General features: G+C 71.7%; 55 protein-coding genes and 1 pseudogene (1 of these 56 running past the window's edge). 29 read left to right on the forward strand and 27 right to left on the reverse strand.

The window, feature by feature from the left end:
* Positions 1–85: 85 nt before the first annotated feature.
* The 13 genes and pseudogenes from QWU11_RS42800 to QWU11_RS42860 form a co-directional block, all read right to left on the reverse strand.
* Positions 86–172, reverse strand: a pseudogene (locus QWU11_RS42800) (single-stranded DNA-binding protein); the annotation flags it as partial.
* 64 nt (positions 173–236) lie between these two features.
* On the reverse strand, positions 237–2,810 hold the full coding sequence (locus QWU11_RS42805; protein WP_290120323.1) for a bifunctional FO biosynthesis protein CofGH: 2,574 nt from the start codon (positions 2,808–2,810) through the stop codon (positions 237–239).
* Between the two features lie 33 nt (positions 2,811–2,843).
* The gene (locus tag QWU11_RS42810) at positions 2,844–3,998 is read right to left on the reverse strand and encodes an acyl-CoA dehydrogenase family protein (protein ID WP_290120324.1); all 1,155 of its coding nucleotides are present in this window, start codon (positions 3,996–3,998) and stop codon (positions 2,844–2,846) included.
* A complete protein-coding gene (locus QWU11_RS42815; RefSeq protein ID WP_290120325.1) occupies positions 3,991–4,662 on the reverse strand; it encodes an enoyl-CoA hydratase/isomerase family protein in 672 nt (223 codons plus the stop codon). The genes QWU11_RS42810 and QWU11_RS42815 overlap by 8 nt, the downstream gene beginning before the upstream one ends.
* On the reverse strand, positions 4,659–5,708 hold the full coding sequence (locus tag QWU11_RS42820; protein WP_290120326.1) for an LLM class flavin-dependent oxidoreductase: 1,050 nt from the start codon (positions 5,706–5,708) through the stop codon (positions 4,659–4,661). The genes QWU11_RS42815 and QWU11_RS42820 overlap by 4 nt, the downstream gene beginning before the upstream one ends.
* Before the next feature lie 88 nt (positions 5,709–5,796).
* Complete coding sequence (locus tag QWU11_RS42825) at positions 5,797–6,114, reverse strand: NIPSNAP family protein (protein WP_290120327.1); 318 nt, start codon at positions 6,112–6,114, stop codon at positions 5,797–5,799.
* On the reverse strand, positions 6,111–6,773 hold the full coding sequence (gene npdG, locus QWU11_RS42830) for an NADPH-dependent F420 reductase (protein WP_290120328.1): 663 nt from the start codon (positions 6,771–6,773) through the stop codon (positions 6,111–6,113). The genes QWU11_RS42825 and npdG overlap by 4 nt, the downstream gene beginning before the upstream one ends.
* 76 nt (positions 6,774–6,849) lie before the next feature.
* Positions 6,850–7,659, reverse strand: coding sequence for a helix-turn-helix domain-containing protein (locus QWU11_RS42835; protein WP_290120329.1), 810 nt, complete (start codon positions 7,657–7,659; stop codon positions 6,850–6,852).
* A gap of 25 nt (positions 7,660–7,684) precedes the next feature.
* A complete protein-coding gene (locus tag QWU11_RS42840) occupies positions 7,685–8,164 on the reverse strand; it encodes a VOC family protein (RefSeq protein WP_290120330.1) in 480 nt (159 codons plus the stop codon).
* Complete coding sequence (locus tag QWU11_RS42845; protein ID WP_290120331.1) at positions 8,157–9,785, reverse strand: AMP-binding protein; 1,629 nt, start codon at positions 9,783–9,785, stop codon at positions 8,157–8,159. Before QWU11_RS42845 ends, QWU11_RS42840 begins: the two co-directional genes overlap by 8 nt.
* Positions 9,767–11,221, reverse strand: coding sequence for an aldehyde dehydrogenase family protein (locus tag QWU11_RS42850; RefSeq protein ID WP_290120332.1), 1,455 nt, complete (start codon positions 11,219–11,221; stop codon positions 9,767–9,769). The genes QWU11_RS42845 and QWU11_RS42850 overlap by 19 nt, the downstream gene beginning before the upstream one ends.
* Positions 11,222–11,234: 13 nt before the next feature.
* Positions 11,235–12,122 (reverse strand): LLM class F420-dependent oxidoreductase, encoded by an 888-nt coding sequence (locus QWU11_RS42855; protein WP_290120333.1) that lies wholly within the window; start codon positions 12,120–12,122, stop codon positions 11,235–11,237.
* A gap of 47 nt (positions 12,123–12,169) precedes the next feature.
* Positions 12,170–13,354: a CoA transferase gene (locus QWU11_RS42860; protein ID WP_290120334.1), complete on the reverse strand. Its 1,185-nt coding sequence runs from the start codon at positions 13,352–13,354 to the stop codon at positions 12,170–12,172.
* Positions 13,355–13,663: 309 nt separating this feature from the next.
* Between QWU11_RS42860 and QWU11_RS42865 the strand changes: the two genes are divergently transcribed.
* The gene (locus QWU11_RS42865) at positions 13,664–13,873 is read left to right on the forward strand and encodes a MarR family transcriptional regulator (RefSeq protein WP_290120383.1); all 210 of its coding nucleotides are present in this window, start codon (positions 13,664–13,666) and stop codon (positions 13,871–13,873) included.
* On the opposite strand, the gene QWU11_RS42870 is transcribed toward QWU11_RS42865, so the two are convergent.
* Positions 13,847–14,743: a LysR family transcriptional regulator gene (locus tag QWU11_RS42870; protein ID WP_290120335.1), complete on the reverse strand. Its 897-nt coding sequence runs from the start codon at positions 14,741–14,743 to the stop codon at positions 13,847–13,849. The two genes, QWU11_RS42865 and QWU11_RS42870, sit on opposite strands and share 27 nt — an antisense overlap.
* A gap of 110 nt (positions 14,744–14,853) precedes the next feature.
* Here QWU11_RS42870 and QWU11_RS42875 point away from each other — a divergent pair, with 110 nt between their 5' ends.
* Genes QWU11_RS42875 through QWU11_RS42885 form a run of 3 tightly spaced genes read left to right on the forward strand, consistent with a single transcriptional unit; the run spans position 14,854 to position 17,401 of the window.
* Positions 14,854–16,050: a thiolase family protein gene (locus QWU11_RS42875; protein ID WP_290120336.1), complete on the forward strand. Its 1,197-nt coding sequence runs from the start codon at positions 14,854–14,856 to the stop codon at positions 16,048–16,050.
* Complete coding sequence (locus QWU11_RS42880) at positions 16,038–16,721, forward strand: 3-oxoacid CoA-transferase subunit A (protein ID WP_290120337.1); 684 nt, start codon at positions 16,038–16,040, stop codon at positions 16,719–16,721. The genes QWU11_RS42875 and QWU11_RS42880 overlap by 13 nt, the downstream gene beginning before the upstream one ends.
* Entirely contained in the window at positions 16,718–17,401 is a 684-nt protein-coding gene (locus QWU11_RS42885) for a 3-oxoacid CoA-transferase subunit B (RefSeq protein ID WP_290120338.1), read from the forward strand. Before QWU11_RS42880 ends, QWU11_RS42885 begins: the two co-directional genes overlap by 4 nt.
* On the opposite strand, the gene QWU11_RS42890 is transcribed toward QWU11_RS42885, so the two are convergent.
* The 4 genes from QWU11_RS42890 to QWU11_RS42905 are packed head-to-tail and all read right to left on the reverse strand — an operon-like array spanning position 17,377 to position 20,687.
* A complete protein-coding gene (locus QWU11_RS42890; protein WP_290120339.1) occupies positions 17,377–18,222 on the reverse strand; it encodes an IclR family transcriptional regulator C-terminal domain-containing protein in 846 nt (281 codons plus the stop codon). The genes QWU11_RS42885 and QWU11_RS42890 overlap by 25 nt on opposite strands.
* A 49-nt stretch (positions 18,223–18,271) precedes the next feature.
* Positions 18,272–19,045, reverse strand: a complete 774-nt coding sequence (locus QWU11_RS42895) for an SDR family oxidoreductase (protein ID WP_290120340.1) — start codon at positions 19,043–19,045, stop codon at positions 18,272–18,274.
* 8 nt (positions 19,046–19,053) lie between these two features.
* On the reverse strand, positions 19,054–19,806 hold the full coding sequence (locus QWU11_RS42900; protein ID WP_290120341.1) for an SDR family oxidoreductase: 753 nt from the start codon (positions 19,804–19,806) through the stop codon (positions 19,054–19,056).
* The gene (locus QWU11_RS42905; protein WP_290120384.1) at positions 19,803–20,687 is read right to left on the reverse strand and encodes a TIGR03619 family F420-dependent LLM class oxidoreductase; all 885 of its coding nucleotides are present in this window, start codon (positions 20,685–20,687) and stop codon (positions 19,803–19,805) included. Before QWU11_RS42905 ends, QWU11_RS42900 begins: the two co-directional genes overlap by 4 nt.
* 322 nt (positions 20,688–21,009) lie before the next feature.
* Between QWU11_RS42905 and QWU11_RS42910 the strand changes: the two genes are divergently transcribed.
* The 8 genes from QWU11_RS42910 to QWU11_RS42945 are packed head-to-tail and all read left to right on the forward strand — an operon-like array spanning position 21,010 to position 28,402.
* Positions 21,010–21,966, forward strand: a complete 957-nt coding sequence (locus tag QWU11_RS42910; RefSeq protein WP_290120342.1) for a VOC family protein — start codon at positions 21,010–21,012, stop codon at positions 21,964–21,966.
* 55 nt (positions 21,967–22,021) lie between these two features.
* Positions 22,022–22,792 (forward strand): amino acid ABC transporter ATP-binding protein, encoded by a 771-nt coding sequence (locus QWU11_RS42915; protein WP_290120385.1) that lies wholly within the window; start codon positions 22,022–22,024, stop codon positions 22,790–22,792.
* Entirely contained in the window at positions 22,792–23,520 is a 729-nt protein-coding gene (locus QWU11_RS42920) for an amino acid ABC transporter permease (protein WP_290120343.1), read from the forward strand. The genes QWU11_RS42915 and QWU11_RS42920 overlap by 1 nt, the downstream gene beginning before the upstream one ends.
* A 52-nt stretch (positions 23,521–23,572) precedes the next feature.
* Positions 23,573–24,418: an ABC transporter substrate-binding protein gene (locus QWU11_RS42925; protein ID WP_290120344.1), complete on the forward strand. Its 846-nt coding sequence runs from the start codon at positions 23,573–23,575 to the stop codon at positions 24,416–24,418.
* A 3-nt stretch (positions 24,419–24,421) separates the two neighbouring features.
* Positions 24,422–25,912 (forward strand): NAD(P)/FAD-dependent oxidoreductase, encoded by a 1,491-nt coding sequence (locus tag QWU11_RS42930; RefSeq protein ID WP_290120345.1) that lies wholly within the window; start codon positions 24,422–24,424, stop codon positions 25,910–25,912.
* A complete protein-coding gene (locus QWU11_RS42935) occupies positions 25,909–27,150 on the forward strand; it encodes an FAD-dependent oxidoreductase (RefSeq protein WP_290120346.1) in 1,242 nt (413 codons plus the stop codon). The genes QWU11_RS42930 and QWU11_RS42935 overlap by 4 nt, the downstream gene beginning before the upstream one ends.
* Positions 27,147–28,088, forward strand: a complete 942-nt coding sequence (locus tag QWU11_RS42940; RefSeq protein WP_290120347.1) for a dihydrodipicolinate synthase family protein — start codon at positions 27,147–27,149, stop codon at positions 28,086–28,088. Before QWU11_RS42935 ends, QWU11_RS42940 begins: the two co-directional genes overlap by 4 nt.
* Positions 28,085–28,402: a (2Fe-2S)-binding protein gene (locus QWU11_RS42945; RefSeq protein ID WP_290120348.1), complete on the forward strand. Its 318-nt coding sequence runs from the start codon at positions 28,085–28,087 to the stop codon at positions 28,400–28,402. Before QWU11_RS42940 ends, QWU11_RS42945 begins: the two co-directional genes overlap by 4 nt.
* 50 nt (positions 28,403–28,452) lie before the next feature.
* Here QWU11_RS42945 and QWU11_RS42950 read toward each other — a convergent pair whose 3' ends face one another.
* Positions 28,453–29,931 carry an NAD-dependent succinate-semialdehyde dehydrogenase gene (locus tag QWU11_RS42950; RefSeq protein ID WP_290120349.1) on the reverse strand — a complete coding sequence of 493 codons (1,479 nt, stop codon included), beginning with the start codon at positions 29,929–29,931 and terminating at the stop codon, positions 28,453–28,455.
* Between the two features lie 198 nt (positions 29,932–30,129).
* Here QWU11_RS42950 and QWU11_RS42955 point away from each other — a divergent pair, with 198 nt between their 5' ends.
* Genes QWU11_RS42955 through QWU11_RS42975 form a run of 5 tightly spaced genes read left to right on the forward strand, consistent with a single transcriptional unit; the run spans position 30,130 to position 36,518 of the window.
* Positions 30,130–31,500 (forward strand): aminotransferase, encoded by a 1,371-nt coding sequence (locus QWU11_RS42955; protein WP_290120350.1) that lies wholly within the window; start codon positions 30,130–30,132, stop codon positions 31,498–31,500.
* Positions 31,497–32,624: an NAD(+)/NADH kinase gene (locus tag QWU11_RS42960; RefSeq protein WP_290120351.1), complete on the forward strand. Its 1,128-nt coding sequence runs from the start codon at positions 31,497–31,499 to the stop codon at positions 32,622–32,624. The genes QWU11_RS42955 and QWU11_RS42960 overlap by 4 nt, the downstream gene beginning before the upstream one ends.
* Positions 32,625–32,656: 32 nt before the next feature.
* Positions 32,657–34,039, forward strand: coding sequence for an aminomethyl-transferring glycine dehydrogenase subunit GcvPA (gcvPA, locus tag QWU11_RS42965; RefSeq protein ID WP_290120352.1), 1,383 nt, complete (start codon positions 32,657–32,659; stop codon positions 34,037–34,039).
* Positions 34,036–35,562 (forward strand): aminomethyl-transferring glycine dehydrogenase subunit GcvPB, encoded by a 1,527-nt coding sequence (gene gcvPB, locus QWU11_RS42970; RefSeq protein ID WP_290120353.1) that lies wholly within the window; start codon positions 34,036–34,038, stop codon positions 35,560–35,562. The genes gcvPA and gcvPB overlap by 4 nt, the downstream gene beginning before the upstream one ends.
* On the forward strand, positions 35,559–36,518 hold the full coding sequence (locus QWU11_RS42975; RefSeq protein ID WP_290120354.1) for a 3-hydroxyacyl-CoA dehydrogenase: 960 nt from the start codon (positions 35,559–35,561) through the stop codon (positions 36,516–36,518). The genes gcvPB and QWU11_RS42975 overlap by 4 nt, the downstream gene beginning before the upstream one ends.
* 50 nt (positions 36,519–36,568) lie before the next feature.
* Here QWU11_RS42975 and QWU11_RS42980 read toward each other — a convergent pair whose 3' ends face one another.
* Positions 36,569–37,411: a polysaccharide lyase family 7 protein gene (locus tag QWU11_RS42980; protein WP_290120355.1), complete on the reverse strand. Its 843-nt coding sequence runs from the start codon at positions 37,409–37,411 to the stop codon at positions 36,569–36,571.
* Between the two features lie 323 nt (positions 37,412–37,734).
* Positions 37,735–39,531, reverse strand: coding sequence for a hypothetical protein (locus QWU11_RS42985; RefSeq protein WP_290120356.1), 1,797 nt, complete (start codon positions 39,529–39,531; stop codon positions 37,735–37,737).
* Between the two features lie 644 nt (positions 39,532–40,175).
* On the opposite strand from QWU11_RS42985, the gene QWU11_RS42990 reads away from it, so the two are divergent.
* A complete protein-coding gene (locus QWU11_RS42990) occupies positions 40,176–40,853 on the forward strand; it encodes a pyridoxal 5'-phosphate synthase (RefSeq protein ID WP_290120357.1) in 678 nt (225 codons plus the stop codon).
* Between the two features lie 13 nt (positions 40,854–40,866).
* On the opposite strand, the gene QWU11_RS42995 is transcribed toward QWU11_RS42990, so the two are convergent.
* The 3 genes from QWU11_RS42995 to QWU11_RS43005 all read right to left on the reverse strand — a co-directional run bounded on the left by QWU11_RS42995 (position 40,867) and on the right by QWU11_RS43005 (position 42,233).
* Positions 40,867–41,364: a molybdopterin-dependent oxidoreductase gene (locus QWU11_RS42995; RefSeq protein WP_290120358.1), complete on the reverse strand. Its 498-nt coding sequence runs from the start codon at positions 41,362–41,364 to the stop codon at positions 40,867–40,869.
* A 93-nt stretch (positions 41,365–41,457) separates the two neighbouring features.
* Positions 41,458–41,841, reverse strand: a complete 384-nt coding sequence (locus tag QWU11_RS43000) for a MerR family transcriptional regulator (protein WP_290120359.1) — start codon at positions 41,839–41,841, stop codon at positions 41,458–41,460.
* Between the two features lie 191 nt (positions 41,842–42,032).
* Positions 42,033–42,233 (reverse strand): hypothetical protein, encoded by a 201-nt coding sequence (locus QWU11_RS43005; RefSeq protein ID WP_290120360.1) that lies wholly within the window; start codon positions 42,231–42,233, stop codon positions 42,033–42,035.
* Positions 42,234–42,274: 41 nt separating this feature from the next.
* On the opposite strand from QWU11_RS43005, the gene QWU11_RS43010 reads away from it, so the two are divergent.
* From QWU11_RS43010 to QWU11_RS43040, 7 genes are all read left to right on the forward strand, one after another.
* Positions 42,275–42,472 (forward strand): hypothetical protein, encoded by a 198-nt coding sequence (locus tag QWU11_RS43010; RefSeq protein ID WP_290120361.1) that lies wholly within the window; start codon positions 42,275–42,277, stop codon positions 42,470–42,472.
* A 233-nt stretch (positions 42,473–42,705) separates the two neighbouring features.
* Positions 42,706–43,830 (forward strand): zinc-binding dehydrogenase, encoded by a 1,125-nt coding sequence (locus QWU11_RS43015; protein ID WP_290120362.1) that lies wholly within the window; start codon positions 42,706–42,708, stop codon positions 43,828–43,830.
* 30 nt (positions 43,831–43,860) lie between these two features.
* Positions 43,861–45,027, forward strand: coding sequence for a 3-dehydroquinate synthase (gene aroB, locus QWU11_RS43020; protein WP_290120363.1), 1,167 nt, complete (start codon positions 43,861–43,863; stop codon positions 45,025–45,027).
* Positions 45,024–45,707, forward strand: coding sequence for an HAD-IA family hydrolase (locus tag QWU11_RS43025; protein ID WP_290120364.1), 684 nt, complete (start codon positions 45,024–45,026; stop codon positions 45,705–45,707). Before aroB ends, QWU11_RS43025 begins: the two co-directional genes overlap by 4 nt.
* The gene (locus tag QWU11_RS43030; protein ID WP_290120365.1) at positions 45,704–47,536 is read left to right on the forward strand and encodes a sugar nucleotide-binding protein; all 1,833 of its coding nucleotides are present in this window, start codon (positions 45,704–45,706) and stop codon (positions 47,534–47,536) included. The genes QWU11_RS43025 and QWU11_RS43030 overlap by 4 nt, the downstream gene beginning before the upstream one ends.
* Positions 47,537–47,651: 115 nt before the next feature.
* Positions 47,652–49,517, forward strand: coding sequence for a glycosyltransferase (locus QWU11_RS43035; RefSeq protein WP_290120366.1), 1,866 nt, complete (start codon positions 47,652–47,654; stop codon positions 49,515–49,517).
* A complete protein-coding gene (locus tag QWU11_RS43040; RefSeq protein WP_290120367.1) occupies positions 49,514–50,713 on the forward strand; it encodes an MFS transporter in 1,200 nt (399 codons plus the stop codon). The genes QWU11_RS43035 and QWU11_RS43040 overlap by 4 nt, the downstream gene beginning before the upstream one ends.
* On the opposite strand, the gene QWU11_RS43045 is transcribed toward QWU11_RS43040, so the two are convergent.
* Genes QWU11_RS43045 through QWU11_RS43055 form a run of 3 tightly spaced genes read right to left on the reverse strand, consistent with a single transcriptional unit; the run spans position 50,691 to position 52,763 of the window.
* Entirely contained in the window at positions 50,691–51,623 is a 933-nt protein-coding gene (locus tag QWU11_RS43045) for a DUF5996 family protein (protein ID WP_290120368.1), read from the reverse strand. The genes QWU11_RS43040 and QWU11_RS43045 overlap by 23 nt on opposite strands.
* Before the next feature lie 31 nt (positions 51,624–51,654).
* Positions 51,655–52,038, reverse strand: coding sequence for a TIGR03618 family F420-dependent PPOX class oxidoreductase (locus QWU11_RS43050; protein WP_290120386.1), 384 nt, complete (start codon positions 52,036–52,038; stop codon positions 51,655–51,657).
* A 44-nt stretch (positions 52,039–52,082) separates the two neighbouring features.
* The gene (locus tag QWU11_RS43055; protein ID WP_290120369.1) at positions 52,083–52,763 is read right to left on the reverse strand and encodes an NAD(P)-binding domain-containing protein; all 681 of its coding nucleotides are present in this window, start codon (positions 52,761–52,763) and stop codon (positions 52,083–52,085) included.
* Between the two features lie 204 nt (positions 52,764–52,967).
* Between QWU11_RS43055 and QWU11_RS43060 the strand changes: the two genes are divergently transcribed.
* The 4 genes from QWU11_RS43060 to QWU11_RS43075 all read left to right on the forward strand — a co-directional run.
* Positions 52,968–53,972: a LacI family DNA-binding transcriptional regulator gene (locus QWU11_RS43060; protein WP_290120370.1), complete on the forward strand. Its 1,005-nt coding sequence runs from the start codon at positions 52,968–52,970 to the stop codon at positions 53,970–53,972.
* On the forward strand, positions 53,969–54,865 hold the full coding sequence (locus tag QWU11_RS43065) for a sugar ABC transporter permease (protein WP_290120371.1): 897 nt from the start codon (positions 53,969–53,971) through the stop codon (positions 54,863–54,865). Before QWU11_RS43060 ends, QWU11_RS43065 begins: the two co-directional genes overlap by 4 nt.
* A gap of 85 nt (positions 54,866–54,950) precedes the next feature.
* A complete protein-coding gene (locus tag QWU11_RS43070; RefSeq protein WP_290120372.1) occupies positions 54,951–55,772 on the forward strand; it encodes a carbohydrate ABC transporter permease in 822 nt (273 codons plus the stop codon).
* A 13-nt stretch (positions 55,773–55,785) separates the two neighbouring features.
* Positions 55,786–56,465, forward strand: partial view of a sugar ABC transporter substrate-binding protein gene (locus tag QWU11_RS43075; RefSeq protein ID WP_290120373.1) — the 5' portion only. 625 nt of this gene lie beyond the right edge of the window; the window shows 680 of its 1,305 coding nt (coding positions 1–680); it begins with the start codon at positions 55,786–55,788; its stop codon lies beyond the right edge, outside the window.

The following is a 56,465-nucleotide window of genomic DNA, read 5'->3' on the forward strand; positions in this document are numbered from 1 at the left end:
CCCCCCCCCCCCCCCCCCCCCCCCCCCCCCCCCCCCCCCCCCCCCCCCCCCCCCCCCCCCCCCCCCCCCCCCCCCCCCCCCCCCCTCACCCCCCCCCCCCCCCCCCCCCCCCCAACCCCCCTCCACACCCCCCTCCCCCCCCCCCCCCCACCCCGCCCCTCCCCCCCCCCCCCCGCCCCGCGGGGGGGGGGGGCCCCCCCCCCCCCCCCCCCCCCGCCGAGGCGCCCAGGGCCACGTCACGGACGTAGGAAACCGACGCTCACCGGGACGGCTCGGGGCGCGCTCTCGTCGAACGACTCGGCCGCCAGCGCCCGTTCGGCCGATACCTCGCCGTACGCGGTGTCGCGCTGACGTGCCGGCCGGCCGGCGGCCGAGGCCATCGCATGGATCTCGGCGATCGTCTTCATCGAGCCGTTCGACGACCCCGCCATCCGGCTGATCGTCTCTTCCATCAGGGTTCCGCCGAGGTCGTTGACGCCGGCGGCGAGGAGTTCGACGCACTCGTCCGGCGCGAGCTTCACCCAGGAGCACTGGATGTTCTCGATCCGCCCGTGCAGCATCAGCCGCGCCATCGCGTGAACCGCGCGGTTGTCCCGCCGGGTCGGTCCCGGCCGGGCCACGCCCGCCAGGTAGATCGGCGAGCTCTGATGCACGAACGGCAACGGCACGAACTCGGTGAAACCGCCGGTCTCGTCCTGGAGGCGGGCCAGGGTCCGCAGATGCGCGGCCCAGTGCCGCGGTTCGTCGACGTGGCCGTACATCATCGTGGCGGTGGAGGGAATGCCCAGGCGGTGCGCCGTGGTGACGACCCTGATCCACTCCGCCGCCGGCAGCTTTCCCTTGGTCAGGATCCAGCGGATCTCGTCGTCCAGGATCTCCGCGGCCGTTCCGGGAATCGAGTCGAGTCCGGCCTCCTTCGCCGCGATCAGCCATTCCTCGACCGAGACGCCCATGCGCGACGCGCCGCTGATCACCTCCATCGGCGAGAACGCGTGCAGGTGGATGCGGGGGCTGCCGCGCTTCGTCTCCCGGGCCAGATCGAGGTGGAAGTCGCTCGGCAGCCCGGGATCGATCCCGCCCTGCATGCAGATCTCCGTCGCGCCGACCTCCCATGCCTGCGCCACCCGTACCCCGACCTCGTCCAGCGAGAGCCGGTAGGCGTCGGCGTCGGTCGCCCGCTGGGCGAAGGCGCAGAAACGGCAGCCGACATAACAGACGTTGCTGAAGTTCAGGTTGCGGTTGACCACGTAGGTCACCGCGTCGCCGACGACGTCCTGACGGATCCGGTCCGCGAGGTCGCACAGCGCGTCGAGGTCGGCGCCGTCCGCGTGGATCAGGGTCAGCGCGTGCTCGTCCGAAAGCTCACCGGGCCCTCGCTCGGCGGCCCTGAGGGCCTGGCGGACCTCCTCGCCGAGGCGGGCCGGGACCCGGCGTTCGGAACGGCGCGCCTCGATCTCGTCGGCCAGGACGTCCCAGTCCCCGAACGCCGCCGCGAAGTCGCCGCGGGTACGGGTGCGCCGGCCCTCCTGGTCGATTCCCGTGTGCAGGTCGGTCCGGCCGGTCGACTCCACCTCGGCGGCGGACGGTTGCCACGGACGCCCTTCCGGCCGTACGTCCCGGGCGAGACCCGACGCCGGGTCGGCCAGGGCACGTACGAACGGCCGGATCCGGTTGTCGGCCCATGGCTCGGCGTCGAGGACGTACTCCGGTTGCAGTGCCAGGCGCTCGGCCAGCGTGAAGCCCGCGTCGGCGGTGAGCGCCTCGAGCGCGTGGATCTGTGGCCAGGGCCGTTCCGGGTTCACGTGGTCGGGTGTCAGCGGCGAGACACCGCCCCAGTCGTCCATCCCCGCCCGCAGAAGACGCGCGCACTCGGCCGGGTCGCTCAGGTTCGGCGGCGCCTGGACGCGCATCCGCGGACCCAGCACCACACGAGCGACCGCGACCGTCGCCAGGTGGTCGTCGGCATCGGCGTCCGGCGCCCGCCGCATCGCCGTGTCCGGCTTCGCCCGGAAGTTCTGGACGATGATCTCCTGGATGGCGCCGTACTGGCGCGCGATCCGCCGTAGCTCGAAGAGCGAGTCGGCGCGGTCCTCCAGGGATTCGCCGATCCCGACGAGGATCCCGGTCGTGAACGGGACGTTGCTCCGCGAGGCGTCCTCGATCGACCGGAGCCGGACCCGCGGGTCCTTGTCCGGAGATCCGTAGTGGCACCCGCCCGGTTCCGCCCACAGGCCGCGGGCGGTCGTCTCCAGCATCAGCCCCATGGAGCCGGAGACGGGCTTCATCCGCTGGATCTCCGCCCAGGTCATCACCCCCGGATTCAGGTGGGGGATGAGGCCGGTCTCCTCGAGGACGAGGATCGACATCGCGCGTACGTATCCGAGAGTGTCCTCGTACCCGCGCGAGTCGAGCCAGTCACGTGCCGCGTCCCAGCGGTCCTCGGGACGGTCTCCCAACGTGAACAGGGCCTCCTTGCAGCCCAGTTCCGCACCCCGGCGGGCGATGCCGAGAACCTCGTCCGGCGAGAGGTAGGGCGCGTCGAGCCGTCCCGGCGTCGTCGCGAAGGTGCAGTAGTGGCACCGGTCCCGGCACAGCCGGGTGAGCGGCACGAAGACCTTGCGACTGTAGGTGATCACGCGTTCGCGGCCGGCGGCCCGGAGACCGGCGTCCCGTACCGCCGCCGCGATCCGGCAGAGTTCCTCCAGCTCCGCACCTCGTGCGGTGAGGAGAACCGCCGCCTCGGTACGGTCGATCGTCTTCCCGGCACCCGCGCGGGCGAGTGCGCGGCGCAGCCCCGGCGCGGGACTCATCGGCTCTCCCTGAGATGAATGGCGGTCACGCGCTCACGCACCGACGCGAAGTCCCATGGAACGCGCCACGTAGTCGAGCTGCAACGACGGGGGACCGGCGACCACGCGTGCGATGATGCCGTCGGAGTGGTGCATCGGGAGCGCGTGGTCCCGGACGTACCCATAGGCCCCCTGGACCTGCATGGCGAGGGCCGAGGACTCGGCGTAGATCTGCCCGCAGAGGAACTTGGCCATCGTGCTCTCGACCTCGCACGGCACGCCTCTGTCGAACAGCTCGGCGGACCGGCGCACGGCGCAGCGCGCCGCGTCCAGCCGGATGTGCATCTCCGCCAGCGGCAGTGACACGCCCTGGTAGGAGGAGATCGGCTTGCCGAACTGCTCGCGTTCGTTGGCGTAGGTCACGGTCGTGTCGATGACCGCCGACGAGCTGCCGACGAACCCGGAGCTGATCATGATCCGTTCGAGAACGAGCCGCTCCTTCAGGATCTGCCAGCCCTGCCCGACCTCGCCGAGCAGCGCGTCCGACGGCAGTGCCACGTCGTGCAGGAACACCTCGTAGATGCCGCTGATATTGCGGCCGAGAGCCGGCATCCGGCGGATCTCGACGCCGGGGGTGTCCACGGGCACGAGGAAGACCGCCAGATGATCACGCTTGCGCCCGCCGTCGCCGACCTTGGCGACCAGCTCCATCACCGTGCCGGGAAGACCCGCGGCCTCGCAGTAGGTCTTCTGGCCGTTGAGGGTCCATCCGCCCTCCGCGGGCTCGCCCCGGGTCGACACGCTCGCCGCGTCGGACCCGACGTCGGGCTCGCTCACGGCGATCGAGAACCGGCTTTCGCCTCGGAGCACCGGCTCCGCGTACTTCGCCCACTGTTCGGGCGTTCCCCAGCGCTGCAGGTCCCATACGCCGCTGAGGTTCAGGTTGAACAGCGCGACGAGGTCCGAGCTGCCCCGGCCGATCTCCTCGCAGAGCGAGGCCAGGAGCCCCGCCTGGCCTTCGACGGGGTCGCCGGCGACGATGTCGTACCAGCCGAGCGCCGCGATCTCGCGGTACAGGTGGACCGGGTAGGAGCCCTCCTCGTCCCAGACCCGGATGTCTCGCTCGGGGGCGTGCTTGGCGAACAGCGACCGGGCCGTCTTGCGCAGCTCGATCTGGTCCTCGGACTCGAGGTTCGTGGTGCTACTCATGCGCGTTCCCTTCTTGGGTGTGTGCGGAGCCGATGCTCTGCTTGAGCTCCCGGAGCAGTCCCGGAGCGGAGCGTGCGAAGAGATCGGCCATGGCCTGGGCCCGGTCGTCCAGGAGATCCGGTGCCACCGCGTCGACCAGGCCCGCCAGGGCCGGGTCGCCCGCCCGGAAGGACTCACCCGACCCGAGGAGGCGCAGCGACCTGGCCGGGCCGGCGACCTCGCGGAACCGCCGGACGATCGGTTCCGGCGGAAGGAAGCCGAGCGCGAGCTCGGGAAACCTCAGCAGCGCGTCCTCGGCCGCGAGGACGACGTCCGCGGCGAACGCCAGCCCCCAGCCGCCGCCCACGGCGGGTCCGTGGACGACCGAGATCGCCACCGGGAACGAGCTCACCAGGGCGATCGCCTCCTCGATGAGGTCACGGCGCAGAGTGGGCCTTCCGATCGAGGTGCCGTCGTCGGAGCGCACGTCCGCCCCCGCGCAGAACGCGGTGCCCTCGGCACGTAGGACCAGGACCGTGACGCCGGCGGCGGCGCACGCCTCGAGGCGGCCGATCAGGGCGTTCAGCAACTCCAGGTTGAGCGCGTTCTTCACCGCCGGGCGGTTCAGGGTGACCGTGGCGATCGGCCCGTCCCGGTCGAGCAGGCACAGGTCCGTCCCGCTCATGCGAGCCCCCGCAGGATGCGGTTCGTCAGGAGCTCGACGGCCTCACGAGGGTCCGGGCCGACGGGCGCCCCGACATAGGCCTCGGTGAAGCCGGCGCCGCGTGCGTGGTCGAGCAGCTCGCCGAGCGCGGAGACGCAGTCGTCGGCGGTTCCGGACACCACGAGCTGGTCGGCGACCGCCTGAGGCAGCAGCTCGGCGGCGCGGGCGATGCTCTCTCCGTCGTGAACCGCGGCACGGGTCGAGGCGTAGTCGGACGGCTCGAATCCGACCCGCTGCAGGTTCTCGTGCGGCTGCTGACTGACGATCAGGGCGGCCTGGCGCCGGGCCGCGGCGTTGGCGGCGCCCCGGTCGGCCGAGACGGAGATGTTCACGCCGTAGATCCGGGCGAACTCGGCCCGGTCGCTGCGCGCGCGCCCCTTCTCCAGGCAGCCGAGGTTGCTGACCGCGTCGAACCGCCCGGAGCGGAACGCCGCCAGGCTGTGCCCCGGGAAGTTGCTGGCGCAGATCACACCGTCGGCCAGCTCGCCGGCCATCTCCAAGATCTTGGGCCCGGCTCCGGCGACGACCACCCTGACGTCGGCGTCGTCCACCCAGGTGAAGCCGACCTGGCCGTCCGGGCGCATCCCGAGCCGGGCGCAGGCCAGCGGGTAGTCGCCCAGCCGGACGTGCTCGCCCCGCCACAGCGCGCGGCAGAGCCGGATGAGCTCGGCGACGCTCGCCACCGGGCTCTCCTGCGGCATCAGCGCGCCCACCAGGCCGCCGCCGGTCCCGATGCCCATGCTCACCCGCTGCCCCGGGGACATGAACTCGGCGAGCGTGGCCATCGTCGAGGCCTGCTCGAGGGGGTTGCGGCCGTACGGGAACGTCACGGCCGTGCCGACGCTCGCGCCGGTACGCGCCGCCACCGCCCCGAGGACCGTGGCGACGCTGCGCGACTGCAGCTGGTCGGTCACCCAGACCGTCTCGAACTCCCTCGCAGCCAGCTCGGCGACCGTCACCATCTCGTGCGCGCTGGCCCAGGCGTGAAGTTGGATGCCCTTGATCACGTGAGCACTCGATTCATGTTAATGAACAGCGATCGGTATTATGAACAAGATAGGGACAGGGGTGTCCCCGGGGCAAGAGCCGGCCGCGTCAGGAAGTGAAGTAGCCGGGCGTGGTCAGATATGTGATCGAGATCGACTCGATCAGCGGGCCGTCGCGTTCGGTCTCCGCCTTGATGGCGAGCCAGCGCGGGTCCACGGCGAAGCGTTCCCAGTGCCGCTTGGCCTCGTCGACGCTCGCGAACCGGCAGAGGTAGTGAATCCGGTGCCGGTCGCCGGTCACGTGCCAGAACCCCTGGACGTCGAGCCCGAACTCCCGGAAGAGGTCGAGGGTCAGGTCGGCGAACCGGCGGTGCAGGTCCTCGGCGCGCCCCGGCATCGCGACGTATTCACGCAGCTCGTGGATCATCGCGCGATCCCCGCGATCGCGACGCCCGAGCGGACCTTGTAGCGCCGGTTGATGCCGATCAGGACCGCGGTCAGCGGTTCGAGGTGTCCCGCCAGCCGGAGCGGGCCGACGTCGATGCCGGGCCGGCCGGTGACGGCCGGCGCGAGCGCGGCGACGATCTCGTTGGCCTCCTTGTCGTCTCCGCAGACCAGGACGTCCTCGTGGTCGAGAACCTCCTCGGTCTCCCACAGGCTGACCGCGGACAGATGGTGGAACGCGCCGACCACCCGCGCACCCGGCACGAGCGTCTGGGTCTGCTGGGCCGCGCTCCCCTCGTCGACCACGAGCCCGTACGCTCCGCGCGCGTCGAAGCCGAGCGGGTTGACGCAACTGATGACCACCTTGCCGTCGAGCGCGCCGGCGAGCGAGGCGATCAGGTCGCGGTGGCCGTCCCAGGGCACGACCACGAGGACCACGTCCGCCGTACGCGCCGCGGTCTCGTTGTCCGTCCCGGAGACGTCGCCGCCCGTCCGGTCCCGGACCTGCCCGGCGGTCGCCTCGGCGCGGTCCGGCGAGCGGGACCCGATGACGACGGAGTGCCCCGCCTCGGCCAGCCGGCGGGCCAGGCCCCGGCCCTGCGGACCGGTGCCGCCGATGACGGCGATCTTGTGGACTCTCATGTTCGGTCTTTCCTGTTCTGAGCATGGCGAGGACACCGGTGCGACTCGTGGAAGCACCGGATCCTCTGCGTCGGGATCAGCCGGCCAGGCCCTCTGGGCGACCGGCGGTCGGATAGCCGGGGGGCGCGATCCCCCCGCTGCGGGTCGTGATCGCGTTCGCCGCTTCCACGAGGAAGCCGGACATCCTCTCGACGTCATCGACGGTGAGGTCCTGCCCGATACCGAGCAGGGTGATGACCAGGGAGGGCTGGGCGTCACGGTCGAAGACCGGGAAGCCGACCACGTTGAGCTCCGGCCGGTACTCCCCGAAAACGGCCCAGTGCCCCTGCTCGCGGATGCGTTCGAGCTGCTCGGCGTCCGGGCCGGCGCTCTCACCCGCCCAGGCTTTGATCAACCGGCTGAGCAAGGGGGAGGTGCTGTCGAACCGCGCGCCCATCCCGATCGTGACCTTGATCTCCTTGCGGCTCTCGATCTTGGCGATGGCGGTGAAGTGACCGTCGGGCATCCGCTGGATCGCCAGGCAGGCGAGTCCGGTCTGCTCGGCGAGCCGCTCCATGAAGGGGCGCGCCTCGGTGACCGCCGTCGTCCGCGTGACGGCGGCCACTCCGAACTCGACCAGGAGCGGACCCAGGTTGTAGAAGCGCGTCTGCGGGTCGTAGCTGATCAGGCCTTCGGCGACCATCGTCCGGAGCAGGTTCGAAGCGGTGCTCTTCGCGAGGGAACACTGCTCGGCCAGCTCTGTCAGGCTGGCGCCGTTCGGGCGCCGGACGAGCGCCTCGAGCACCCGCGTCGTACGGGTGACCGCGGGCACGAGCAGTTCGGCAGTGGACTCCGCCGCACCGGCACCGTTGCCGCGCCGGGCACCCGGAATCTCGTCCGCGGTCACGTCACATACCTCCTCCGGAAACGCCTTACCTGACGGTGGCCGCGTCCCCGATGAGTTCGGCGAAGTGGAAGAGCGTGCCATCGGGATCGCGAGCGAAGAGCAGTTTCCAGCCGTTCACACCATCCGGCCCCATCACGGTCTGCGGCGTGTGCAGGAACTCTACGCCGTCCGCCGTCAACCGGTCGTACTCGGCCTGAATGTCGTCGGTGAGGATGGAGAACCGGCACAGACCCGGTACGAGCAGGTCCGCGTTGGCGGTGCTGTCGGAACGGGCGTCGCGCCACTGGATGAGGTCGAGCATCGCCTCGTCCGGGGAGTCGTTGAGCCGTAGATGGGCGAATCGGAGCTTGCTCGCGCCCTCCACCATGAAGGCCCGGGCCAGGTTCGCGTCGTCGATCTCCTTGTCCTGGAGGACCTCGAAGCCGACCTTCCGGTAGAACGCGATCGACGCATCCATGTCGGTGACATTGATGCCCACGTGCCAGAACTTCCGCACGTCACTCACTTCCCTTCCCTGTCGAGAACTGACTTTTCGGCTTCGCCGACAACACGCCGCGAAGGAGCTTTCCGGTCTCGGTACGCGGCAGCCGGTCGATCGCCTCGATCTCGCGTGGCCGCGCGTGCGGACCGACGGTGCTCGCCACCAGTTCCCGCAGCGCCGCTTCGAGGGCGTCGTCCAGCTCGGTCTCGCGGAGCTGCACGAACGCCTTGACGTGCTGGCCGATGTCGGCGTCCGGGACGCCCACGGCCGCCGCGTCGTCGACGGACGGATGCAGCTTCAGGGCCTGCTCGATCTCGCCGGGCCCGATGCGGTAGCCACGGCTCTTGATCACGTCGTCGGCGCGGCCCAGGTACTCCAGCCGGCGTCCGCAGGCCCGCCGGGCCAGGTCGCCGGTCCGGTGGACCCGCCGGCCGGCCGCCACCGGCCGCCCGAGCGCCGCGTCCCAGACGCCGAGCATCGCGACCGGGTCCGGCAGGGTCAGGGCGATCTCGCCCACCTCGCCGGACGCGACCTCGGCGCCGGCCTCGTCGAGCAGGACGATGCCGTGTCCCGGGTACGGCGCGCCCATGGTCGCGTCGTCCACCGAGGCGAGCACCGCCGAGTCGCCGATCAGCGCGTTCGCCTCCGTCTGGCCGAAGGCCTTGTTGACCGCGGCCGAGAGGTGACGGCGCGCCCAGGTCATCTCGGCCGCCCCGGCGGGTTCACCGCCGGTGACGACCGCCCGGAGACGGCGACGCGGGCGCCGCCCGTGAGCGGCGAGCACGCGAAGGACCGACGGCGGCAGGAAGGCGATGGTCACTCCGTACCGCCCGAGAACGTCGAGGGTGACCGCCGGATCGAAGCGGCGCTGCCGGAAGGCGACGACCGGCACCCCGAACGACCACGGCACCAGAAGTCCCAGCATGAGCCCGCCGACCCAGCCCCAGTCCGCCGTCCCGTAGTAGACGTCGCTCTCCTCGAACAGCTCGAAGGCGAAGTCGACGCCGGCGTGACCGAGAAGGACCCGGTTCGCGTGCACGATGCCCTTGGGGTTCCCGCTGGTGCCGGAGGTGTACATCAGCAGCGCCGGCTCGCCGGCCGAGGGCCGGTACGGGTCGACCGGCTCCGCCCGGCCGGCCTCGTCGAGCAGGTCGTCCCGCGACGTCGAGTCGACCGTGAGCACCGTGACACCCGTCGTGGCGGCGTCGGTCTCCTGCAGCCGGCTCGACCCGGCCGAGTCGGTCACCAGGATCGACGCTCCGGCGTCGCGCAGCCGGTGCGTCACCGACAGGCCGCCCAGGAGGCGGGGGATCGGCAGGATCACCGCGCCGGCGGTGAGCACGCCGCAGACGACCTCGGCCGCGACCTGCGACGGCTCCAGGTACATCGCGACGCGGTCACCCGGCCGTACACCACGGTCGCGCAGCGCCCCCGCGATCCGGCGCACCGTCCGCTGGATCTCCCCGAAGGTCACCCCCTCGGGGCCGTGCGGTCCCTCGCTCAGGATCGCGACCCGCTCGGGGTCCTGGTCGAAGAGCGCGTCGCGCACCATCGAGTAGCCGGGATCCGGAACCCAGCCGGCGTTGTCCCGCGCGTCGCGGAGCCGGGAGACGACGGGGCGATCTGTCAGTCGATCCTCACCCATACGCTCTTCTCCTTGGTGAAGCTCTCGATCGCCGTCTGCCCGAGGTCGCTGCCGTGGCCGCTGAAGCGGAAGCCGCTGTACGGCGATGCCGGGTTGAGCACGCCCCAGCTGTTGACCCAGACGTTTCCCGCGTCAAGGACCTGCGCGAATCTGAGCGCCCGGCCGACGTCGCGGGTGAAGACGCCGGCCGCGAGGCCGTAGACCGTGTCGTTGGCCAGCGCGATGGCCTCGTCCTCTCCCTCGAAGGGGAACACCGACAGGACCGGGCCGAAGATCTCCTCCTGCGCGATCCGCATCCCGGCGGTGACGTCGGCGAACACGGCCGGCCGGTAGAAGAAGCCGGGCTGGTCGGCGGCCGGCGCGTCGGCGCGGCCGGCCACGAGGTTCGCGCCCTCGGCCACGCCGGACGTCACGTAGGAGTGCACCGACGAACGCGCGTCCGCGTCGATGAGCGGGCCGATCTCGGTGGCCTTGTCCTCGGGATCGCCGACGCGCGCGGCGTTGACCTTCTCGACGACCAGGCCGACCACCTCGTCGTAGATGGGCCGTTCGACGAGCAGCCTGCTCGGCGCCGTACACGTCTCGCCCTGGTTGCTGTACATCGCCTGGAAGACGAGCGCGGCGATCGCCTTGGGCGAGGAGTCGGCGAAGGCGACCAGGGCCGACTTCCCACCGAGCTCCAGCGACGCGGTGATCAGCCGGTCGGCGGTCGAGCGGCCGATCCGCCGCCCGACCTCCGTGGAACCGGTGAAGGTCAGCTTCCCGATCCCGGGGTGCTCGACCAGCGCGTTGCCGGCCACCGAACCCTTGCCGGGCAGCACGTTGACCAGCCCGGGCGGCAGCCCCGCCTCGATGGCGAGCTCGCCGAGAGCGACCGGGACCAGGGGCGCCAGCTGCGCGGGCTTGAGGACGATCGCGTTGCCCATCGCGAGGGCGGGCGCGATCTTCCAGATCGCCTGCACGGCGGGGAAGTTCCACGGCGTGATCGCGCCTACGACGCCGATCGGTTCCCGGAGGGTGTAGTTGAGGAACCGTCCGGGCGCGGGCGTCGTCCGCCCTTCGATCTTGGTGACGATCCCCGCGAAGTACTCCAGCGTCTCGATCATCACCGGGAGGTCGATGCCGCGCGACTCGCGGATCGGCTTGCCCATGTCCCGGGTCTGCAGCAACGCGAGCGCGTCGGCGTGCCGCTCGATCAGCCCGGCGTACCGGATGAGATGACGGGCCCGTTCGGAGGGCCGCATCCGCTGCCACCTGCGGGCGGCGTCGTGCCCCGCCCGGACGGCGCGATCGACGTCGTCGGCGGACGCCTCCGCGACCGATGCCAGTACGGCGCCGTCGGCGGGGTTGGTCGTGTCGAACCGCGCGCCGGTCGAGGCCTCGGAGACGAGGTCCCCGCCGATGACGAGCGGAACCGTGTCAGTGAACGCGTGCATGGCCGTCACTCCCTCAGGACAGCCGGTGGGCGGTGGGCAGGACGGCCTCGGCGAGCTCCTGGAGTTCGTCCATCGCCTGCTGGAGGGTCTCGTGCTCGAACGAGGTGTCACAGATGAAGTGCGTGACGCCCTGGTCGCCGTACGCCTCGATCGTCTCGGCGGTGTACGGCGCCGTGCGCAGCGGGCGCGCGGTCAGGGTGATCTCGCTCATGTCGCGGCCGGCCTCCGCGACGTAGTCCCGCAGGGTGCTGAGGTATCCGGCGTACTTATCCGGCCCGACGGCGAGCGGGTGCCAGCCGTTCCCGATCGAGGCGATCCGCCGCAGCGAGGCGTCGCTGTAGCCGGCGAACCAGATCGGGATCGAGCCCCGGGTCGGCTTCGGGAACATCTTGAAGTCGTGCAGGTCGTAGAACTCGCCGCTGAAGTCGACCTCGTCCTCCGTCCACATGTGGCGCATCGCCTGCACCATCTCGGTGGTCCGGCGGCCGCGGTCCTTGAAGGGCGCCCCGAGGAGCTCGAACTGCTCCTTCATCCAGCCGACACCGATGGCCACGGTGAGCCGTCCCCGCGAGAGGACGTCGATGCTGACCAGGGTCTTGGAGGTCTGCACCAGCGGGCGCCACGGCAGGATCAGGCAGGAGGTGCCGAGCTCGACGCGCTCGGTCGCGGCAGCGGCCCAGGTCAGGGCGGTCAGGCAGTCCAGGTACGGCGTCTCGGGCGCCCAGAGGAACTTCCCGTCCGAGGTGTACGGGTACGGGGTCTCGACCTTCGTCGGCAGGGCGACGTGATCCGTCATCCAGAGCGAGTCGAATCCGACCTTCTCCGCGAACTGCGCTATCTCGGTGATCGCCTCGGGGCCTGCCCACGGTCCCGCACCCGGAATTCTGATCCCGACCTTCATCAATGTCGTCCCTTCTCATGTCCTGCGTGTGTCATGTGCCGCGTGTGTCACCGGACGGCGGCGGCGGCCCTCAACCGGGCGATGTCTTCCTTGCTGTAGCCGAGGCCGGTGAGGACCTCGGACGTGTGTTCACCCACGGACGACGGCGGCCGGCGGATGCTTCCCGGGGTCCGATCGAGCGTGATCGGGATTCCGGGGACGCGGAGATCGCCGAGTTCGTCATGGGCGACGTCCATCACGAGGTCCATCGCGCGGATCTGCGGATGCTCGACCGCCTCGTCGTAGGAGAGGACGGGAGCGCAGATGATGTCGTGGCTCGTCAGCAGCGAGATGATCTCGTCACGGTCGTGCGCGGCGAACCACGGCGCCAGGGCGGCGTCGATCCCGGCGGCGTTCTCGAGCCGGTGCGCGGCGGTGTCGAAGAGGGGGTCGTCCAGCAGCTCCGGGCGGCCCATCGCCCTGACCAGCTTGGCGAAGTGCCGGTCGTTGAACGCCACGACGTGCACCGAGCCGCCGTCCCTCGTCGGGTAGGCGTTGTACGGCGCGTAGAAGTTGCTGCCGTTCCCGGGCCGTTCCTGGACGTAACCGGCGAGCAGGAACTGCCCGAGCCACGGGGTCTGCAGGTGGAACAGCGCGCCGACCAGGGACACCGAACCGGCCTGGCCCCGCTCCGTCTTCTGGCGCGCCAGGATCGCGACCAGAGCGGCGATGGCGACCAGGTACCCGGCGGAACTGTCGGCGATCGGCGGCCCGGCCTTGATGGCCTCGCCCCCTCGCCAGCCGGTGGCGGCCATGAAGCCGGTCATCGCCTGCGCGACCGGGTCCATCGCGGGCCGGCCCGCGAGCGGCCCGGTATCGCCGTACCCGCTGACGTTGAGGGCGATGAGGTGCGGATGACGCGCGGTCAGCTCGTCGGAGGTCAGGCCGAAGCGCTCGCGGACCGCCGGCAGCATGTTCTCGATCAGGACGTCGGCGCCGGCGCAGAGCTCGTGAAAGATCCGGAGCCCGTCCTCGGTGCGCAGGTCGAGGGCGATGGCCGTCTTGTTCCGGTTCACTCCGGAGTAGACGCCGCTCATCCCGTCCCGCCCCGGGCCGAACGTGCGGGACTCGTCGCCGGCGATCGGCTCGACCTTGATCACCTCGGCGCCGAAGTCGCCCAGGATCGACGCACCCAACGGTCCGGCGACCATCGTCGCCGCGTCTATGACCCGGATGCCTTCCAGAGCCGCCATGTCGCCTCCGTTCACTATTATGAACCAGGATCGAGATTTCGAACAACTTACGTCTCTGGTGGGCGCACGTCAAGCACTCCGGTGGTCAGTGGTGACGACCGCCGGAGTGCTGGGAGATCACTTAACGTGCCGCCGTGGTGGCCGGCGGCTAGGGTCCCGTGGTCTTCGCGGGCGCCATTGGAGGGAAACCGGGCGGTCGGGGTACGGCTCGGGCATTTCGCGGCCGAGAAGACGGTAGAACTCGATTGACCGCCGAACATCACGAACGTCGAGTCCGATCATGCCGAGCTGGATTCTCACGGATGGCCCCTGCTCGGCGCGTTGCGCGACCGGCCGACGCGCACCCAGGCGGCGCTGGCCGCGGCCATCAACGCCGACAAGACGCGGCTCATCCCGGTCCTCGACGACCTGCAACGACGTGGGCTCATCGAGCGGGAACCCGATCCGGCGGACCGGGCCGGGTTCCTGACCGCGCTGGACCTGCTCGACGACCTACCCGAGACCAGACGACGACGGTGAGGGCCACTCGCCGACGAAACGGTGCACGGTCGGGAGGTCGTCGGCGCGCCGCCACACCGCTACCAGCGGCACCGGCTCGATCCGGTCGGCCAGCGGCCGGTAGGAGATCTGGGACGAGCGGATCACCATGGCGGACTCGGGCACGATGGCCAGGCCGGCGCCGGCGGACACGAGTCCGACGATGGTCTGCATCATCCAGATGTCGCTCTGCACGACACGCGTCGTGACGCCGTGGTCGGCGAGCAGCCGGGTGATGCGCTCGTACAGCCCCTCACCGCCGTGTCGTGTGGGCAGGATCAGCGGCTGGCCGGCCAGCGCCCGTACCGGCACGCTCTCGCGCCGGGCGAAAGGGTGGCCGGCCGGTACGGCGAGCACGAGCGCCTCCGTTCCGATGACCCGCCCGGCGAAGGCGTCGTCGTCGGGCCGGGAGTAGAGCAGCGCGACGTCGATGTGGCCGCCGGCGAGCTGGCGCAGGAGCTCGGGCGGCCGGTCCTCGGTGAGCGCGACCTCGACGTCGGGCAGCCGCTCCCGGAACCGGTTGAGCACGTCCGGGAGCCGCCCGTTCACCGCGGACGGGATCAGGCCGATGGCCAGGCGGCCCACCTCGCCCGCGGCGGCGCGGCGCGCGAGGTGGCCGATCAGGTCATAGCGCTCCAGCAGCCGGCGCGCCTCCGGCAGCACGGCCTGGCCCGCGGCGGTGAGGGTGACGCCCCGGTGCGCCCGGTGGAACAGCTCGGCGCCCAGCTCGTGCTCCAGCTCGCGGATCTGCGTGCTCAGTGGCGGCTGGGCCATGTGCAACGCCTTCGCCGCGGCGGTGAAGGAGCGCGCGTCGGCGACGGTGACGAAGTAGCGCAGACGTCGCAGGCTCACGCGAGCAAGCATACCGAAATCGTATGCCTAGACGTGGAATCAAGTATTGGACGTATGGCTCCGGCCAGGCGAGACTCCGGATACCACCGTCGATCGGTTCGGAGAATCCTGTGTCCGACGCTTTCGTCTACGACTCGGTGCGCACGCCGTTCGGGCGCTACAACGGCGGCCTGGCCGCCGTGCGCCCCGACGACCTCGCCGCCGGCGCGCTGAAGGCGCTGCTGGAACGCTCTCCGGGGCTGGACACCGCCGCCGTCGAGGAGGTGATCCTCGGCAACGCGAACGGCGCCGGTGAGGAGAACCGCAACGTCGGCCGGATGGCCGCGCTGCTCGCCGGCCTGCCGGTGTCGGTGCCCGGGTCGACCGTCAACCGGCTGTGCGGGTCGAGCCTGGACGCGGCGATGGGCGCCTCGCGGATGATCGAGACCGGGGACGCCGAGGTCGTCGTGGCGGGAGGCGTCGAGTCGATGACCCGCGCTCCGTGGGTGCTGCCCAAGCCCGACCGCGCCTTCCCGGCCGGCCACGCGACCGCGGTGTCGACGACCCTGGGGTGGCGGCTGGTCAATCCGGCGATGCCGGCCGAGTGGACCGTGTCGCTGGGCGAGGCGAACGAGCAGCTGCGGGAGCGCTTCGGCATCTCGCGGCGGCGCCAGGACGAGTTCGCGGTGCGTTCGCACCGGCTGGCCCACGCGGCGTGGGAGGCCGGTTTCTACGACGAACTGGTGGTGGGCGTTCCGGGCGTCCCGCTCACCCGCGACGAGGGCATCCGTCCCGGCAGCACGGCCGAGACGCTCGCGGGGCTCAAGCCGGCGTTCCGCGAGGACGGCACGATCACCGCCGGAAACGCCTCACCGCTCAACGACGGCGCCTCCGCCCTGCTGATCGGCTCGGCGGCGGCCGCCGCCACGATCGGACGCGAGCCGCTCGCCCGCGTGGCCGGGCGCGGCGCCTTCGCGCTGGAGCCGCAGAGTTTCGGGTACGCCCCGGTACAGGCCGCCGAGCGAGCGCTGGCGCGCGCGGGCATCGGCTGGGCTGACATCGAGGCCATCGAGCTCAACGAGGCGTTCGCGGTGCAGTCGCTGGCCTGTGTCGACGCCTGGAAGGTCGATCCGGAGATCGTCAACACGCGTGGCGGCGCGATCGCGATCGGCCATCCGCTGGGCGCGTCCGGCGGCCGTATCCTCGGCACGCTGGCCGAGGTGCTGCGCCGTGACGGGCTGCGCTGGGGAGTGGCGGCGATCTGCATCGGCGTCGGGCAGGCGCTGGCGGTCGTGCTGGAGAACGTGAGCGGCTCATGGAACCGGTGACCGCCGACGCCGCGGTCGCCGGCATCGCGGACGGATCGACCGTCCTGATCGGCGGCTTCGGCGACGCCGGCCAGCCGATCGAGCTGATCGACGCCCTGCGCCGTTCGGGCGCGGGCGAGCTGACCGTCGTGAACAACAACGCGGGCAGCGGCGACGCCGGACTGGCGGCGCTCCTCGCGACCGGGCGGGTACGCAAGATCATCTGCTCGTTCCCCCGGCAGAGCGACTCGTCGGTCTTCGACGAGCTGTACCGGTCGAACAGGATCGAGCTGGAGCTCGTCCCGCAGGGGAACCTCGCCGAGCGGATGCGTGCGGCCGGCGCGGGCATCGGCGCGTTCTTCTCTCCCACCGGTGTCGGCACACCGCTGGCCGAGGGCAAGGAACAGCGCACGATCGACGGCCGCGACTACGTGCTGGAGTTTCCGATCCACGGCGACGTCGCGCTGATCAAGGCGCACCGCGCGGACACGATGGGCAACCTCGTCTACCGCAAGACGGCGCGCAACTTCGGCCCGGTGATGGCGACCGCGGCCACGACCACGATCGTGCAGGTGAGCGAGGTCGTGCCCGCCGGCGGGCTGAATCCGGAGGCGATCGTGACGCCGGGCATCTTCGTCGACCGTCTCGTCGTCCACCCGCCCATCGACACCTCAGCGGAGGCACTGGCATGACGAGCGTCGTCGAGCACACCGACCGCGGCCCGCTGAGATCCGCGGAGATCGCCGCACGCCTGGCCGCCGACATCCCGCGCGGCTCGTACGTGAACCTCGGCATCGGCCGGCCCACCGCCGTCGCCGACCACCTGCCCGCCGACGCCGGCATCGTGCTGCACACCGAGAACGGCATGCTCGGCATGGGGCGCGCCGCTCGGCCGGATGAGGTCGACCCGGACCTCATCAACGCCGGCAAGATCCCGGTCACCGAGACGCCCGGGGCCGCGTACTTCCACCACGCCGACTCCTTCGCGATGATGCGCGGCGGGCACCTCGACGTGTGCGTCCTCGGCGCGTTCCAGGTGTCGGTCACCGGCGACCTGGCCAACTGGCACACCGGCGAGCCCGGCGCGATCCCCGCGGTCGGCGGCGCGATGGACCTCGCGATCGGCGCCAAGGACACCTATGTGATCACGAGCCTGTTCGGCAAGGACGGCACGCCCAAACTCGTCCCGTCCTGCACGTACCCGCTCACCGGCCGGCGCTGCGTGAGCCGCGTCTACACCGACTACGCGACGCTCGTGCTCACCGACGGCACGCTGCGCGTCCGTGAGACGTACGGCATCTCGCTCGGCGAGCTGGCCGAGCGGGTTCCCTGCCTGGCGCCCCGGGCTCAGTCGGCCCAGTTGAGGGAGTGACTCAGCCCGAGTTCGATCTCGGTGGCCGTCTGCTGCACGACCGGGACCAGCGCCCGCATCTCCTCGACCGACTTGCGGCCGATGTGGGTCGAGAGGTTGATCGCCGCACGGGCCCGTCCCATCCGGTCCCGGACCGGGACGGCGACGGCGACCAGGCCTTCCTCCAGCTCCTGGCTGACGAGGGCGTAGCCGTCCTCACGCACCTTCCTGAGCTCGGCGCGGAACTCGGCCTCGTCGGTGATGGTCTGGGGGGTGAACTGCGCCAGCTCGTACGTGCGGAGGTAGTCCTCCAGGTCGGGCGCCGTCAGGTTCGCCAGCAGCACCCGGCCCATCGCCGTCGCGTGCGCGGGGCGCCGGGCGCCGACGTTCACCGAGATCGTCATCAGCGCGGGGCCGGGGACGCGTACGACGTAGACGACGTCGCCGCGGTCGAGGATCGATCCCTCGCTCGCCTCGGAGGTCTCCGACACGAGCTTCTCCAGGCGCGGCAGCGCGATGTCGGGGAACGACAGCGCCGAGAGATAGGAGTAGCCGAGTTCGAGGACCTGGGGCGTGAGCTCGTAGCGGTTGTTCTTGCCGTACACGTAGCCGAGCTCGCCCAGCGTCAGCAGGAAGCGGCGTACGGCGGCACGGGTCAGCCCGGCCTCCTGGGCGATCTCGGAGACGGTCAGCGACGGGCGTTCGGCGTTGAACACGCGGATGATCGCCAGACCGCGTTCGAGGGACCGGACGAAGTCGCGGGAGCGTTCGTCCTCACCTGCGGGCTGGTCGTCCGGCTCGCCACCGGTCTCCGCATCGAACGACGGTGAGACACGAGCCACGAGATGACCTCCGGGACGGGATTGGGCCGGGCGAGGGACCACAGAGTGGTCATCTGATGTAGGAGGCACCGTTGATGTCCAATGTGGCCCCCGTGAGACTAGGGCATGCGCCGGTCGCGAGAAAGGCGACGAGAGAGGCGACCTCGTCGGCCTCGACCAGTCGTCCCATCGCGAGACCGTCCGCGGTCGCCCGCTGGGCGGGCTCGTCCTTCCCGGCGACCGACATGCCGGTGTTGACGACTCCCGGGGCAACGATGTGAACCTGCAGGCCGTGCCGCGCGAAGTTGCGCGCGAACGTCTGGGCGAGGTTGCGGATCGCGGCCTTGGAGGCCGCGTAGGAGGAGACGTCGATGATCCGCGAGCCCTGCTCCGCGGCCCAGCTCGACAGCACGATGATCGTCCCGGACCCGCGCGCCACGAAGTGGCGGGCCGCCTCGCGCATCAGGGCGCCGGCGCCGACCACGTTCACCGCGAGGGCCTCCTGCCAGCCCGCGTCCCACAGCTCGTCGGGTCCGTCGAACGGCGCGTCGGGGATGACCGCCGCGTTGAGCACCACGACGTCGACGTCGCGGCCCCAGCCGACGGCCGAGCGCCAGAGGCCGCGCGCGCCCGCCGGGGTGCCGAGGTCGGCTTCGATGAGGTACTTCTGGTCGTCCGGCAGCGCCTTGACCGCGCGTTCGGCGCCGTCGCGCTGCGTACGGTACTGCGCGATGACGTTGGCGTTCGCGCCGGCGAGTGCCTGTGCGGTCGCCGCGCCGATGCCACGGGAGGCGCCCGTGAGCAGAACGGTGCGGCCGGCGAGCGCGTTCTGGCCGAGATACACGTGTCTCCCTAGTGGATTCCGCCGTCGACGTTGATCATCTGGCCTGTGACGCCCGATGACAGGTCGCTGGTGAGGAAGGCGATGGTGCCGGCGACCTCGGCCGCGGTGGCGATGCGGCCGAGTGACGTCGCCCGAGCCGCCTGCTCGAGTGCGTCGTCCACCGGCAGGCCCGTGCCCTCCTGGCGGGAGGCCATGCGGGACCGCAGCGCGTCGGTGGCGATCGGGCCCGGCGCCACGGCGTTGACCCGGATGCCGCCCGGCCCGAGCGCGAGCGCCGCCGACCGGACGATGCCGAGCACCGCGTGCTTGCTGGCGGCGTAGGAGGTGATGTTCGGGTCCCCTCGCCAGGAGTTCAGCGAGGCCACCGCCGTGATCGTCGAGCCGGCGCCGAGGAGCGGCGCCGCGTGTTTGACCGTGCAGGCGACGCCGCGCGCGTTGATGGAGAGGACACGGTCGAAGTCGTCCATGTCCATGTCCTCAGGGCGCTGCCAGGACGGGACCACACCGGCGGCGGCCACGATCGCGTCCACCCCGTCGAACGCGCGCGCCGACTCGGCCAGCGCGGCCCGTACCGAGTCCTCCTCGCGCACGTCGACCGGCACCGCGTGCCAGCCGTCGGGACGGTCACCGGAGAGTGCGGCCGGCAGGTCGAGTACGACGCCGCGCGCGCCCATCTCGGCGAAGCGGCGAGCGACGACGGCGCCGATGCCGTTCGCGCCGCCGGTGATGACCACCCGGCGGCCGGAGAGCAGGGCGCTCATCGGGCGTCCGCCGCGTCGCGGAGCAGGTCATGGTCGGCCTGGGCGTCGCCGTCCACCGGGTCGACGTCGACGATGATCTCGTTGACACCGGCCTGGGCGAGCTCGGTGATCCGGCGCGCGACCTCGGCGGCCCGGCCCGAGGACTCGACGAGCCGCAGGACGACCTGCAGGGTCCGCGGGTCGCGGCCCGCGTCCGCGGCGGTCGAGCGGATGCTCGCGATCTCGCCCGCGAGCCGCTCCGGATCCAGTGCGGTGACCGCCTGCTGTGCGAGCCAGCCGTCACCGAGCCGCGCCGCGCGCCGCAGTGCCGTGGGGGAGTGCCCGCCGACGTAGAGCGGAACGGCGTGCGCGGGCGTGGGAAGTACGAGTGTGTCCTCCGGCAGGACATAGCGGCCGGTCGAGTGGGCGGCCGGCCGGCCCGTCCAGCAGTCGCGCAGCAGCTCGATCCATTCCTCCATGCGGGCGCCGCGTGCCTCGAAGGGCACGCCGAGGGCGTCGAACTCCTCGCGGAGCCAGCCCGCGCCGATGCCGAGCGCGACCCGGCCGCCGGACAGTGCGTCGATGCTCGCGACCTGCTTGGCGAGCAGCACCGGGTTGCGCTGCGGGAGGACGAGCGCGGCGGTGCCGAGCCGCACCCGTTCGGTCACGGCGGCGGCCGCGGCCAGCGACACGAGCGCTTCGAGGTAGGGAGTGGCCGTCGGCCAGGTCGCCTTACCGTCGGCGGCGAAGGGATAGCGCGATTCGATGACGTTCGGCATGACGACGTGGTCGCTGACCCACAGGGAGTCGAACCCCGCCAGCTCCAGGTCGCGTGCGCGCCGGGCCACCGATGGCGCGGGCACCGCGTCGCCGGTGTGGGGGAGCTTGACGCCGATCCGCATGGTCACTGAGGACGACCTTTCTGTACCGCGTCCGTAGCGCGCCGGCCGGCCGGCGCGCAGGCGCAGGGGGGACACGCGTCACGGGCGAGGAGACGGCATGAGAGCTGCTCCGGTGACGCCGCCGATGCGGCATCGGACGGCCCGATGGCCGCGATGCTATTGATGCGTAGTCTGTGCGTCAAGCGCACAAATGTTCGCTATGAGGTACGTCGTGCGTCTTGCGTCCACTAGAACGATATGCGAGCATCTGCGGAAATGCAGGGCGCGGGCCGTCTGTACCGACGTTTGGGCTGGTCCGACCGCCAGGAGGTAACGGAAACAGATGGTCAACACCACCCGTAGACACGGAACGCTCATCGGGCTCGACCACATCGGCATCGGTGTGTCGGACATGACGGCGTCCCTGGCGTTCTATGCCGAGCTGGGATTCACCGATGTCGCCTTCGACTACTCAGGCCCTCTACCTGGGTTGAGCGCGATCACCGGGTACGACGAGACCGAGGCGCGGGTGGTCTTCCTGCGCACCGGCAATCCCACCGTCCTCGGCCGGGCGTCGATCAAACTGGTGGAGATCACCGACCGGACACCGCCGCCGGCCCCGGAGGGGCAGGCGTGGGGCGAGCCCGGGATCTGCGAAGTGTGCGTGCACGTCAACGGCCAGAGCGACTTCTACCGGGAGCTCGTGGCACGAGGGCACACCGGGCTGATGGAGCCGAACGAGTCCGACCTGCCGCCGTACCAGACCCACTGCGGCCTGTCCTACGTCGCCGACCCCGACGGCGCCAAGATCGAGCTGATCGAGTGGTCGACGCTCGAGGCGGGGTGGCCGGTCGAGCCCGGCCCGCAGGGGGTCAACCACGTGGCGTTCGGCGTGGCCGACATCGAGCGCACGCGGGACTTCTACCGGCGGCTCGGGTTCACCGGCCGGCTGTTCGAGTCCGACGGCTACTTCGAGCCGATGCACCCCTGGTTCCATCCACGGACGCCTCCGCGCCAGCGGATGACGCTGCTCACCAGCCCGTTCGGCGGAGCCCTCGAACCGGTACAGCACTTCCCGCCCTCGCCCGACATGCGCGGTGAGTGGGGGCATCTCGGAACCTTCGAGTTCGCCGTGGGCGCGCGCTGCATCGACAGCGCCATCGAGCACCTCTCCGCCGCCGGTGTCGCCCTCGTCGGCGATCCGGTCGCGATCGACCTCGGCGGCGGCGCCACCTGGCGTTACGCGTACTTCCAGGACCCCGACGACCTATACGTCTGCGTCACGGAGGTCCGTGCGTGAGCGGGGATCCGACCGGCCGGCGTGCGACGCGCCCGACACGAGAGCAGGCAGGGCGATGACCGCCGACGACACGACGACGCCGATCGTCCAGCTGCGCGACCTCCGTAAGTCGTTCGGGGACCTGGAGGTCCTGCGCGGCATCGACCTGGAGATCTTCGCAGGCGAGCACGTCGTGATCTTCGGGCCGTCCGGCTCCGGCAAGTCCACCGTGCTGCGGAGCATCAACCTGCTCGAGCAGCCGACCTCGGGATCGCTGCGGGTCGAGGGAGTGGAGTACGGCCCCGGGGTGCCCGGCGAGAGCACCGGACGCCGCGGCAAGCCGCTTGAGCTGCGCCGCACCGTGGGAATGGTCTTCCAGCAGTTCAACCTGTTCCCGCACCTCACCGCGCTGGACAACGTGGCGCTGCCGCTGCGGTCGGTCCGCGGTATGAAGCGGGCCGACGCCCAGGTGCGGTCGGCCGAGGCCCTGCGCCGGGTCGGGCTGCTGCAGCGTGCCGCCCACTATCCGCAGCAGTTGTCCGGCGGTCAGCAGCAGCGCGTCGCCATCGCCCGCGCGCTCGCCCTCGACCCCAAGGTGATGCTCTTCGACGAACCGACCTCCGCGCTGGACCCGGAGCTCGTCGGCGAGGTGCTCAAGACGATGCGCGAGGTCGCGGAGACCGGAATGACCATGGTCGTGGTCACCCACGAGCTGGGCTTCGCCAAAGAGATCGGGGACCTGAACGTGTTCATGGAAGACGGGGTGGTCGTCGACAGCGGCCCACGCGGATTCTTCGAGGAGACCACCAGCCCCCGGGCCCGCGAGTTCATCATGGCGGTGCGCTGATGTACAACTGGGGACTCATCTGGCAGCACCACGGCATCCTGCTGAACGGCCTCCTGGTGGCGGTGAAGGTCTCGCTCCTCGCCCTGGTCGTCTCCGTCGTCGGCGGCCTCCTGCTCGCCCTGATGCGAATGTCACGGCCGCCCGTCTCGTGGATCGCGGTCGCCTACATCAACATCTTCCGCGGTGTCCCGGCTCTGGTCAGCGTCATCTGGGTGTACTTCGGCGTCTCGCTCCTGCTGGGAGTGCAGTTCAGCGTCTTCGAGGCGGGCGTGATCGCGCTGTCGCTGCTGTACAGCGCGTTCATGGCCGAGATCTTCCGGTCGGCGCTCGGCGCCATCCCACACGGTCACCGCGAGGCGGGGCAGGCCCTGGGGATGCGGCCGATCCGCGTGTTCTTCTCGGTGATCCTGCCCCAGGCCATCAAGATCGCGCTGCCGAACATCGGCAGCATGTTCATCGGCATGATGAAGGACACCTCGACCTTCACCGTCATCGGGCTGCTCGAGGTCGTCCGGGTCACCCAGAACCTGGTCTCCCAGACCTTCCAGCCGTTCGTGCTCTACACGGCGGCCGCCGGGATGTACGTCATCGCGGCGTTCGTCATCGATCTGCTCTTCCGCCTCGTCGAAGGCGCGTACGCCAGGCCGCCCCGCGGCGTGGTGTCACAGGTCCTGCGCTCGCGCCGGCAGCGGCGCCTCCGGGAGCTCATGACCGAGCCCGGCTCCTGAACTCGCTCTTTCCCAACCCCGAACACTATTCAGCACTGTGAGAGGAACTCCCATGGCCAGAATTCGGATGCCGTGGTCCGCGGCGAGGCGTAGCGCCGCCGCCTGCGTCGCCGTCGTGTCCGCGGTCGCCCTGGCGGGATGCGGCAGCGACAAGTCCGGCGGTGACGCCGGCAGCGGCCTCGCCCAGTCCGGGACGCTCACGGTCGGCATGAACCTTCAGTTCAAGCCGGAGATGTACCTGGACGCCGCGAACAAGCCGGCCGGCTACGACGTCGACCTGCTCAACAAGCTCGCCGCCGACCTGGGCGTCAAGCTCGTCATCAAGAACCTGGACTTCAACGGGCTCATCCCCGGCCTGCAGGCCAAGAAGTTCGACCTGGTCTCGGTGGGCCTGACGGCGACCGAGGAGCGCAAGCAGGTCATCGACTTCACGCGGGCCTACGTGCCCTACACCAGCGTGCTGGCGGTCAAGCAGAACGACAGTTCGCCGGCGACGATCCCCACGTACGACGTCAAGGGCAAGACCATCACGGCGCTGCAGGGGTCCACGGGCGAGCAGCTGGCAAAGAAGTCCTTCCCGAGCGCCAAGCTGCAGACCTACAGCGACCAGAACGCGGCCCTGCTCCAGGTGGCGACGGGACGCGCGAACGGAAGCGTGCTGGAGGACTACATCCTCGCCCAGTACCAGAAGAGCAACCCGAACCAGCTGAAGAAGGCCGCCCTGCCCAAGCCGCTGGACCTGTCCTACGGGTCCTGGGCCGTGCAGAAGGGCAACAAGACGCTGACGGACAAGCTGAACACCTTCCTGTGCAAGGCGCAGACCGACGGGTCGCTCGCCACTCTGTACAAGAAGGACTTCGGGGTGACGGACGCTCCGGCCATGCCGGCGGGCTGCTGAGCGGTGCCGGTCAGCGATCCGAGTACTGACCTCCTGGTCGTCGGGGGTGGACCGGCCGGCATCTCCGCCGCCCGGTCCGCCGCCGCGGCGGGCATGAACGTCGTGCTCGCCGACGAGCGCCCGACGCTCGGTGGTCAGATCTACAAGCAGCCGGGTCCGGGCTTCACGGTCACGGACCCGGCCGCGATGGACGGTCAGTTCCGTTACGGCCGGTCGCTCATCGACTCCCTCGACGGCTCCGGCGTCGACGTGCGCCTCCGCACGAGCGTCGTGGCCGTCGAGGGCCGGCGGGTGTTCCTGGTCACGGACGGGTCCGCCGCGCGCGAACTGACCGCGCGGCGTCTGGTCCTCGCGCCCGGGGCGCACGACCGGCCGGTCGCCTTCCCGGGCTGGACCCTGCCGGGTGTGATCACGGCGGGCGGGCTGCAGACCCTGGCCAAGACCCAGCGGGTGCTGCCGGGCGAACGGACCCTGTTCGCCGGGTCCGGCCCGGTCGCGCTGGCGTTCCCCGCGCAGCTCGGCCACTACGGCGCCGACATCGTGACGGCGCTGGAGGCGGGCCCGGCACCGCGTCCCGGCGACTTCCTGCGCATCGCGCGGGCGGCCCGGGGCAACGCCGTGCTCCTGCGCGACGCCGCGCGGTACCGCGCCATGCTGCTGCGGCAGCGCATCCCGCTCCGGTACGGACGGATCGTCGTCCGCGCGGAGGGCGACGGCAGGGTCGAACGGGTCGTGCACGCGGCCGTCGACGCGGACTGGCGGGTCATCGCCGGCACCGAGGAGACCGTCGAGGTCGACGTCCTGTGCGTCGGCTACGGCTTCGTGGCCTCGCTGGAGCTCATGCGCCTGGCCGGCTGTGACTTCGACTACCAGGAGGACCTCGGCGGCCATGTCGTCCGCCGCGACGAGTGGCATCGCACGAGCGTCGACGGCGTCTACGCCGCAGGCGACGGCGCCGGCGTCGAGGGGTCCTTCGTCGCGATCGACGAGGGGCACATCGCCGGCCTCGCCGCGGCGATGGACGCGGGCGCGATGAGTGAGAAGGACGCCGCCGCGGCGTCGGCCGCCGCCCGGCGCCGGCTGGCCCGCCGCCGCGCGCTGAACGCCGCGACCAAGCGCCTGTACCGCGTGGGACCCGGCATCTTCGAGCTGCCCGCCGATGACACGGTGATCTGCCGCTGTGAGGCGGTACGCCGCCGGGACCTGGCGCCGGCGATCGCCTCCACCGACGACATCAACCTGGTGAAGGCCTACACCCGGGCCGGGATGGGGCCGTGCCAGGGCAGGATCTGCCAGCGGCAGGTCTCCGCCCTCATCGCCCGTCACCACGGCCGCCCGGTCGAGGACGTCGCATTGGCCACGCCGCGCATGCCGGTACGGCCGGTGCCGATCGGCGCGCTGGCCGACCCCTCGATCGAGAGCCCGACCCTCTTCCTGTCCGGCGAGACGACCGGGGCCGATGACACGGCGCCTCCGGAGGTGACGGAGCCGTGACCGACGCACTGGACGCCGCGCGCTGGGTGCCGGCCGAACACAGCCGCGCGCCGTTGCCATCGAGCACCGACGTGCTCGTCATCGGCGGCGGGATCGCGGGCACGGCGATGGCGTACTACCTCGCGAAGAGCGGTGTGGAGGTCACGCTCGTCGAGCGGGGCGAGCTCAACCGCGAGGCCTCCGGCACCAACTCCGGGAGCTTCCACCTCCAGCTGGCCATCCACCAGCTCTCCGGCCAGGGCGCCGAGGCGGACCGCGAGCGGCTGCTGGGCGAGGCCAGGCTCAGTCTCGAGGCGTACGCGGTCTGGCAGGAGCTCGGCGACGAGCTCGACGGGTCGCTGGACGTCCACCAGACCGGCGGCTGGATGGTCGCCGAGACCCCCGGAGAGCTCCAGACGCTACGGGACAAGTACGAGCTGGAGCAGCGCGCCGGCATCGAGACCGAGGTCGTCACCGGTGCCGAGCTGCGGCGACGTGCGCCCTACCTGTCCGAGACCGTCATCGGGGCGACCTACTGCCCGATCGAGGGGCACGCCAACCCGCTGGTCGTCGCGCCGCTGTACGCGCTGCGCGCCGTGGAGCACGGCGCGCTCATCCGCACTCGTACCGAGGTGCTGAGCATCGAGGTGAACCGGGCGAAGGGCCGCCGCTTCACCGTTCACACCGACGCCGGGCCGATCGACGCCAACCGCGTCGTCGACTGCGCGGGCGCCTGGTGCGGTGAGACGGCCGCCATGGTCGGCCTGCGGCTGCCGGTGCGCAGCGAGGGGCTGCACGTCAACGTGACCGAGCCGCGCCCGCACCTGCTCACGCCCATGGTCCAGCACATCGGCCGCCGGCTCACGCTCAAGCAGACCGAGCAGAACACCTTCATCATCGGCGGGGGATGGCCGACGCCGGAGGCACCGCGTCCCCGGCGTTACCCGACGAGCTGGCACAGCGCGGCGGGCAGCACCGCGGTGGCGGTGTCGGTCGTGCCGGCGCTGGCGGACGTGCGGGTCGTACGGACCTGGTCCGGGGTGATCGTGTTCACCGACGACTTCTCACCCGTCGTCGGCGAGTCGGCGCTGGTCCCCGGATTCCACGCCTGCGTGGCGTCGACCGGCTTCACGTTCAGCCCGCTCCTGGCCAGGCGGCTGGCCGAGCAGATGATCTCACCGGCGTCGGCCTCGCCCTTCCCGGAACGGTATTCGCTCGATCGCGCGACGGTCGGCACTCTTCGAATGGAGAAGTCATGAATCGCGATGATGTCGACTGGCAGGGTTACCTCCCGGCCTTCGTCACCCCGTTCACCGAGGCGGGTGACCTCGACCTCGACACGCTGCGCGCGCTGGTGGACCACTACGCCGGCGAGGGCATGCACGGCATCGTGGTCAACGGGACCTGCGGCGAGTGGTTCTCCCAGACCGGCGAGGAGCGCCGTACGGTCGCCGAGACCGCCGTCGCGCAGGCGGCCGGGCGGATGCGGGTGCTCGTCGGCTGCACCGCCTACACCGCGAAGGAGACCGCGGAGTTCGCGCGGCACGCGCTCGCGGCCGGAGCCGACGGCGTGCTGGCCTCCCCGCCGCCGTACGCCAAGCTGTTCCCGGACGAGGTGATCCAGTTCTACCGGGACCTCGACGCGGCGGTCGACGGGCCGATCGCGGTCTACAACTGGCCGCACGGCAGCGGCGTCGACATCGGGACCGAGCTGGCCGACAGGCTCGCCGACATCGACCAGATCGTGGCCATCAAGGACAGCACCCCCGACGCCGACCAGTTCTTCGAGACGTCGCGCCGGGTGCGTGACCGCGTACGCGTCTTCGGCCCGTACATGAGCGTCCGTGGCCTGGAGGTGCTGCGCACCGAAGGCGGGGACGGCACCGTCGGCGGCGGTTCCCTGCACGGGCGGCCCGACCCGGAGTTCTGGGAGTCCTACTGGCGCGGTGAGTACGAGGGACCGCACGCCCACGCGGTGGCGGGGGACCGGCTCTTCCCGAAGCTGTGGCTGCCGGGCGGCTGGGCGGGCAGGTACGGCGCGTACCAGAGCCAGCTGAAGGCCCTGATGACGATGCTCGGCCAGCCCGCCGGGCACGTCCGCCGCCCGCGCCTGCCCGTCACCGACGAGCAGAGCCTCACGGCGATGCGGGCCGTCCTGGTCGAGGAGGGGCTGCTGACGGAGGCGGAGCGGCCGTGACGGTCGATCGCCCGCGCCTGCCCGCGACGCACGGTCTCCAGCGGGGGCCGGAGGTGAACATCACGGTCGACGGCCGCCCGGCGTCGGCCTATCTGGGGGAGAGCGTCGCGGCGGCCCTGATGGCCGACGGCGACCTGTCCATGCGGACGACCTCGGGCGGCGAACGCCGGGGACTGTTCTGCGGCATGGGCGTCTGCTTCGACTGCCTGGTGATCGTCGACGGGGTGCCGGGCACGCGGGCGTGCGTGACCTGGGTCCGCGAGGGCATGGACATCGCCCGTCAGGACGGTCCGGGCCACCGCCGGGCGGAATGATCCACCTGGCGACGGCCCGTACGGTTCGTCCGCCGGCCGGGCCGGAGGGCTCAGCCGGCGAGCCCGTCGACGCACAGGTACTTCAGCTCGGTGAACTCGTCGATGCCGTGCCGCGAGCCCTCGCGGCCGAGCCCGGACTCCTTCACACCGCCGAACGGCGCTCCCTCGTAGGAGATCAGGCCGGTGTTCACCCCGACGACGCCGAACTCCAGGGCCTCGCCGACGCGCCACATCCGGGCGAGGTCGGTGCTGAAGAAGTACCCGGCGAGGCCGAACGGGGTGTCGTTGGCGATCGCGACCGCCTCGTCCTCGGTGTCGAACGCGATGACGGGGGCCACCGGGCCGAACGTCTCCTCCCGGGCGATCAGCATGTCCGGCCGTACGCCGGTGAGCAGCGTGGGCTCGAAGAACGTCTGGCCGAGCGGGTGGCGAGCGCCGCCGGCGCGGACGGTCGCGCCTCCGGCGACGGCGTCCTCGATGTGCCGCTCCACCTTCTCGACGGCGGCCTGGGAGATCAGCGGCCCCTGCTCGGACTTCTCCTCGAAGCCGTTGCCGACGGTCAGCGCCTCGACCGCCGTCTGGAGGCGTTCGACGAAGGCGTCGTGGATGCCGGACTGCACGATGATCCGGTTCGCGCACACGCAGGTCTGCCCGGCGTTACGGAACTTCGAGGCCATCGCGCCGGTGACCGCCGCGTCCAGGTCGGCGTCGTCGAACACGATGAGCGGCGCGTTGCCGCCGAGTTCGAGCGCGACCTTCTTGACGGTGCGCGCGCTCTGGGCCATCAGCAGCTTGCCGACCTCGGTGGAGCCGGTGAAGCTCAGCGCCCGCACCGTCGGATGCGAGGTCAGGATCTCCCCGATCATCGCCGGGGTCCCGGCCACGACGCTCAGCACGCCGGCGGGGATGCCCGCCCTGGCGCCGAGCTCGGCCAGGGCGGTGGCCGACAGCGGCGTCTCCTCGGCCGGCTTGATGATCATCGGGCAGCCGGCCGCGAGGGCGGGCCCGGCCTTGCGCAGGATCATCGCCGACGGGAAGTTCCAGGGCGTGATGGACGCGCTCACCCCGACCGGCTGGCGGACGGTGAGGAGCCGGCGGCCGGCCACGTTCGAGGGGATGACGTCGCCGTAGGTGCGCTTGCACTCCTCGGCGTACCACTCGACGAAACCGGCGCCGTACAGGATCTCGCCGCGGGCCTCCGCGAAGGGCTTTCCCTGCTCCGCGGTGAGGATCGCCGCCAGGTCGTCGGCGCTGGCGACGATCAGTTCGTACCACCGGCGCATGACGCGCGAGCGGTCCGGCGCGGTCATCCGCGCCCAGGCGGGGGCGGCGGCCGCGGCCGTGTCGACGGCGCGGAGGACGTCCGCCTCGGTCGCGGCGGCCATGCGGGCGATGACCGTACCGGTCGCGGGGTCGAGGACGTCGGTGCGCTCGCCGGACGAGCCGGGCGTCCAGACGCCGTCGATGAAGAGGTCCTCCCTCAGCAGGTCCGCGTCACGCAGCCGAGAGCGGTCGAAGGTCGAGTCCACGGCGTCCGTCCTCCAGGTTCAGATTTCCGACATACACCACGAAACAGCATCAGACCGACCAGTAGAGTGGCCGGATTGCGGGCAAGCGTACGCTATGCGATCATTTCTTGCGACACCATCTGCACAGTGACCGCGCGGTCGCCGGCTCGGCCCCGACCCGTTCCTTCCTGTACCGACTCCCATGAATGCGGGGCGCCAATGACGATCGAGGACATCGACAGAGAGTTCGTCTTCCACCCGTTCACGCAGCAGCGTGAGCACCAGCGGACCGGCCCGCTGACCATCGTCGAGGGACACGGGTCGACGCTGACCGACACGCGGGGCCGGACCTACCTCGACGCGATGGCCGGTCTGTGGTGCGTCAACATCGGCTACGGCAACACCGAGATGGCCGAGACGCTGCGCGCCCAGACCGAGCGTCTGGCCTACTACCACACGTTCGCGTCGATGGGGAACGAGCCGGTCGCGCGGCTGGCCCAGCGGCTGATCTCGATGGCACCGGGCGAGATGTCCAAGGTGTTCTTCGGCAACAGCGGCTCCGACGCCAACGACACCCAGGTCAAGCTCGTCTGGTACTACAACAACGTCCTGGGCCGGCCGGAGAAGAAGAAGATCATTTCGCGCAACCGCGGCTACCACGGCGTGACGGTGATGTCCGGCAGCCTGTGCGGCCTGCCCGGCATGCACGCCGGGTTCGACCTGCCGCTGCCGATGGTGCACTTCGTCCGCGCCCCGCACCGCCTGTGGGAACAGGAGGCGGGGCAGACCGACGAGGAGTTCGTGCGCGCGCTCGCCGACGAGCTCGAGCAGCTGATCCTCGCGGAGGGGCCGGAAACGGTCGCCGCCTTCATCGCCGAGCCCATCCAGGCCGCCGGCGGGGTGATCGTCCCGCCCGAGTCGTACTTCCCCGCGGTCCAGGAGGTCCTGCGCCGGCACGACGTGCTGCTGATCGCCGATGAGGTGGTCTGCGGGTTCGGCCGTACCGGTGAGACCTTCGGCTCGCAGGTCTTCGGTGTGCAGCCGGACCTCATGACCGTCGCCAAGGGCATCACCTCGGCGTACATGCCGCTGTCGGCGTGCATCGTCTCGGAGCCCGTGTGGGACGTGATCGCCAGCGGCGCGGACAAGTACGGCATCTTCAGCCACGGCTACACCTACTCGGCGCACCCGCTCGCCGCGGCCGCGGCCATGACCAACCTCGACATCATCGAGCGCGACGGGCTCATGCAGCAGGCCAAGGCACGCGGCGACCACCTCGCCGAACGGCTGCGCGCCGAGTTCGCCGGCCATCCGCTGGTGGCCGACGTCCGCGGCTACGGCCTGCTCGGCGCGGTCGAGTTCGTGAAGTCCAAGGACCCGCTCACGGCCTTCGACCCGGCCGGGAAGGTGTCGGCCGCGGTCGTACGGCGCAGCCGCGAGCTCGGCGTCATCAGCCGTGCCCTGCCCGCCTCCGACAGCATCTCCTTCTCGCCCCCGTTCGTGGTGACCGAGGACGAGATCGACCAGATGGCGGCGTTGACCAGGCAGGCGCTGGACGACGTGGCGCAAGAGCTCCGCCTCCTGCCGTGACCTCGACGGTCGGTGTCGTGGTGAACCCGGTCGCCGGTATGGGCGGCCGGGTGGGACTGCACGGCACCGACGGGCCGGAGCTGGAGGCCGCGGTGCGCCGCGGCGCAGGGGCCGTGGCGCCGCACCGTGCGCGCCGCGCGCTGCGCCGCCTGCACGACCTTGCGCCCGCGGTCCCGGTGCTCACCGTGGACGGGCCGATGGGCACCGACCACCTGCCCGGCCCCGGCTGGACGGTCCGTACGCTGCCGCGTGCCCGTACCGGCCCGACGACGGCGGCCGACACCCGCGACGCCGTACGGGAGATGGCCGAGTCCGGCGTCGCGCTCGTGCTGTTCGTCGGCGGGGACGGCACGGCCCGCGACGTCGTCGACGTGGTCGGGGCCTCGGTGCCCGTGCTCGGCGTGCCGTCCGGCGTCAAGATGCATTCGGGGGTCTTCGCGACCGGACCGGAGGCGGCCGGCGAGACGGCGGCCCGCTTCGCCGCCCGGCCCGATGCGGTCGGCTGCCTCGACGCCGAGGTGGTCGACCTGGCCGGGGCCGGCGGCTCGCCTCACATGTTCGGCGTCGCGAGGGTGCCGAACGCGGGCGGCTCCCTGCAGCGGGCCAAGGCGTTCACCGCGGGCACCGGTGAGACCGACCTGATCGCGCTCGGCCGCGAGGTGGCGGACGAGATGCGCGAGGACCGGCTGTACCTGCTCGGGCCGGGCACCACCGTGGCGCACGTCAACGCCGCGCTGGGACTGCCCGCGTCGCGCCTCGGGGTCGACGCCGTCCTCGGGCGGCGCCTGCTCGCCGCGGACGCGAGCGAGACCGAGCTGTTGTCACTGCTCGCCGAACACCCGTCGGCGACGCTGGTGCTCGGCGTCGTGGGGGGCCAGGGCTTCCTGCTCGGCCGGGGAAACCAGCAGGTCAGCGCCGCCGTGCTCCGCGCGGTCGGCGCCGACCACGTCGAGATACTCGCGTCGCGCGGCAAGGTCGCCGCGCTCGATCCCCCGGTGCTGCGGATCGACGTCGGTGACGAGCGCGCGACCGCCCCCATCACGGGCTACCGGAAGGTACGCACCGGGCGGGGCCGGAGCACCGTCTTGCGGATAGTCGCCGAGGGCGTGTCAGACACGCCTTGACGGCGAACAACGTGCACAGAAGGGACGTGGTCGTGGCACATCCATACATGCCGAACTCGACGCCGGACGCGAAGACCGCGATGATGCGGGCGATCGGCATCTCCGACGTCGACGAGCTGTTCGAGCAGATCCCCGCCGGCCATCTCGCGACGGAGCCGATCGCACTCGACACCGGCGTACGGGCGGAGGCGACGGTACGCCGGCACGTACGCCGGCTTCTCGACCGCAACGACGGCTGCGTCGAGAACCTGAACTTCCTCGGCGCCGGCTGCTGGCAGCACTACGTGCCCGCGGTGTGCGACGAGATCGCCTCGCGCAGCGAGTTCCTGACCCCGGTCTGGGGCACGCCGTCGTCCGACCACGGACGCAACCAGGCGTGGTTCGAGTACGCCTCGCAGCTCGGCGAGCTGGTCGGCATGGACTTCGTCGGCCTGCCGGTCTACAGCTGGGGCGCGGCGGCGGGACACGCGATCCGGATGGCGGCCCGCATCACCGGCCGCCACGAGGTCATCGTGCCGGACACGCTCGACCCCGAGCGTCTCGCCGTCATCCGCACCTACTGCGGTTCGGGCGAGGTCACCCTCGTGCTCGCCCGCCACGACCCGGCCACGGGCCGGCTGGACCCGGCCGACGTCGAGGCGAAGCTGAGCGACGCGACCGCGGCGGTGTACTTCGAGACGCCCAACCACCTCGGCGTCATCGAGGCCGAGGCCGAGAAAGTCGCGCGCCTGGCGCGCGGCCACGGCGCCGAGACGATCGTCGGTGTCGACCCGATCTCCCTGGGCGTGCTCAAACCGCCGTCGGCGTACGGCGCCGACATCGCGGTGGGCACCACCCAGCCGCTCGGGGTCCACATGAACGCCGGCGGCGGCGTCGGCGGCTTCATCGCCACCCGCGACGAGGAGCGGTACGCCCGCGAGTACCCGACACTGCAGGTCAGCCTGGCCGAGACGACCGTCCCGGGCCAGCGCACGTTCGGCATGACGCTGTTCCACCAGACCTCCTACGGCTCGCGCGAGGAGGGCAACGACTGGACCGGGAACTCCGTGTACCTGTGGACGGTCGTCAACGCCGTCTACATGGCCCTGATGGGGCCGCAGGGGTTCGCCGGCATCGGCGAGACGATCGCGGCGAACAGCGCGTACGCCGCCCGCCGCATCGGGGAGATCCCCGGTCTCCGCGTGCTCTGGCCGTCCGGGTTCTTCAAGGAGTTCGTCGTGGACTTCGGTGGCACGGGCCGTACCGTCGCGGAGGTCAACGAGGCGCTGCGCGCCCGGGGGATCTTCGGCGGCAAGGACCTGTCCCCGGACTTCCCCGAACTCGGCCAGGCGGCTCTGTACTGCGTCACGGAGATCCACACGGCAGAGGACATCACCGCGCTGGTCAGCGCTCTCGAAGAGGCGGTCGCCGCATGAACAACGCCCCCCGTCGGTACCACGCCGCGGTCTGGGACGAGCCACTGATCATGGAGCAGGGCGCGCCCGGCCGCCGCGGGACCGTCCCGCCCGGACCGATCGAGGCGACCGCCCTCGACGACCTGCTGCCGGCCGGCATGCGCCGTGAGACGCCGCCGGCGCTGCCGGAGGTGGCCGAGCCCGACGCGCTGCGGCACTACCTGCGCCTGTCGCAGCAGACGATGGGCATGATCGGGATCAGCCTGTTCGGCACGTGCACGATGAAGTACAACCCCCGGGTGGGCGAACTGCTCGCCGCGCGCGACGAGCTGGCCGAGATCCACCCGCACCAGGACGACAGCAGCATCCAGGGCCTGCTGGAGATCGTCCACCGGTTCGACCTGATGCTCCGCGAGCTGTCGGGGATGGGCCGCTTCGTCTTCCAGGCCGGCGGCGGCGCCGCGGCCGCCTACATCCACGCGTGCGTCACCCGGGCGTACCACGAGTCGCGCGGCGAGCTGGCGCAGCGGCGCGACGTCATCACCACCGCCCAGGCCCACCCGTGCAACCCGGCCACCGCGGCGGCCGCGGGATTCAACGTGATCACGCTGCCGGTGGAGCGGGACGGCTATCCGTCACTCGACGCGCTGCGCGCCGTCGTCAGCGACCGCACCGCCTCGCTGATGATCAACAACCCGGACGACATGGGCATCTACAACCCCCACATCAAGGAGTGGGTGGACATCGTGCACGAGGCCGGCGGCCTGTGCTTCTACGACCACGCCAACTTCAACGGCGTGATGGGGCGCATCCGGGCGGCGGAGCTGGGCTTCGACGCGTGCATGTTCATGCTGCACAAGACCTTCGGCGCCCCGAAGGGCGGCGGCGGCCCGGCCGTCGGCGCCTACGGCTGCACCCCCGAGCTCGAACCCTTCCTCCCGGGCCCGCTCGTCGTCCGTACGGACACCGGCTACGAGCGCCGCGAGAACGAGGCGGGCGTGGGCCGGGTCCGGGAGTTCCTCGGGAACCTGCCCCAGGTCGTGAAGGCCTACTCGTGGACCCTGGCGATGGGCGCCGACGGCATCCGTGAGGCGGCCGACATCTCGGTGCTGGCCAACAACTACATGGAGTCGCGGCTGCTCGCGATCCCCGGCGTCACCAGGTCCTTCGACCACCTCACCGCCCGGCGCCTGGAGATGACGCGCTACAGCCTCGGCGAGTACACCGCCGAGACGGGCGTGACCGCCGTGGACGTCCAGAACCGCATGACCGACTTCGGCGTCGACGCGTTCTGGCTCAGCCACGAGCCCTGGATCGTGCCGGAGCCGTTCACCCCCGAGGCCGGCGAGGGATGGTCGACCGAGGACATCGACTACTGGATCGACGTGCTCGCGCACGTGATGGAGGAGGGGCGGAGCGACCCGGCGATGGTCAAGGCCGCGCCGCACAACCAGGTCGTCGCCCAGATCGACGCGTCGTCGCTGGACGACCCGGACCGCTGGGCCACGACCTGGCGCGCCCACCGGCGCAAGGCGGCACTGTGACCGCCGTCACGATCGTCGGTGCGGGCAGCATCGGGGTCGCGTGGGCGGTCGTGTTCTCCCGCGCCGGCCATCGCGTCGCGGTGTACGACGTCGACGCCGGCCGTGTCGCCTCGGCGCTGCCGGAGGTCGAGAGCCGGCTGGCCGAGCTCGCCGGGTTCGGCCTGGTCGAGGACGGCGTGGGCGAGGTGCTCGCCCGGGTGACCGTCACGGCCGACCTCGACGAGGCGCTCGACGGCACCGCGTACGTGCAGGAATGCGTGGTCGAGTCGCTCGAGGTCAAGCGGGAGCTGTTCGCCTCGCTGGACCGGCGTACGGGCACTGACGTCGTGCTGGCGAGCTCCACGTCGATGATCCCCTGCTCCCGGTTCGCGGACGGCCTGTCCGGGCGGGCGCGGTGTCTCGTCGTGCATCCCGGCAACCCGCCGTACCTGCTGCCGATCGCCGAGCTCGCGCCCGCGCCGTTCACCGACCCGGCGACGGTCTCCCGCGCGCGGTCGCTGCTGTCCGCGGCGGGCATGGTGCCGGTCCTGGTCGGCAAGGAGAACGAGGGCTTCGTCTTCAACCGGCTGCAGGGGGCCCTGCTGCGCGAGGCGTACTGTCTCGTACGCGACGGCGTCGCCTCACCGGCCGACGTGGACCGTGTCGTCAGCTCCGGCCTGGGCCGGCGCTGGGCCGTCCTCGGCCCGTTCGCGACCGCGGACCTGAACACGCGCGGCGGTATCGAGCGCCATGCCGAACTGCTCGGCCCGGCGTACGCCCGCATGGGAGCCGAGCGCGGGCAGGACGACCCGTGGACACCGGACCTCGTCGCGCGCGTCGCCTCGGAGGTGCACGAGAGCCTGCCCCCCGGAGACTGGGCCGCGAACGTCGAGCGGCGCGACCGCGCGCTGATGCGGCTGGAGCAGGCCCGGCGTACGGATCCGTCGGCGTTCGGCGGCTTCACCCGGGCCGACTGAGCCCTGAGACTCCCGTTGGCCTCTCGCGCGGAGAGGCCAACGGGACGGGCTCAGCTGTGAGCCACGGTCAGGGCGTAGAACTTGACCTTCGCGCCGTTGCTGGTGCTGCTGGAGGAGGACTGGTTGTAGGCGCCGGCCTTGAAGTACTGGTGGTAGGCGTTGAAGCCCGACGCGATCGCGTAGCTCTTCGTGGTTCCGTTGACGGTGATCTGGATCTTGCCGCCGACGATCGCGATGACGTAGCTCCACTGGGTGCCGAGCGGCACGTTGGTCAGGGTGGAGGTGGTCTGCCCGCCGTCGGGGGACTTCTCCAGGCCGAGGACGACGTCGCCGTTGGAGTGGTAGTACAGCTCCAGCAGCGGCTTCGTCGACGATCCGCCGCTGCCGAGGTGGATCTGGCCGACGCAGACGTTCTTGGTCACCGACACGATCCGCAGGGTGGCCGACAGCTTGTGGGTGCCGGACAGGGCCCAGTCCGCGGCGCTGCCGTTGCTGTTCATCTCACGCAGTTCGGTGCGCGCGTAGCTCGAGTTCGGTGTGGTGACCCCGGCCTCGGGGTCCCAGAAGGTCATCGAGCCGTCGTTCTTGTCCGTCCAGAAGTAGGCCGGGTTCGTGTAGCCGCTCGCGCCCTTGAGCTGCGAGGGCGGGATCGTGGTCGGCGAGCCGGGCGATCCGATCGGGAGCTGGAGCGACCAGACCGACAGGTTGAAGTTGCCGCCGGGCGCGACGGCCGGGTCGAGGCTGGCGGCGCTGGACGCGGCGGCCAGACCGGCATTGGTTCCCACGGCGTGCCCGGCGCCGATGGCACCCGCGGCGATCGCCATGACACCACCCGCGGCGAGCGCGAGCACCTTCCGGCGGGCATGCCGGTTTCCGTTGTTCACTGCGGTCACGAGAGGTTCTCCTTCACGTGCGGGGGCACACGCGTCCTGGCGGGGGCGCGAAGGTTGCCATGCGTCTTGCCGTACGTCGGATTCCCGGGGCGGAGACGGAGGTTCGCTCCCGGGCTGTGACGTCACAGTAGGGATCTGACCAGTGATTGTAAAGATACTTAACCATTACTTAAGCCGGCGGTCGACGGTGGCGTTCGGCGCGATCCACGGGACGGTCATGGCCTTGCCTGCGACAATGCAGGTGACCGGGTCGCCCGGATGATCGACCGGCTGGGCGCGTCCTTGCGGGCGCGTCCAGCCGGCGGCTCAATCAGCGAGCGGTCTTACTTGGATCTGCTGCCTCTCGACAGGCCGAGCGCACCTCGTACGCCGACGGCCGCGCCGGTGATGCCGCCGATGCCCCAGCCATGGCCCTCATCGGACCAGCTCTGCTTGGTGGCCGGGTTGTAGTGGTCCATGGCGATCCCCCAGGCCGCGCCGATGGGCGTGTCCGAGAAGGGGGCCTGGAAACCGGCGTACTTGGTGATCCCGACCCTGTTCTCGGGGTCGGCCAGCGGCGCGTACGAGACCTCTGCCCCGACCACCACGGGTCCCTCGCCGAGCCTGATGCCCGGCTTGGGGGTCGTGACCAAGCCGATCGGTGCCTGTACCTGGCCGAAGAACTCGATGCTCTTCAGCCCGGGATCCACACCCGGCATGGAGAGGGCGTACGCCTGGAAGCCCACCTTCTGGGCGACCACCGGCCAGGCCCTGACCATTCCGATGATGGCAGGCGGGTCGAACTGGACTCCCAGCCTGACCCCGAACGCCTTTCTGGCAAAGGCGAAATCGAACCCGAGCACATATTGCCGCCCGAGTTCGTCCTCCACTACGGCGACCGGCTGGAAATTCCGTACGGGATCCTCATTGGGGTCCAGGTCCGCGGCGGCTCTGATCGCGGCGAGATCCTCCTCACTGAGGAAGCTCGGCGCGTCGTCCACCACGATCCCCGGTACCCCCTCGGCGATCACCGCGTCGGGGTCGTCCACCGGAGGCGCGTTCTGGTCGATCTCACCGACCTGCGCCATCGCCCGGATGGTGGCGAGATCCTCGGGACTGAGGAAGCCCACCGCGTTGTCCACCATGACCCCTGGCACCGGCGTCGAGAGTGCATCGTCGATGTTCGGCTGGGCCGTCACGTTGGCGGGATCCTTTTCGGAACTCACCTGCGCGGCGGCGTCGATGGTGGAGCGGTCCTCAGGGCTGAGGAAACTCGGTGCGTTGTCGACCACGGTTCCCGGCACCGCTGCGGCGGCTGCCGCCTCGGCGCCGAGGTCGGTCGTGGCCGGCCGCGCGGCGGTCTCGGCCGTCTGTGCGGTCGCCGTGGCCTCGCTGTCCTGCGCGGGTGCCGCCGCGGCCGGGGAGTCGGCCGAAACGTTGCTGACGGAGATCCCGTCGACGGACGTCGCCTCGCCGCTCACCGTGGAGGACGGAGCGTCCCCCGTGGCGGCGGACGGTGCGGCCGAGGAGTCCTCGCCCTTGGCGGACGGGGAACCCTCGCCGGTCGTGGACGTGCCGTCTGCGGTGGAGGAGTCCCCGGGCGCGGTGGACGACGGGGAGTCCCCGTTGTTCGCCGACGCGGAGGAGTCGCCCGTACCGGAGGAGTCGCCCGTACCGGTCGACATGGAGGACGAGCCCCCGCTGTTCGCCGATGCGGAGGAGTCCCCGCCGTTGGCGGACGTCCCGGAGACGCCGTTGCCGTCGGATGAGGCTCCTCCCTCGCCGCCCGTCGAGGAGGCTCCTTCGCCACCGGTCGACGAGGCTCCCTCACCGCTGGACGACGAACCTCCCTCACCACTGGACGATGAGGATCCTCCTTCTCCGCCGCCGCTGGAGGAACTGCTTCCGGCGGATCCGGAACCTCCGTCGCCGCCGGAGCCGCCGTCATCGGCGTGGGCACTGGTCAGACCCATCAGCAGACCGACGAAGATGCCGGTCACGAAGACGATGGCGACGGTGTAGAGAGTGGCCTTGGCCACGCGGCGGCCGGCGGACGCGTAGCGCCTCACCGACCCGGACTGTCGCGGCTCCTGCGCGACGGTGCTGTCGTACGCCGGGTTCCCGGCGCGTTGAGCGGTCATGGACATGCTCCTGGAGTGGGGCGACCCGATCGGGGCCGCGTGACAGAGATGAACGCAGGACAAAAACCGGGTCGCTCCCAAAGACGACCCAACCCGCGCTGCGGCTCTGTGACCACCGCAACAGGGAAACGCATCGCAACCAGGTCAAACAATGCGCCTCTTCACTTCCAGTTCAGACATGAGCTAAAGCCATCAAGCACACCAGAAGCGGCAAAACAACACTTATCACGCCGACCATTGCTTGACAAGGCACAACCGATTCGGCGTCGATGGCGCGTGCTTACTCCTGCAGAAATCACCCGCCTCGACCTGGTATTACTTCCCCGGAAATGGGAGCTTGCGGATGAATTCCGGAAACTCGCCGATGATGCTGACGCATGGTCTGGGCATCGCCGTACACCGACACCGCCCGTACGGCCGAGAAGGTCCAACTGAGCGTCGGGTGACGCCCTCAGGAGTGGCCGCACTCGGGGACGGGGTGGTTCCAGTGCAGGACGGTGAGGGGATGGCGGGTGGACGGATGATGGATGCTCTCGGCCGTGATGTGGTACGCAGAAGCGAGCCGAAACCACCTAACCGCATCGTAGATGCGAGCCCTGCGCGGACCTTTTCTGGTGAATACGCCGGTCTGGCAGGATCGGGGGATGTCTCTCAGTCAACGCCCCCGGCGGGCGATGCGGGATCTGCTGCGAGGGTTGCCGGTGTTCGCCGCGGACCTGCCCGAGTTCGACGCCGGCGCCGTGCCTGCGGAGCCGGTGTCGCTGTTCACGGAATGGCTGGACGGAGCGATCGAGGCCGGGGTGCCCGAGCCGCACGCGATGACCGTGTCCACGGCCGACGGCGAGGGACGCCCGTCCTCGCGGATTCTGATCTGCAAGGACGTCGACGCGGACGGCCACTGGTACTTCGCCGCGAACGGGACCAGCCGCAAGGGGCGTGAGCTGGCGGCCAACCCCCACGCCGCGCTGGCGTTCTACTGGGCGCCGCAGGGCCGCCAGATCCGTGTCCGCGGTCCGGTACGCGCGGCCGGGGCCGAGCGCAGCGCGGCCGACTTCCTGGCCCGGTCCCCGGGCTCACGCGCCGAGGCGCTCACCGGCCGGCAGTCCGACGTGCTGGAGGACCCGGCCGATCTGGAGGCCGCCGTACGGGCCGCCGCGGACCGGCTCACGGCGGATCCGGGGCTGGTCGCCCCGGGGTGGACCCTCTATGCGGTTGCCGCCGCCGAGGTGGAGTTCTGGCAGGCCGACCGGGACCGTCGCCACACCCGCCTGCGGTACACCCGCGACGGGGCGGCCTGGGCCCGTGAGCGCCTCTGGCCCTGATCCTGTTCGGGCGTCAGAGCCGGGTGAGGCGGTCGGTGGGGCCGATCCAGATCCGTACGATCCGCGAGATGTACCGGCCACCGGCCAGATCCCCGGGTACGGCCAGGTGCGGACCTTCGGCGTCCAGCGCCCGGCCGTCCATCCAGGTGGCGAGCAGCGCCCGGGTCCGCCCGTAGCGCGGGTCGATCTCGCCCCACGACAACACCGCGACGTGCCCGTCCGCTCCTGCCACCGCGAGCAGATACCGCGCCCGGTCCTTGGTGATCACCGGATCGAACCGCGGGCCGGCCGCCGAGACGACGTCGAACAGCAGCGGCCCGGTGAAGACGTGCCGCTGCGGCCCGCGACGCGCGCAGACGAAGTCCGTCTCGACGGTGTGCTGCGGCAGATCCCGCAACTCGGCGACGGTGTGCGATCGGGGGAGTGCCAGGTCCCCTGCCAGCCGTACCCGCTGTGACGGACTGGCCCCGGGCATGAGTACGGTCGACGGCTCAGGCGCCATGTCAGTCATCGGGACCTCCCGACGGCCCCGCACGGGAGGTCGCACACGGCCGTCCTGTAGGGGATTCCGCACCCGCGACCCGCCTCGAACCCCGACCGGCCGCTACTTCCCGGACCTCCGGCCGGTGGCGTTCTCCGCGGCCGTCTCGATCACTTCGTCCAGGACGTCGCGGGAGCGGACCAGGTCGGTGATCATCTGGTCGATGCGGGCGCGTTCGGCGGTGAGGTCGGTGACCAGGCGTGGGGTGGCGATCTCCGAGGGGCCGCCGTCCGTGTCGCGCATGCAGGGCAGGAGTTCGGCGATCTTCTTGCTGTGCAGGCCCGCGGCGAAGAGCTCCTGGATCCGGATGACACGGTCGACCGCGCGTTCGGGGAAGTCGCGGTGGCCGCCCGGGGTGCGGTCGGCGGTCAGCAGGCCCTGCTGCTCGTAGTAGCGCAGCGAGCGTTCACTCACCCCGGTACGCCGCGCGAGTTCGCCGATCCGCACTCTCCCACCTCACATCCATGTCAGATTCTATCCCGGGACCGCCTATCGGAGAGGTCTCCGGCGGAATCAGCAGCGGCCCCTCGGCTCCGGCTTCGGTGCCGCGTCCACGGCCGCCGAGGTCGCGGGCGGGACCGGCCTGAGTGGCAAGGTCACCGTTGTCACCGGCGGGTACTCCGGCCTCGGCGTCGAGACTACGACCCCCTGAGCGCGTACGGGCAGTCCACGACCGCGAACGTCCTCTTCGCCGTCGAGGCCGACCGGCGCGGCCGGGAGGACGGCATCCGCGCGTTCGCCCTGTACCCGGGCAGCGTCATCACGCCGCTGGTCCGCCACACCCCCATCGAGGAGATGCGGCGGACGGGCTTCGCGGACGACAACGGCGACCCGGTCATCGACCCGGAGCGGAATTTGAAGACGTCGAACAGGGCGCGTCGTGTGGTGCGCCACGAGCCCCCGCCTGGACGGCCTCGGCGGGCGCTACCGCGAGAACAGCGACGTCGCCCCGCTCGCGCACGACCAGGCGCCCCGGCGGACGGCGCCCGGCACGAGGTCGTTCGGCGTCGTGCCGTACGCCCTCGACCCCGCGTCGGCCGTCCGCCTCTGGGATCGCGGTGTACGGCTGACGGCGTAGTTCCGGCCGACCATGATCCCCGTCGGCCGCTCCGGCGGCGCCGTTTTGCGGCCGGGTTAATAACGTACGAAACCAATGTTAATAAAACTCGCCGGTAACCAAATATCCGCTCCGGGCCGAACAAATATTTCCGGCCCCGCGCGAAGACGGGAGCTGGCACTTTACCTTGCCGTAACGCCCGCGACGTGGTTACCGCGTTGACAGCCGCGAGCGGAGTCACCCATCCTCGATTCGTGCGTGTCTACGAACTCAGCGGGGTCAGCCATCTGACAATGGTCGATCGTCCCGATCCGGAATGCGATACGGACGGCATCGTCGTCGAGACCGAGGCGGTCACCATCTGCTCGACCGACGTGTCCTATTTCCTCGGTCATTTGATTCCCGAACAATGGCCGGTCGTGCCCGGTCATGAATACGTAGGCCGGGTCGTCGAGGTCGGAAGCGCCATGCGTGGAACGGTCCGGGAAGGCGACCGCATCACCTACTGGGGCCAGACCGACTTCGGCGGACTCGCCGAATACCGCGCGGTCCGCCCGCTTTTTCCCCAGGACGCCAGGAGCGAGTCCACCTGGTACACCGGCCGGGGCTTCCTCGACGCCCGTCAGGCCGCCACCGTCGTCCTGCCGTCGCACCTTCCGGTCCGGCACGCGACGCTGATCGAGCCGCTGACCTCGGTGTTACGCGCCATCCTCATGTACCCGCCGCTCCCCGGGGACGTCGCCGTCGTGCTCGGCGCCGGCCCCACCGGGCTCCTGGCGACGCAGGTCCTGCGCCGGTGTCACGGCGCCGGCCGGGTCGTCGTCGTGGAGCGCGACCCGATCCGCCGGGCCGCCGCCGCACGGCTCGGCGCCGACGCCACCTTCGACCCCGACACCCAGGCCGACGCGCTGCGCGGCCTCGCCGAGGACCACCTCGGCGCCTTCGCCGACTACGTGTTCGACGCCCTGCCCACCGTCGGCGGCTCCGTCCTGGGCCACGACGTACGCGCCGCCGGCATGCGCCTGCTACGCGCCGGCGGGCGGTATGTGATCTTCGGCGCCACGAACGTCCCGCAGAGCGTCGACACCTGGCTTCTGCTGTCCAAGGGGTTGCGGATAAACGCGGCCCCCTTCGACGTCCGCGCCTTTCCGATGAGCCGTACCGCACACGTCATGCGCGTCGCGCTCAATCTGCTCGCCGGCGGTCTTCTCGACGTCGATTCGCTCATCACCGGCGTCGTTGAATTCCACGACGAAGACGGTGTGCGTGACGTCTTTTCCGCGTACGGCGAGAACGGCGCGCTGAAGACCTCGGTCGGGTTCGACCAGAACGGCGTCCGGCCGATTACCGCGCACGATGCGCTCGCGTCCTCCCACTGACGTACACCCACTGACACAGACGAGGACACGATGATTCCTCTGGACGTACATGTGATCCACGACGAGATCCCGGTGCCCGGTCCCGACCTGCCGATCGAGGGACGGGCGACGCGGACCGACACCTACCCGGTGGCCATCGTCACCGGCACCGACGCCACGGCCGACCGGCTGACCGCGCTCGCGCCCCAGGGCCGGATGGCGATCGTCACCGACGAGACCGTGGCCGCGCTGCACGTCCGGGCGCTGGTCGACGCGCTGGACCGGCGCGGCATCACCTCCACGGTGACGGCCATCCCGCCCGGTGAGGCCAGCAAGGCACTGGACACGGCCGTCGGCCTCCTGGACGAGCTCGCGCACAGCTCGGTCGGCCGCCGCGACCTGCTGGTGGCGTGCGGCGGCGGCGTCGTGCTCGACACGGCGGGCTGGGTCGCGAGCGCGTACATGCGCGGCATCCCGTACGCCAACGTGCCCACGACGCTGCTCGGCGCGGTCGACGCGGCGATCGGCGGCAAGGTCGCCGTCGACCACACGGTGGCCAAGAACCTGATCGGCGCCTTCTACCAGCCGGTCGGGGTCGTCTCCAACATCGAGTACCTCACCACGCTGCCCGGCCGGCAGATCCGCGCCGGGCTGGCCGAGGTGATCAAGAAGGGGATGATCGCCTCGCCCGGGCTCTTCGGCGCGATCGAGACCGACCTGGAGGCGATCCTCGCCCAGGACGTCGCCGCGCTCGAACGGCTCGTCCGCAGCGCCAGCGCCACGAAGTGCGAGCTCGTCGCCCGCGACCCGTACGAGGACGACCTGCGGCGGCCGCTGAACTTCGGTCACACGGTGGGCCACGCGGTGGAGACCGTCACCGGGTACGGCCCGGTGCTGCACGGCGAGGCGGTCGCGTTCGGCATGGCGGTGGCCACGCGGATCTCACTCGCCCGCGGCTGGATCGACCCCGGCGTCGCCGACCGGCTGGTGACGCTGCTGCGCCGGTCCGGGCTCCCGTACGCGATCGGGCAGCTCGGCGCCGCGGCCGACCCGGACGCCGTCGTCGCGGCGCTCGGCAAGATCCGGCTCATCCGCGCGGGCCGGCTCCGCTTCGTCCTCCCGCTCGACGTCGGCACGGTCGCGATCGCCGACGACGTGACGGACGAGGAGATCCACCGGGCGCTGCACGCGCCGGTGCCCACAGGGCTGGCCCGATGAGCGCGCCGCCCTCCTGCGAGGCGATCCTGTTCGACCTGGACGGTGTCCTCGTCCACTCGGCCGCCGCCGTACGGCGGTCGTGGCGACGCTGGGCCGGGCGGCACGGGCTCGCGGCCGAGGAGGTCGAACGCGCCGCGCACGGCCGGCGTACCGCCGACACGATCCGCCTGGTGGCCGGTCACCTGGACGCCCCGGCGGAGGCGGCGCGCCTGGAGGCGCTCCAGGCGGAGGACACCGCCGACGTCCGCGCGGGTGCGGGCGCCGCCAGCCTGCTGTCCCGGCTGCGCCCCGACGAGTGGGGAGTGGTCACCTCCGGCACGCGCCTGCTCGCGAACGCGCGGCTGGACGCGGCCGGGCTACCCCGGCCGGGGACGCTCGTCGCGGGCGACGACGTGCCGGCCGGCAAGCCCTCGCCCGCCGGCTACCTGCTCGGCGCGATGCTCCTCGGCCGCGCGCCGTCCCGCTGCGTCGTGGTCGAGGACGCCGGCCCGGGGGTCCAGGCCGCGCGGGCGGCCGGTTGCCCGGTGATCGGCGTCACGAACGGCGGTACGGGCGGTGGGCTCGCGGCGGCCGACCTGCTCGTCGAGGACCTCACGTGGCTGGGGCTCCGGCGGGAGGCGGGCGAGCTCGCCCTATCGGCGGCCCGGCCGGAACCCGTCGGCCCGGGGAGGCTGCGGTGAAGCCGGTGCTCGTGGTCGGCCAGGGGCTGATCGGCGCCGCGATCGTCGCGCGGCTCCGCGCCGCCGGGCACCCGGTCGTGGTCGTCGCCCGGCGGCCCCGCGCCGGCACGCTCGCCCTGGACCTGGCGACGGAGGAGGGCCGGGCCGAGCTGGCGGAGACGGCACGGCGGACCGCGCCCCGGTCCGTGGTCCTGGTACACGGCCCCAGCGACGTGACCGGCTGCGAGGACGATCCGCAGGCCGCCCTGGAGACGCACGAAGGCGTCGCGGCGGCGGTCGCGGACGCCGGCTGCCCGGTGGTCCTCGTCTCGACCGACAACGTCTTCGACGGCGAACGCCCGCTCAACCGTACGGCGGACCCGGTGGCGCCGGCCAACGCCTACGGGCGCGCCAAGCTCGCCGCCGAGCGGCGCCTGAACGCTCCGCCGCACGTCATCCTGCGGGTCTCGCTCGTGTACGGCTGGTCCGGCGGCGAACACCGGTCCAACTACGCCGAGCGGTGCCTGCGGGCCGCGGCGGCGGGCGAGGTGATCGAGGCCCCGGGCGACCAGTGGTTCACGCCGGTGCACGCCGACGACGTCGCGCAGGTCGTGGCGGCGGTGGCGGCCGCGCCCGAGACGGCCCCGGCCCTGGCGCACGTCGCCGGGCCGGAACACCTGAACCGCGTCGCGTTCGCCCGTACCGCCTGCGAGGTGACCGGGGGAGACCCGGATCTCGTACGCGAGGTGCCCCGCGCCGCGACGATCTGGGCGAGCCGCCCGCCGAACTCCTCGCTCGCGCCCTCCGACCTCGGAGGCGTCGCGGGACTCGCCGCCTACCGGCCGCGCACCCCGCGCGAGGGGCTGACCGGCATGTGGCGGACGGCCCGTACGGCCGTGCTGTTCGGCGTCGACGCGGGCGGCTCACGCACACGAGTGGCCGTACGCGAGGAGGGCGGGACCGATCGCAGGGCCGTCTTCGGGTCCGTCAACCCCGCCGCGGTCGGCGCGGACCAGGCGGGCAAGAACCTCCACGAGGCGTTCCGCTTCATCGGCGACGTGGCCGGCGAGCGGGACGTACGTGGCTGGCTCGCCTCGGCCACCGTCAGCCCCGAGACGGCCGGCGCGGAGCTGGAGACCGTCGCCGGCGTCGCCGCGGACGCGGGTGTACGGGGGACGGTCACCGTCTCGGGCGACATGATCCCGTTGTTGCTGGCCGCGCCGCTGCGTGGCGCGGGCACGGTCGTCGTGGTGGGCACCGGAAGCGGCCTGCTGGCCGGCGACGGGCAGGGGCGCGTACGCCGGGCGGGCGGGTACGAGTACCTCGGCTCGGACGAGGGCAGCGCCTTCGACCTCGGGCTCGCCGGGCTCCGGTCCGCCTGCCGCGCCCTCGACGGCCGGGGCCGGCCGACCCGCCTCGTGGACGCGCTGGAGGAACACCTGGGCGCGGACCTGCCGACGGCCGCCCGCCGGCTCGCCGCGCTGGCCCACCCCAAGCACACGGTCGCCGCGCTCGCCCCGGCGGTGTGCGCCACCTGGCTCGGCGGCGACCCGGTCGCGGCCGGCATCGTCGAGGACGCGGTGGACCAGCTCGCCTCGTTCGCCGCCCGGCTGCGCCGGCACACCCTGTGCCCACCCGGCGCGGGCACGGTGATCACGGGCGGCGTCGTCACGGGATGCCCGCCCTTCGCGGAAGCGCTCGGCGCGGCCTTGAAGGAGAGCTGCGGCGACCACCCGGTGTCGGCGGTCCCGGACGCCACAGCCGCCGCGCTCGACCTGGCAGGCGAGGCGGGAGCGACCCGCCGGAGCGGAGTGCGCTGGACCTTCACGCTGGGCGGCGGCCGTGAGTGACCGCCGTGCCCCGGCCATGGCCACGCGGCGATGCTGCGGCGACCATGAAGATGCAGGTGAGGTGGCAGGCCCCGCCGGGGCGGGGCGCGCTGGACCCTCGCGCCGGGAGGCGGCCGTGAGTGACGCGGTGTCCCGGCTGGGGTCGCGCGCGGCTGCGTCCGGGGACGGGCCGGTCGAGGGCGCGGTCGGTGCGAAACGCGCGTCCGGCATCGGCGTCATCGACCTGCCCATCGGCTCCACGCTGCGGCTGCCGCCCGGCGTCGCGACCCTGGAAGACCCGGCGTACGCGCAGCGGCTCGCCGGCCTGCTCGACGGCACGGGATCGCCGTCGGCAGCCTCAACGACGGCCGCGACACCCAGCCGCTGTCTCGTCCGGGCACGCGGCCCCGGATGCTCGGCGCCCTGCTCGCCGGAGGCTACGCGGGCCTCGTCCACTTCGAGCACGAAGACGTCCGGTTCCGCGCGAGGAGAGCATCGCCGTCGCGGCGAGGCGCCTCGCGGAACTCCCCCCTGTCACCTCACCCGAAGGAAGAACCTGGTGAACACCGCACGTGTCTTCGAGGTCCCCGCCGTCCCGTACCCCGGCCGCGCACCGGCCGTCGAACCCCCGGCGGGCGACCTCGCCGCGACCCTCGGCGCCGCCCGCGCCGCGCTCGGCGACCGTACGGTGTGGCACGTCAACTCCACCTCCGACGGAGGTGGTGTGGCCGAGCTCCTCTACGCCTTCCTGCGCCGCCACAACATCGCCGGGATCACCACGCGGTGGCTGGTCGCCGACGCCGCGCCCGAGTTCTTCGCGATCACCAAACGCATCTACTTCAAGATCTACGGCACCGACCGCGACACCGAGCCCTTCAGCCCGCAGGAGCGTGAACTGTACGCGCGGGTCACCGAGGAGCACGCGGAGGGCGTCGCCGGGTTCGTCCGCCCCGGCGACCTGGTCGTCCTGCACGACCCGCAGACGCTCGGCATGGCCCCGCACCTGCGCGCCGCCGGCGCGACCGTCGTATGGCAGTGCCACCTGGGCAGCCTCACCACCGACGTGCACACCGAACAGGCGTGGGGCTTCCTGGACCCGTGGCTGCGCGACCCGGACGGCTATGTGTTCTCCCACCCCCGCTACATCCCGGCCCGGGTCGACCCGGCGCGTACTCGCGTCATCCTGCCCGCGATCGACCCGTACTCCCCGAAGAACCGCGACCTGGACGCGGCTCAGGTCCGTACGGTGCTCGACGGCATCGGCCTGACGCCCGCGCCGGGGGCGCCGGACACCCTGGCCGCCGAGGCGGGGCGGGAGCCCGGCTGGATCGCCGCGCTCGCCCGGGTGGAACAGGACGTGCCGCTCCCGCCCGGCGCGCCCGTCGTGCTCCAGGTGTCGCGCTGGGACACGCTCAAGGACATGGAGGGCGTGCTCACGGCGTTCGCCGGTGAGATGGCGTCGGTCGCCGGGGTCCACCTCGTGCTCCAGGGGCCCGACCCGCTGGCCATCGCCGACGACCCGGGCGGGGTCGAGGTGTTCCAGCGTGTCCAGGACCAGCGGGAACGGCTGCCGCGGGCGATCCGCGAGCGCGTCCATCTCGTCGCCACGGCGGGGGACGACCTCGAGGGCACCGCGTTCGTGGTCAATGCTCTGCAGAGACGGGCGAGCGTGGTGACCCAGAAGAGCATCCGGGAGGGGTTCGGGTTGACGATCACCGAGGGCATGTGGAAGCACCGGCCCGTCGTCGCGCCCGCCGTCGGCGCCATCCCCGAGCAGGTCATCGACGGCCGGACCGGGGTCCTGGTGGCCGACCCGCTCGACCTCACCGAGTTCGGCGTGGAGGTCCGCGACCTCCTGCTGGACACCGAGCGCGCCGGGCGCCTCGCCGCGGCCGGCCGCGACCACTGCGCGCGCCGCTTCCTCCTGGACCGGCAGCTCGGCGAGTACGCGGAGTTCTTCACGTGGCTGTGCGCCCTGCCGGCGACGGCGGACCTCGGGTGACGGGCCGGGAGCCGGTCGGCGACGTCACGCGGCCCGCCGCCCGCGCCGCCGAGTGGGTGGTGCTGGCGGCCTTCGCCGGCTTCGGCGTGACGTGGGGCATGTACGCCGCGGCGATCCCCGCGATCAGGGCCGCCACCGGCGTCTCCGACGGGTTCCTCGGCGCCGCGCTGTCGTGCGTCGGCCTCACCGCGCTGCCCGCGATGCTCTTCGCCGGCCGCCTGATCGACCGGGCGGGCCGGCCGGCGTTCGTGGCCGCGCTGGCGCTGTTCGCGGTGACCGCGCCGCTGCCGATGGTCGTGACCTCGGGCCCGGCGCTGGTCCTCACGCTGCTCGTCTTCGGCGGCTGCTCCGGCGCGTTCGACGTGGCCATCAACCACGCCGCCGTCGCGGCCGAGGCCGCCACCGGGCGCCGCGTGCTCAACCGCGCCCACGCGGTGTTCTCGCTCGGGCTGTTGTCGGGCAGCCTCATCCTCGGCGCCTCCCGCTCGGCCGGGCTCACGCCCCGCTGGCCGCTGGCCGCCCTCGGCCTGGTGCTCCTCGCCGGGGCCGCCCCCGCGTGGGCGGGCCTGGCCGGGACGCACGCCGCCCCCGAACCCGGCGCGGCGGCGGGCGGGCGCGGCGTCTGGACGGGCGGGCTGGTGTGGGTGGCGGGTGCGCTGGGCGTCCTCGCGCTGCTCGTCGAGAGCGGCCTCCAGCAGTGGAGCGCGGTCTTCCTGGAGGACGTGCTGAAGACGGCGCCGGCCATCTCCAGCCTCGGCCCGGCGGTCTTCGCGGGCGCGGCGGCGGCCGGCCGCATGTCGGGACACTTCCTCGGCCGTACGGTCGGCGACGTGACGCTGCTGGTGTGCGCGGGCCTGGCGGCGGCGCCGGGCGCGGTGCTGCTGGCCACGGCCGGGAGCCCGGCCGTGGCCCTCGCCGGGTTGTTCCTGGCCGGGATGGGGATCTCGGTGGGCTCGCCGACGCTGTACGGCTTCGCCGGCCGCCGCGTGCCGGCCTCCATGCGGGGACGGATGGTCGCGGCGGTGTCGGGCATCGCCTACGTCGGCCTGCTCGGCGGCCCGGGCCTGGTCGGCCAGCTTGCGGACCTGTCCGGCCTGCGGTGGGCGTTCGGCGTGCTGGCGGTGATCGCGCTCGTGCTGGGCGCCGGCTCGCTCACACTGCGCCGCTGGAGTCTCACCCCGGCCGGGGGTCGGTGACCCCGCCCGGGCAGGCGAGCCCGGCGACGTCCCAGCCCGCGAGCCGGGCGCCGGCCTGGTACGCGCTCTCGTAGAAGGCGAGAACGGCGGCACGCGGATCGGCCTCGGCCCGCGCGTCGTCGTACCCCAGGACGGCCAGATGGGAGCCGCGCCGCTCGATCCACCGGGCGGCGGAGGGCGTGAGCGGCTCGCCGTCCAGGCCCGCGGGCTCCGGCGCGGTGTAGGAGTAGAACGCCGGCGCCGGGAACGCCTCGTCGCCGAACCAGAACCCGAAGCTGACCACCTCACGGGAGTACGCCTCACGCGTCACCGGATCGGCCTCCGGCGGCTGGTCGGCCACCCGGCCGGAGAACCTCGTGCAGGCGATGTCGAAGGTGTGCCAGAAGTGGTGCACCGGGCTGACCTTGCCGGAGTACCCGCCGGCGAACTCCTCCAGCACCAGGTTGACCTGGCTGAGCACCTGCCAGTAGCGGGTGACCATGACCGGGTCGTACGCGGCGTGCTCGGTGTCGTCGGCGAACGGCCGCCCGGAGTCGGGCAGGTCGAACGGCCGGGGTACGGGCAGCTCCACGCGTACGTCCAGCTCCGCCAGGGCGCGCATCACCTCGCGGTAGAAGGACGCCACCGACCTGCCGGGCAGCGGGAACGACACCTCCCTGCCGTCGACCGCGGCGGCGATCAGCCGGTGCCCGACGAGGTCGAAGTCGATCGTGAAGATCGGGTTGCCGTCGGCCAGCCCCATCGGGCGCGTGGTCAGGCCGCGCCCGGTCAGGTGGAACGGCGCGTGCCACCAGTGGTTGCGCCGCGGTCCCGCGACGAGCCGGACCTTGCCGACCACCTGGGCGAACCGGTGCAGCGTCTCTTTGGTGTCCTGCCAGCCGGCCAGCGGCATCGAGGGGAAGAGTTCCATGAGACGTTCCTTCCCCCTCGCGGACGCCGCATCAGGGATCGAGCAGGCTCGGTGAGGCGAGGACCCGGTCCACGGCGATCTCGATGACGACGCGGGTCGGGTTCTCGCGCGGTGTGCGGTAGCGCTCGGCGTAGCGCGCCACCGCCTCGGCGACCCGCGTACGGTCGGCGTTCACCGTGCTCGTTCCCTCCAGCGTGAGCCAGTGCCGGCCGTCGACCTGGCACAGCGCCACGCGCCCGCCGCCTTCGGCGATGCGCGCCTTCACGCTCGCGCGGTCGGTGATCACCCGGGCGAGGCAGAGCTCCCCGTCCCAGGTGAAACCGACCGGCACCACGTGCGGCGAGCCGTCCTGCCGCAGTGAGGTGAGCGTCGCCAGGTGACGCTCCCGCACGAACCGCAGGGCGTCCGCGTTCATCCGTTCCGGGCCGTTGACCACGCCGCTACCGTAGCGGCGACCGGTCAGCCGCGTACGGCGGCGGCCACCGCGTCGCGGATCTTGTCCACGCCGGCCGGGTTGCCCGGGTCCTCGTTGAGGGGGACGGCGGGGTCGAGCAGGTACGGCGTGCCGTACACGGGGGTGCCGGGCTCCGTACGCCAGCTCTCCGCGAGCGGGCCCACGTCGAAGACGTCGTAGCCGAGCGTGTCCAGCAGCGACGTCGCGCTCGCCTTCGCCTCGGCGTCGTCACCGGCGATCGGCAGCGCCGTACGGTCCGGGGCGCCGGACGGGCGGGCCAGGGACAGGAGGTGCTCGAAGTAGATGTTGTTGAAGACCTTGACCACGCTGGACCGTTCGAGGTGCCGCTGGACGAGCTCACTGCTCGTGGCGGTGCCGGCGTCCAGCTCCGCGATCTGGCCGTCGCGCTGCGGGTAGTAGTTGCCGGTGTCGAGGACGACCTTCCCGGCGAGGGGCGCCTGCGGCACCTGCGGGTAGGCCTTGAACGGGATGGTCACCACCACCCAGTCCCCGGCGGCCGCGGCCTCCTCCGCCGTCGCCGCTCGTGCGCCGATCTCCGACGCGAGTCCGGCGAGGGTCTCCGGCCCCCGCGAGTTGCTGAGTACGACGTCCAGCCCGGCCGCGACCGCGAGCCGCGCCAGGGTGCCGCCGATGTATCCACTGCCGATGAGTCCCAATGTCGCCATGACGCGTCCCAACGCCCGGAGGGCGGCGGGTGTTCCGCCTCCGACCAGGCCACCCTCTTGACGTGAACGTTTCGAGGCGGTTTCATACTTCTCACTCCCGGAGATCCTGAACGGCTCTCCAACCCGTCCTCCTGTAAACGTTTACAGTACGCTTTCCGTCACCGTAAACGTTTACGAGTCACTGATCGAGAGCTGGAGGTGGCCGTGCGTCAGGGCCCGACGATCACTACCATCGCCGAGCGCGCGGGCGTCTCCATCGCCTCGGTCTCGCGCGTCCTCAACGGGCTGCCCACGAGCGAGGCCACGGTCCGGCGGGTCACGATCGCCGCCGAGGAGCTCGGCTACGTCCCCAACTCGGTGGCGCGCTCGCTCAAGTCGAGCCGTACGAACCAGGTCGCGTTCGCGATGGCCGACATCGGGAACCCGACGTACGTGGCGATGGTCCGCGCCATGCAGCCCGTCCTGAAGGACGCGGGCTTCCGCCTCATCCTCCACTCCACCGACGCCGACATCGACGACGAGCTCGACGTCCTGCGGCGGCTGGGCGAGCGCTACGCGGACGGCCTCATCATCAGCCCGCTCCGCGTCACCGAGCGCCATCTCGCGGCGTTCGCCGAGGCGCGGGCGCCCGTCGTGGTGATCGGCTCGGTGCCCGCCGGCACCCCCGTCGACAACGTACGGGCGGACTCGCGCACCGGGCTGCGGCTCGCCCTCGACCACCTGTACGCCCTGGGCCGGCGGCGGATCGGCTTCATCAACGGCCCGCTCGACACGGTGCCCGGCGCGGCACGCGCCCGGGGGTACGCCGACGCGCTGTCCGCGCTGGGCCTGCCGAACGACCCGAGCCTCGTCGAGATCGGCGACTTCTACCGCGAGGAGGGCGCCGCCGCCACGCGCCGCCTCCTCGCCCGTACGCTCCCGGACGCCCTCATGTGCGCCAACGACCTGATCGCGCTCGGCGCGCTGGACGTGCTGCGCGCCGAGGGCCTGAAGGTGCCGGACGACATGGCCGTCGTCGGCACGGACGACACCGACCTGGCCCCGGTGGCCTGGCCCCCGCTCACCAGCGTCGCGCTCGGCTCGGCCGAGCGCGGCCGCCGCGCCGCCGAGCTGATGCTCGACCGGCTCGCCGACGGCGGCGCGGAGCCGCGCGTCGTCACGGTCGAACCCCGGCTCGTGGTGCGCGGATCGACGGGAGGCAACCCATGACCGCCCTCCAGGCCACTCGACGGGCCCCGCGAGACCGCGGCGCCCTGCTCCTCCTGCTCCCGGCGCTCGTCCCGGTGCTGTTCTTCAGCGTGGCCCCGCTGCTGTACGGGATCTACCTGTCCTTCACCGACGCGCGCGGCGGGCGCAACGCCGTCGTGTCCTTCGTGGGGCTGCAGAACTTCGGCGACGTGCTGGCCGACGGGGACTTCTGGTCCTCCTTCAAGGTCGGGCTGATCTGGGCGGTCAGCGTCACGCTGCTTCAGTTCCTCGCCGCGCTCGGGCTCGCGCTGCTGCTCAACTCCGACCTGAGGTTCCGCGGGCTCGCCCGCGCGCTCGCGATGGCGCCGTGGGCGATGCCGCCGATCGTGATCGGCCTGATGTGGCGGCTGGTCTACCACCCGAACGCCGGCATCCTCAACGCGACGCTGCGGGACGCGCACCTCATCGGCCACAACGTCGACTGGCTCAACGATTTCGGCACCGCCCTGCCGGCGATCATCGTCGTCGGCGTGTGGACGGGGATGCCGCAGACGACCGTGGTCCTGCTGGCCGGTCTGCAGGGCGTCGCGAAGGAGCTGCACGAGGCCGCCGCGGTCGACGGCGCCGGAGTGTGGCGGCGCTTCTGGAACGTGACACTTCCGCAGCTCCGTCCGGTGATCGTGGCGATCACGTCACTGGACTTCGTGTGGAACATCAACCAGTTCGCGATGGTCTACGCGCTGACGCAGGGCGGGCCGGGCGGCCGGACGCGGCTGCCGATGCTCTTCGCGTACGAGGAGGCCTTCCGCTACGGCTTCTTCGGGTACGCGGCGGCGCTCGGCGTCGCGATCACCATCGTCGTGCTCGCGGTCCTCGGCTTCTACCTCTGGCGTCAGATGAGGGAGAGGGCATGAGCGGGAGCGAACCCGACGCAGCGAGCGGAGTGGGCGACCGAGGGACGAGGTCGCCCGCGGAGCGAGTGAGGAGTGGTGAGCGACCATGAGAACACGCCCGTTCAAGTATCTGGCGCTGCTCGGTTACCTGGTCTTCCTCGTCTTCCCGCTGCTCTGGCTGCTGTCGACGTCGTTCAAGACGCAGCGGGAGATGGCGACGCTGCACCCGCGCTGGATCCCGCACCACCCGACGCTGCGCAACTTCAGCGACGCCTTCAGCACGCAGGATCTGGCCGGTAGCGCGCTGCGCAGCCTGGTCGTCGCGGTCTCGGTGGCGGTCATCACGGTGGTGATCGCGCTGCCGGCGGCGTACGCGCTGGCCCGCCGCCGGTCGTTCCTGGGCCGGGTGGCGATCGGGTGGGTGCTGGTCAGCCAGGTGTTCCCGGTGATGCTGATCATCATCCCGCTGTTCCTGATCCTGCGGCGGCTGGACCTGGTGAACACGCTGCCCGGCCTGGTCCTCGTGCACGTGACGTTCGTCCTGCCGTTCGCGCTGTGGATGTTGCAGGGCTACGTCCGCGGCGTGCCGCGTGAGCTGGAGGAGGCGGCGGCGGTCGACGGCGCGGGCCGGGTGCGGACGCTCGTACGGGTGATCGCCCCGCTGCTGGCTCCGGGCGTGGTCGCCGCCCTGCTGTTCGCCTTCATCTCCTCGTGGAACGAGTTCTTCTTCGCCCTCGTGATCCTCAAGGACCCCGGCAAGGCGACCCTGCCGCTCACGCTCGTGAAGTTCACCGGCGCCGAGCAGGCCGCCCGGCTCGGCCCGCTGGCGGCGGCGTCGCTGCTCGCCACCATCCCCAGCCTCGTCTTCTTCGCCATCATCCAACGCCGGCTCCGCTCGGGGCTCACGGCCGGCGCCGTCAAGGGTTAACCAGGAGGTGTCCATGCGTCGCAGTCTTCGTTCCGTGGTCGCGGTCGCCGCGGCCGCCGTGATCGGCCTGACCGCCGGGTGTTCCGGCGGCGGCAGCGACTCCGGCAAACCGGTCAAACTCAAGTTCCTGAGCCTGGCCTGGCAGAAGGACTCGCTCGCCGCGAACAAGCGGCTCGTCGCCGAGTGGAACACGGCCAACCCCGGCATCCAGGTGCAGTACATCCAGGGGAGCTGGGACAACGTCAACGACCAGCTCGTCACCTCCTTCGAGGGAGGCGACCCGCCGGACGTCATCCACGACGACTCCTCCGCGCTGGCCGGCTTCGCGAGCCAGGGCTACCTGACCGACCTGACCAAGCTCATCCCGGCCGGCCTGAAGAACGACATCCCGCCGGCCGCCTGGGGCACCGCGACCTTCGCCGGCCAGGGCGGCGGCGACCAGGGGATCTACGGTGTTCCGTTCCTGCAGGAGTCGCAGGTCATCCTGGCCAACAAGAAGATGCTCGACGACGCCGGCGTGCCGGTCCCGACCGTCGCGAACCCGTGGACGTGGGACCAGTACCAGCAGGTCGCCAAGAAGTTGACGACCGGCAAGCGGTTCGGCGTCGCGTGGGCGCTCAAGGCCCCGGTGAACCGCGTGCTCAACCTCGCGCTGAACTTCGGCGGCACCTTCTTCCAGACCTCGGGCGGCAA

Origin of the sequence: Actinomadura sp. DC4, assembly GCF_030406325.1 — a bacterium.
In the GTDB taxonomy this organism is placed as follows: domain Bacteria; phylum Actinomycetota; class Actinomycetes; order Streptosporangiales; family Streptosporangiaceae; genus Actinoallomurus.

Bases quoted from the DNA above. Each gene is read 5' to 3' on its own strand.
- QWU11_RS42805 (WP_290120323.1), bottom strand. From the start codon at position 2,810: ATGAGTCCCGCGCCGGGGCTGCGCCGCGCACTCGCCCGCGCGGGTGCC.
- QWU11_RS42810 (WP_290120324.1), bottom strand. From the start codon at position 3,998: ATGAGTAGCACCACGAACCTCGAGTCCGAGGACCAGATCGAGCTGCGC.
- QWU11_RS42815 (WP_290120325.1), bottom strand. From the start codon at position 4,662: ATGAGCGGGACGGACCTGTGCCTGCTCGACCGGGACGGGCCGATCGCC.
- QWU11_RS42825 (WP_290120327.1), bottom strand. From the start codon at position 6,114: ATGATCCACGAGCTGCGTGAATACGTCGCGATGCCGGGGCGCGCCGAG.
- npdG (WP_290120328.1), bottom strand. From the start codon at position 6,773: ATGAGAGTCCACAAGATCGCCGTCATCGGCGGCACCGGTCCGCAGGGC.
- QWU11_RS42845 (WP_290120331.1), bottom strand. From the start codon at position 9,785: ATGGGTGAGGATCGACTGACAGATCGCCCCGTCGTCTCCCGGCTCCGC.
- QWU11_RS42850 (WP_290120332.1), bottom strand. From the start codon at position 11,221: ATGCACGCGTTCACTGACACGGTTCCGCTCGTCATCGGCGGGGACCTC.
- QWU11_RS42855 (WP_290120333.1), bottom strand. From the start codon at position 12,122: ATGAAGGTCGGGATCAGAATTCCGGGTGCGGGACCGTGGGCAGGCCCC.
- QWU11_RS42860 (WP_290120334.1), bottom strand. From the start codon at position 13,354: ATGGCGGCTCTGGAAGGCATCCGGGTCATAGACGCGGCGACGATGGTC.
- QWU11_RS42880 (WP_290120337.1), top strand. From the start codon at position 16,038: ATGGAACCGGTGACCGCCGACGCCGCGGTCGCCGGCATCGCGGACGGA.
- QWU11_RS42885 (WP_290120338.1), top strand. From the start codon at position 16,718: ATGACGAGCGTCGTCGAGCACACCGACCGCGGCCCGCTGAGATCCGCG.
- QWU11_RS42900 (WP_290120341.1), bottom strand. From the start codon at position 19,806: ATGAGCGCCCTGCTCTCCGGCCGCCGGGTGGTCATCACCGGCGGCGCG.
- QWU11_RS42905 (WP_290120384.1), bottom strand. From the start codon at position 20,687: ATGCGGATCGGCGTCAAGCTCCCCCACACCGGCGACGCGGTGCCCGCG.
- QWU11_RS42910 (WP_290120342.1), top strand. From the start codon at position 21,010: ATGGTCAACACCACCCGTAGACACGGAACGCTCATCGGGCTCGACCAC.
- QWU11_RS42915 (WP_290120385.1), top strand. From the start codon at position 22,022: ATGACCGCCGACGACACGACGACGCCGATCGTCCAGCTGCGCGACCTC.
- QWU11_RS42920 (WP_290120343.1), top strand. From the start codon at position 22,792: ATGTACAACTGGGGACTCATCTGGCAGCACCACGGCATCCTGCTGAAC.
- QWU11_RS42925 (WP_290120344.1), top strand. From the start codon at position 23,573: ATGGCCAGAATTCGGATGCCGTGGTCCGCGGCGAGGCGTAGCGCCGCC.
- QWU11_RS42940 (WP_290120347.1), top strand. From the start codon at position 27,147: ATGAATCGCGATGATGTCGACTGGCAGGGTTACCTCCCGGCCTTCGTC.
- QWU11_RS42955 (WP_290120350.1), top strand. From the start codon at position 30,130: ATGACGATCGAGGACATCGACAGAGAGTTCGTCTTCCACCCGTTCACG.
- gcvPB (WP_290120353.1), top strand. From the start codon at position 34,036: ATGAACAACGCCCCCCGTCGGTACCACGCCGCGGTCTGGGACGAGCCA.
- QWU11_RS42985 (WP_290120356.1), bottom strand. From the start codon at position 39,531: ATGACCGCTCAACGCGCCGGGAACCCGGCGTACGACAGCACCGTCGCG.
- QWU11_RS42990 (WP_290120357.1), top strand. From the start codon at position 40,176: ATGTCTCTCAGTCAACGCCCCCGGCGGGCGATGCGGGATCTGCTGCGA.
- QWU11_RS42995 (WP_290120358.1), bottom strand. From the start codon at position 41,364: ATGACTGACATGGCGCCTGAGCCGTCGACCGTACTCATGCCCGGGGCC.
- QWU11_RS43005 (WP_290120360.1), bottom strand. From the start codon at position 42,233: ATGACCGGGTCGCCGTTGTCGTCCGCGAAGCCCGTCCGCCGCATCTCC.
- aroB (WP_290120363.1), top strand. From the start codon at position 43,861: ATGATTCCTCTGGACGTACATGTGATCCACGACGAGATCCCGGTGCCC.
- QWU11_RS43025 (WP_290120364.1), top strand. From the start codon at position 45,024: ATGAGCGCGCCGCCCTCCTGCGAGGCGATCCTGTTCGACCTGGACGGT.
- QWU11_RS43045 (WP_290120368.1), bottom strand. From the start codon at position 51,623: ATGGAACTCTTCCCCTCGATGCCGCTGGCCGGCTGGCAGGACACCAAA.
- QWU11_RS43050 (WP_290120386.1), bottom strand. From the start codon at position 52,038: ATGAACGCGGACGCCCTGCGGTTCGTGCGGGAGCGTCACCTGGCGACG.
- QWU11_RS43055 (WP_290120369.1), bottom strand. From the start codon at position 52,763: ATGGCGACATTGGGACTCATCGGCAGTGGATACATCGGCGGCACCCTG.
- QWU11_RS43065 (WP_290120371.1), top strand. From the start codon at position 53,969: ATGACCGCCCTCCAGGCCACTCGACGGGCCCCGCGAGACCGCGGCGCC.
- QWU11_RS43070 (WP_290120372.1), top strand. From the start codon at position 54,951: ATGAGAACACGCCCGTTCAAGTATCTGGCGCTGCTCGGTTACCTGGTC.